Here is a 55623-nt window from a genome sequence, read left to right as displayed (position 1 = left end):
AGAGATGACCCCGGGGCGGCAATCACCCTGCTTCCGGGCATAATAATATGGAGGGGAGTGGTTATGAGGACGGCATTCTGGCTGGCGGGCGCAGCGGCGCTGGTGCTGGCAGGCCCGGCATCCGCCGGCGACACCATCAAGATCGGCTTCGTTTCGACCTTCAGCGGCCCGACCGCCGTGATCGGCAACGACATGCGCAACTCGTTCGAGCTCGCGCTGGATCACATCGGCCGCAAGATGGACGGCAAGCCGGTCGAGGTGATTTACGAGGACGACGGGCAGAAGCCCGACGTCGGCAAGCAGAAGACCGAGAAGCTGGTGCAGTCCGACAAGGTCGACTTCATCGTCGGCTACATCTGGTCGAACGTGCTGCTGGCCTCGCTCAAGACCGCGGTGGACTCGCAGACCTTCCTGATCTCGGCCAATGCCGGTCCGTCGCAGCTCGCGGGCGAGCTCTGCTCGCCTTACGTGTTCTCGACCTCCTGGCAGAACGACCAGACGCCGGCCGCCATGGGCCTCTACATGAACCAGAAGGGCGTCAAGAGCGTGTTCCTGATCGGCCCGAACTACGCCGCCGGCAAGGACATGCTGGCGGGCGTGAAGAGCACGTTCAAGGGCGAGGTCAAGGGCGAGGAATACACGGTCTGGCCGAGCCAGCTCGACTTCTCCGCCGAGCTCTCCAAGGCCCGGGCCTCGGGTGCCGAGTCGATCTTCGTGTTCTATCCCGGTGCAGCCGGCGTGCAGTTCCTCAACCAATATGCGCAGGCCGGGCTGAAGAGCACGATGCCGCTCTACACGGCTTTCACCGTCGACGAGCTGTCGCTGCCGCTGCAAAAGGAGAACGCGCTCGGGGTGCCCGGTGCGCAGGAATGGGTGAATGATCTGCCCAACGAGCAGAACAAGCGCTTCGTCGCCGACTATCGCAAGAAGTACCCCGGGCTGCGTCCGACCTATTACGGCGCGCAAGCCTACGACGCGGCCCAGCTCATCAACAGCGCCGTGGTCGCGGTGAAGGGCGACACCAGCAAGAAGGACGCGATGAAGGCCGAGATGGAGAAGGCCAACTTCAAGTCGCTGCGCGGCCCGTTCAAGTACGGCAAGAACCACATCCCGGTGCAGAACTTCTACCTCCAGGACGTGGTCAAGGACGGCGAAGGCCAGCTCTCGCTGAAGACGGTCGCGACCATCGTCGAGAACGACCAGGATCGCTTCCACGACAAATGCGCGATGAAGTAGCCACAAGCACGATGCCCCTTCTCCCCTTGTGGCGCGAAGCGCCGGATGAGGGGTTTGTTTCCGCGTATTCAAAAGTAAGGTCTCGCGGAGAGAACCCCTCACCCGTCTCGCCGCTTTGCGGCAAGCCACCCTCTCCCACAAGGAGAGAGGGAAAGTAAGCTACACGCGCGGCATGCTCGCGGGCCGCACCTCGCGCGCTTGCGCGGCAAGCCTGATCCCGGCATTGGCCGCGCCGAAGCCCTGATAATCCCGCCGCTCCACGATCTCGAAGAAAAACCGCTCGTCGAAGATGTGGGTGTAGACCTGGAAAAACTCTCCGTCGCCCTCGCGGTCGTAGAGAATGTGGTTGGCGCGCAGCTGCCTCATCAGCTCGGGTGCGAGGTCGTATTTGGCTTCGACGTCGTCGTAGTAATTATCCGGGATATCCAGGAAATCCGCGCCGCGCTTGCGCATCTCCGCGACTGCCGCAAAGATATCCCGGCACGTAAATGCGACGTGCTGCACGCCCGAGCCGAAAAACTCCGAGATGAAGCGGGCCGGCAGCGTGCGGTTGGCGGATGAGCCGTTGAGCACGAAGCGCAGGCTCTGGTCGCCGTTGATGACGGCCTGGCTTTGCACGAGGCCCCTGGGATCGGCGATCTCCATCTGCGGCAGCCGCTTGAGGTCGAGGATGCCGGTGTAGAACAGCAGCCACGACAGCATCTCGTCATAGGGCATCGACTGCGCGATGTGATCGACGGCCAGCAGGGCGTCCGCGCGAGCGTCGCTCGGTACCTGTTCGAAATCCGTGTCCCAGTTCTTGCCGGCCTGGTCCAGGAAGTAAAGCAGGCTGCCGCCGACGCCGTGGATCGCGGGAATCTCGAGCTCGCCCGGCCCGACCGGCTGATAGAAGGTGCGCGCTTTCAGTGTTTCGGCGCGCTGCATAACGAGGCCGGCATTGTCGACATCGAGCGCGATGGCGCAGACGCCGGGGCCATGCGTCACGTAGTGCGAATGCGCAAAGCCGTCGGTCTCGGAGTTGACGACGAGCTCGACCTTGCCTTGCGACCAGCGCTCCACCGCCTTGCTGCGATGCTTGCCGGTCTTGCGGAAACCGAGCTGCGCGAGCAGGCGGGCGAGTTCGCCGGCCTTGGTCTCGTTGACGGCAAACTCGATGAATCCCGTGCCGCGACTTTTGGGCTTGGGCGCCAAGGGTTCGCCGATGAGCTTTGGCCAATCCGGTGCAAGCTGGTCCTCCAGCAGGATCAGCGAACGCAGGCCGTCGACCGCGGTCTGCACGGCCGAGCCGGCACGGAATTGGTCGTTGAAGATCTCCAGCGACAGCGGCCCGGCATAGCCGGTCGCCGCGATCGCCGCCATGAACTCGCCGACCGGCAGGTCGCCCTGGCCGGGGAAGGAGCGGAAGTGCCGGCTCCACGACAAGATGTCGAGCTCGAGCTTCGGCGCATCTGCAAGCTGGACCAGGAAGATCTTGTCGCCGGGGATCGAGGCCATCGCGCGGACCGGAAAGCCGGGGGCCAGTGCGTGAAAGCTGTCGAGGATGACACCGATCGCGGGGTGATCGGCGCGCCGCACGATCTCCCAGGCATCGCGGTAATCGTTGACGTGGCGTCCCCAGGCCAATGCCTCGTAGCCGACGCGCAAAGACCGTTTGGCCGCGCGCTCGCCAAGCTCGCGAAAATCATCCGCGGCGCGGTCGATGCCGCCGAGCGCGGCCGGCGACACGTTGGAGCAGATCAGCAGCAGATCGGTGCCGAGCTCCTGCATCAGGTCGAACTTGCGTTCGGCGCGGGCAAAGTTTCGCGAACGCTGCGGCTCCGGCATGCCTTCGAAATCGCGGAACGGCTGAAACGCACAGATCTCGAGATTGAGGTCCCCGCAGAGCTTTGCGATGTCGCGCGGACCTGCGCCGAACGACAGCAGATCGTTCTCGAAAATCTCGACCGCGTCGAATCCGGCGGATGCGATGGCGCGGAGCTTTTCGTCGAGAGCGCCGGAGAGTGAGACCGTTGCGATCGAGCGTTTGGTCATGCTGCATTGTCCTCCATCGCGCCGCCGAGGAACAATTGTCCGATGCGGGGATCATTCAAAATGCGCTCCGCCTTGTCGACCATGCGGGTCTGGCCGAGCTCGAGCACGATCCCGATGTCGGAAATCTCCAGCGCCGAGCGGGCGTTCTGCTCGATCATCAGAATGGTGACACCGCGGTCGCGCAAGCTCTTCAGGATGTCGAAAGTCTGCTGCACCATCAGTGGCGACAGGCCGATTGAGGGCTCGTCGATCAGAACGAGCTTCGGTTCGAGCAGCAGCGAGCGGGCGATTTCGAGCTGTTTCTGCTCGCCGCCGGATAGCGTGGAGGCCTGCTGCGTCGATTTCCGCCGCAGCGCCGGGAACAGGTCGAGCGCGGCCTCGATCCGGCTCTGCAGGTCGATGCCCTTGCCCGCCGAAACGCCGCCGAGCTCGATATTGTGGCGCACCGACAGCTCGGGAAAGATGTTGCGGCCCTGCGGCACGTAGCAGATGCCGGCATTGAGCAGCGCGCGCTGGCTCAAATGGGTGACGTCGCGGCCGGCGAAGTTGATCTTGCCCTCACGCAGCTTGAGCAGGCCGAAGATCGCCTTGAACACGGTGGACTTGCCGGCGCCGTTCGGGCCGATGATGGTGGTGATGGTGGCCTGCGGCACGGCGAAGGTGGTGCCGTTCAGGATCGTCATCTTGCCGTAGCCGCCGACGAGATTGTGAACCGAGAGGATCGGATCGCTCATGGCTGGTTCCTCAATGTCCGAGATAGGCTTCGATCACGGCGGGGTTCTTTCGCACCTCGTCCGGTCGTCCCATCGCCAGCACCTTGCCCTCCGCCATCACCATCACGCGCGAGCACAGCGACATCACGAATTCCATGTTGTGCTCGATCACGACGAAGGTGGCGTTCTTCTCGCGGTTGATCGCGACCAGCCGCTCCTTCAGGTCCGTCAACATCGACGGGTTGACGCCGCCGGCGGGCTCGTCGAGCAGCACCAGCCGCGGTCCGCCCATGAAGGCCATGGCGGCGTCGAGCAGCTTTTGCTGGCCATAGGAGAGCCCGCCGGCGGGCTCGTCGGCGAGATGATCGAGCTTGAAAAAGCCGATCATCTGGTCGGCGGCCTCCGTCAGTCCGGCATCGGAGCGGCCGACCAGGCGCGAGGCCATGCTGCCCTGGTGCTCCTGTCCCGCGAGGATCAGGTTCTCGCGCACCGAGAGTTTGGGGAACACTTGCAGGAGCTGGAAGGTGCGGCTGACCCCGAGCTTGTTGAGCTCGGCGGGTCGCAAGCCCGTGACGACCTTGCCGTCGAGCTTGACCTCGCCGCCGCTCGGCGTGAGCTGGCCGAGAATGCAGTTGAACAGGGTCGACTTGCCGCAGCCGTTCGGGCCGATCAGGCCGAGGATCTCGCCCTCGCGGACGTCGAAAGAGACGCCGCCGACGGCGCTGATGCCGCCAAAATTCTTCTTGATGTCGGTGACTTCGAGGACCGCGCTCATTGCGCTGTCTCCAGCCGGGACTTTGCGACGGCGCGCTGGGCGGAGGCCGCCTTGGTGCGGCGTTCGGCGAGATAGCGGTCGAGGATTCCCAAAATGCCGGTCGGCGACCAGATCAGCAGCCCCATCACCGCGATCGCGTAGAGCATCAGATAATAGCCCTCGGTGAAGCGCAGCCACTCCGGCAACAGCACCGCGATCATCGCGCCGAGGAACGGACCCAGGAAGGATCCGGCGCCGCCGACGATCACCATCATCAGGAGGTCGAGCGAGAGCGACAGGTTGAACGGCACGGGATCGATATATTGCGTCAGCGGGGCATAGAGCGCGCCCGCGACGCCGCCGAGCGCCGAGCCGATCGCGAACGCCATCAGCGTATAGCGCCGCGTGTCGACGCCCAGCGACTGCGCCCGCAGCGGGTTTTCGCGCAGCGCCATGAAGGCGCGGCCCCAGGGCGAGCGGATCAGCCACCACACCGCGAGCGACACGATCGCGAGCGAGCCGAGACAGACATAGTAGAACGGGAGCGGCTTGTTGGTCGCGATGCCGAGAATGTGCGGACGCGGAATATTGGAGATGCCGTAGATGCCGCCGGTGAGCCAGCTCTCGTTGCGAAATACCAGGAAGGCCAGCGTGGAGAAGGCGAGCGTGACGAAGGCGAGGTAGTGATGCTGCACTCGCAGCGCGGGATAGCCGAGCACCCAGCCGACCGCGAAGCTCAAGCCGATCGCGACGACGATCGCCGCCGGCAGCGGCCAGCCATGCGTGGTCATGATCGCCGCGGCGTAAGCGCCGATGCCGACGAAGGCGCCCTGCGCCAGCGAGACCTGGCCGGCATAACCGAGCGTGAGGTTGAGGCCCATTGCGGCGATGGCCATCACCGCCCACTGGCTCAGGATGAACAGGCCATAGCGGTTGAAGTTCATGGGGACAACGATCAGCGCAGCGACCACGATGAGGCCGAACGCGATCTTGAGAGGTTTGGCGAAGCCGCTCATACGGTGCGCTCCTCGGCACGGCCGAGCAAGCCCTGCGGTCGGAACAGGATGACGGCGATCAGGAAGATCATAGGCACGGCGGCGCGGTACTGCGTTGAAACATAGGCGGCCGCGAGATTGTCGAGCACGCCGATCAGGAGGCCGCCTGCGATCGCGCCGCGCACCTGGTTGAACCCGCCGACGATCGCGGCGATGAAGGCGGCCTGGCCCAGTACCTCGCCCGACGTGAATTTCGCGAGGTAGATCGGCGTGATCAACAGCGAGGCGAGAGCGACCAGGAACGCGTTGATCAGGAAAGTCAGGAGAATCATGCGCTCGACCGGGATGCCGATGATGCGCGCCACCGTCGGGTTCTGCGCCGCCGCCTGCATCTGGTGGCCGAGCGAGGTGCGGTTGAGAAGCGCGGTCAAGCCGAAGACGGCAAGGATGGCGAGGCCGAGGACGCCGATGCTTTGCAGCGAGACGGCATGGCCGAGGATGGAGACGTCGCCGGTCGGCACGATCGAGGGGAAGGGTGAGGCTTCGGCGCTGAAGAACTGCTTTACGGCCTCCTTGAGGCCGATGGCGAGCGCCATGGTCGCGATCGCGAGCGGCAGCACGCCGTGGCGCATCATCGGATCCACCAGCAGCATCTTGAAGGCGAGGCCGAGCAGGAGCATCGAGAGCAGGATGCCAAGGATGATCGCGAGCCAGAACGGCGCGCCGGCATGCATCGCCGCCAGCATCAGGAACGCCGGCAGCATCACGAACTCGCCCTGCGCGAAATTGATGGTCTGCGAAGTCTGCCACAGCAGCGTGAAGCCGACCGCGACTAGCGCATAGATCGCGCCGGTGGCAAGTCCAGCGACCAGAAGATCGAACAGATTGGACATTTTCCCCTCCCTCCACCCCCTCTCCCTGCTTGAGGGGAGAGGGTTCGGGTGAGGGGGAGTCTCCGCGAGGACGGGGGCAGTTGGACTCGCGGAAGCTCCCCCTCACCCGGAATTTGCTGCGCAAATTCCGGCCTCTCCCCGCACGCGGGGAGAGGCGAACCGCCTCACTTCACCTTCGGCAGCACCTGTTTCACGACCTGCTTGCCTTCGACCACCTCGACCAGAAAGCTCTGGCGGTCGATGTCGCCGGTCTCGCTGAAGGTGACGTCCATCAAGATGCCCGGCTCGTCGGCGGCCTTGATGGTCAGGCCATGCAGGGTGTCGGCGAACGCCTTGGAATCGACCTTGCCCATCTTGTCGGTGGTGGCCTTCACCATGTAGACCGCGAGATAGCCTTTCAGCCCGTTATGGTCGGGCACGTAATTGTACTTCTTCGCGAACTTGTCGCGAAACGCCTTGATCAGGTCGACCGGCGCGTCGGTGGTGAGACCGACATGGCCGCGCGCGCCGTTGGCGGCATCGCCCGCAAGCTCGATCACCTTCTGGCCGATCAGCGTGGTCTCGCCCATCAGCGGTGCGGTGACGCCCTGGCGCTTCAGCTCCTTGAGGATGCGTGCGCTCTCTTCCTCGTTCAAATAGACGAATACGGCGTCGGGATTGGCGGCCTTGATCTTGCCGACGTCGGCGGCGAAATCGGCCTGGCCCGCCTCGGTGGAGAGATCGGCGACGACCTTGGAGCCGAGACGGTCGAGCTCCTTGACGACGACATCGCGGCCGCCGCGGCCAAAGTCATTGTTGACCCAGACCACGGCGACCGACTTCGCCTTCATGTCGTCGTGAATGTATTTGGCGACCTTCGGCATCGAGGATTGCTGGCCGAACGAGGTGCGGAACAGGAATTTGTTTCCGCCTTGCGTCAGCTCGGCGGCTTCGCCACCCATGATCTGCGCGATGCCGGCTTCGGCCGCCAGCGGCGCGGTCACCTTCACCGAGCCGGAATAGCCGGGTCCGAGCAGCACATAGGGCTCGGCGTCGAGCGCCTTCTGCACCTGCGCGCGCGCGACGCCCGGGTTGGATTGCGAATCCGCATGAGTGACTTCGAGCTTGCGGCCGAGCACGCCGCCCTTGGCGTTGATCTCCTCGATCGCGAGGTCGATGCCGTTCTTCCAGTTGGTGCCGACGGTGGCGCCGCCCCCGGAAAGCTCGGCGACGTCGGCGAGCTTGATCGCCTGGGCGTGCACGCTGGTTGCAGTCGCGAAGGCAAGCAGGGCGCCCGCCAGCAAAGTCGATTTCATGGTTTCTCCTCCTGTTTCGTGATGGTGTCCGCGGCCTTGTGTCCGGCCGTTTCGGTTACGCTGCGTGATAGGCCGAGCTTCGTGCCGCCATCACCTCGTCGAATGCCTCTCCCATGATCTCGGTGGATGGGGCAAGGCCAGTGAACAGTTCGAAAGCGTCGGCGGCCTGGTAGATCGCAAGCTCCCGTCCGGTCATGATCCGCGCGCCCTTGGCTTGGGCAGCCGCCAGCAGCGGCGTGATCAGCGGCGAATAGACGGCGTCGGCGACCCACAGGTTTTGACGTAGCAGCGTCGGCGCGACCGGCGTTTCCCGGTTCGGCAGCATGCCGACCGGCGTGCCGTTGACGAGGCCCGTTGCGCCGTCGAGCGCGGCCTCGACGCTTGCGGCGACCCTGGCGCCACCCTGTTTGTCGAGCAGCGCGGCGAGTTTTTCGGCGCGTGCCGGCTCGCTGTCGAAGATACGGATGTCGGTCACGTCAAGGCTCGCCAGGGCAAACGCGATCGCCTTGCCGACGCCGCCGGTGCCGATCACGGCGACTGCGTTTCCAGAGGCCGCCAGCAGCGGCGCGACGGCGCGCGCAAAGCCCGTCGTGTCGGTGTTGTGGCCGATCAGCCGGCCGTTCCTGACGACGACGGTGTTGACCGCCCCCATGGCGGCGGCACCCGGTGCCAGTTCATCGAGCAGCGGGACCACCGCCTCCTTGTAGGGAAAAGTGACGTTGACGCCGGCAAAGCCGAGCCGCCGCACGCCCTCGAGCATCATGCGGAGCCCGCCCGCGTCGGCGCCGGCGACCTCGATGAGCTGGTAATGGCCGCGCAGCCCAAGCCCCTCCGCGGCGCGCTCATGCATGGCAGGGGAGGCAGAATGCGCGATGGGTGCGCCGATCAGGCCGGTCAGGAGCTTTTTGGGTGCGGCGGGTCCGCGCTTTGACATGGTTCGCTATCGTCTCGTTGGGAGCGTTTGATCCCGGCCTTTAGCGGGGAGATCCGCCCAATTCCAAGGGGCTTCCCCCAGGAACGATAGCCTTTCCTCGGCCTAACACAATTACCCTTTTGTCCTGCAAACCTAACATAATGTTATCTCTTCCGCGCCCGTGGCGGCGCGGCCCTGCCTTTGCCCCGCGACGGCTCGACCGCGCGCATCTCCGCGCGCAGGGACTCGATGAAATACTCGACATGAAGCGACAGCGGCGCGCCGCGCTTCACCGCGATATAGGTGTCGAATCGCGTCGGCTCGGTGATCTTGATCAGCTCGATGCCGGGATAGCCCCCATGGGCCACCGTGAACTGGTCGATGATGGCGATGCCGAGCCCCGCCTTCACCAGCGCGCAGACCGTGGTGCCGAAGCGGGCGCGGATGGTGATGTTGTACTCGAGGCGGTGGCGCGCGAAGATCTCGGCCATGATCCGCCCGTAGGGATCATTGGGATCGATGCCGATCAGCGGATAGCGCGTGATCTCGGCGGCGGAGACCTGCTTGCGGCCGGCGAGCTCGTGGCCCGGCGGCACGATGCAATAGAGCTCGCCCGAGGCGAGCGGCATGAAGTCGAGCCCGGAATGCTCCAGGCGATAGCTCATCGCCACGCACTCGCCGCGGCCGAGCATGAGATAGTCGATGGCTTCCTCGAGCTTGAGGATGTTGATGTCGATGCCCAAATCCGGATAGCGCCGCCGGACCCGCTCGATCGCGCGCGGCACCATGACTTGCGAAATGCTCGGCACCGAGCCGATGCGCAATTCCGACAATCCGCCGCGCCCGATCTTGGAGATGATCTCGGAGAGGTCGTCGACCTTCTTGTAGACGCCGTTGATCTGCTCGAAGATGTTCTCGGCTTCCGGCGTCGGGAAATAGCGGCCGTTCTGGCGCTGGAAGAAGCGGATGCCGAGCGAGCGCTCGGTATATTTCACCAGGCGGCTGATGCCCGGCGCCGAAACGTTCAGCAGCTTCGCCGCGCCGCCGATCGTGCCCGTCACCATCACGGCACGGATCACTTCAACCTGGCGCAGCGTCATCATGTCCTGGGCATCCGAAGGTAATCGTGGTCGGCGCTGCCTTTCCCTCTTCCCTTGTGGGAGAGGGCGGATCGCCGCGATAGCGCGAGACGGGTGAGGGGTTCTCTCCCCGCACGAGCCTCGCGCATTTGAACGCGTGGAAACAACCCCTCATCCGGCGCCATAGCCGATGCGCAGCGTCGGCGTTTTGTTTTAAGAACGGCGGCCGAAGGCCGCCTATGCCACTTCTCCCACAAGGGGAGAAGGAAGGAAACATTCGCGTTCGGTTGTTCGGTTCACATCAGAGGAAGGCATGGCGCCGAACGGACCGTTCGTGCGCTCACAGCAATTGCGTGCTAGCTCGCCGGTCCGTCCGGCGTGGCGCTCTCTGCCGGCTTGCTGCGCTCGCTTTGCAGCACCCCGCGTGCGAACTCGATGATCTTCTGCTTGTTTGCCGTTTCGCGGACGGCGAAAAATACGCGGTTGAGTTCCAGGCCGAGCACGCTGTTGAGGGCGATGTCCTCGTCTTCCATCGTGGTTTCCCCGCTTCAGACATTGTAGGTGTATCTTGACGTCCCTTCTTCCACAAGTAGATTAAGCCTTCGGGGTCAATGGGATACCGGGAAACTACGGAATCCGTGAATTGAGGCAGTGCCCAAAGACGTGCTATATCGCACAGCGAGGGTCAGGAAACGCACCGATGTCCGCCGTGGATTATGGCCGGGAAGCGCTCGACTTCATCGAGGGGCTTGGGGCCTATCGCAAGGTGCCCGACGCCATGAATGCGCTCGAATCGGCCTTTGGTCGCTTCGGTTTTGAAACCATCATCGTGACGGGGTTGCCCAATCCCGACCAACAGTTTGCACAGATGGTGCTCGCCAAGCGCTGGCCGGCGGGATGGTTTGGTCTCTACACTGAAAATAACTACGACCGTTTCGACCCGGTGGTGCGGTTGTGCCGCCAGTCAGTCAACCCGTTCGAATGGTCGGAAGCACCCTATGATGCGGAGCTCGAGCCGAACGCGGCCGAGGTGATGAACCGCGCCACCGATTTTCGCATGACGCGCGGCTTCATTGTGCCGATCCACGGACTCACCGGCTACGAGGCCGCGGTGTCGCTCGGGGGCGTCCATCTCGACCTCAATCCCCGCAGCAAGCCGGCACTGCACCTGATGGCGATGTATGGCTTCGACCACATTCGCCGTCTGCTCGATCCAGCGCCGTATCCCTCGGCACGCCTCACCCCGCGCGAGCGCGAGGTGATCGCCTGGGCCTCGCAGGGCAAATCGGCCTGGGAAATCGGCGAGATCCTGCACATCACGCAGCGCACCGCCGAAGAGCATCTTGCAACCGCCGGGCGCAAGCTCGGAGCCGTCAACCGTACGCATGCGGTAGCACTGGCGATTCGCAACAAGATCATCAATCCCTAAGCGACGTACTGGGAAATTTCCCAATATCGAACCATCCTCTTTTCGCAGAGGGTGCCCTCCATTGAGGATGAATGGGGGTTTTCATGATTCACGCCATTTCTGCAGTAAATCGCCACCTTTACGAAGATGTACTCGATCAGCATTTTCGGCTGCGGCACGACATCTTCGTCGAAGAGCGGCGCTGGGAGACGCTGCGCAGGCCGGATTGCCGCGAAATCGATTCCTATGACGACGAGGACACGGTTTATCTGCTTGCGCTGGAGGGACGCCGCGTCATCGGCGGTCACCGGCTCTACCCGACCACCAAGCCTTCGATGATGAGCGAGGTCTTTCCCCATCTGGCAGCGGTGCGCGGCTACCCGGTGGATCCTCTGGTCTGGGAATGGTCGCGCTACTTCGTCGTGCGCGATCGCCGCGACGGCGCGCTCAACCTGCAACTGATGGCGGCCGTGCAGGAGTTCTGCCTCGGTCAGGGGATCGCGCAGGTCAGCGCGATCATGGAAACCTGGTGGTTGCCGCGCTTTCATGAGGCCGGCTTCGTCGTGACCCCGCTCGGTCTGCCGGCACTGGTGGAGAACGCATGGACCATGGCGGCGACCATCGACATTCTCCGCGAGACGCTCGATGCCCTGCATGATCGCATCGGCGTGCCTTCCATCGTCCAACAGGACGGTCCGCGTATCAATTGCATCGCCCTTGCCAACCTCTGCGGCCTCGCTGCCGCGCAACGAAAGAGCGCCTGAGATGTCGAACATGATGCGGGACAGCCAGATCATGGCGCAGATCAAGGACGAAAATCTGGGCTACATGTCCGACATGGCGCTCGAACTCGCGCAGATGGCGGAAGACACCGGAATGGCGACGCTCGCCTATCTGTTCCGGATGGCGGCGCTGGAGGCCTCGACGGCCAACAGCGTGCTTGCCGAGCCGGATGACCTTCGCCGGCAGATGACGTCGCACTAGGCGTCTCCATCCACACGTTGCGACGAATTCACACCCTCTCTCCCGCAACGGAGGGAGGGTGATCCGTTTGGGTGCGGCAGGTTGACCCATCCTGCGCGGCAGTCTTCTTGCAAGACCGATTGCAGGGCCAGGACCGATCGGATGCATCGGCATGCAACAAAGTGCATGTTGGGTGTCGAATCGCTCTTGCCTCGGAACGATACTGCCATTACCCATTTTTCCGCCTTGTCCAGGCAGGGGGAGCTCTTTCACTGATGGCGACCGTGTTCGAACATCGGCGCGAACCTGCGTGCGCCTGAAAGAGTTTTGATGCTGCTCGTCGTCGAACAGTTCTTGAACGGATTGCAGTTTGGCCTGCTGCTGTTCCTGCTCGCCGCCGGCCTGACGCTGGTGTTCGGGATCATGGATCTCGTCAACCTCGCGCACGGCTCGCTGTACATGATGGGCGCCTATTTCGCCGCGACCTTCGCAGCCTGGACCGGAAGCTTCCTGCTCGGTGCGCTATTGGCGCTCGGCGCGACGCTCGTGCTCGGCATCGTGCTCGAGATGACCGCGCTGCGGCATCTCTACGGACGAGACCATCTTGACCACGTGCTCGCGACCTTCGGCCTGATCCTGTTCTTCAACGAGGCCGTGCGGCTGATCTGGGGGCCGGCCGGCCTTGCGCTGCCGCTGCCGGCCTGGCTCACCGTGCCGGTGCCGATCCTGCCGGGCATTCACTATCCCGCTTATCGCCTCGCCATCATCGTCGTGGCGCTGCTGGTTGCGCTGCTGCTCTATCTCGGCGTGATGCGCACCCGCATCGGCATGCTGATCCGGGCCGGCGCCTCCAATCGCGAGATGATCGGTGCGCTCGGCATCAACATCAAGCTGCTCTACACCCTGGTGTTCGGTCTCGGTGCCGCGCTCGCGGGCCTTGCCGGCTTGATGCAGGCGCCGATCCTCACCGTGCAGATCGGCATGGGCGAGAACATTCTGATCCTCGCCTTCGTCATCATCGTGATCGGCGGTATCGGTTCGATCCGCGGCGCGTTCCTGGCCGCGATCTTCGTCGGCATGATCGACACCCTCGGCCGCGCCTTCCTGCCCAATCTGCTGCGGCAGGTGCTGAGCGGCGCCGCGGCCTCCACCGCCGCGCCCGCGCTGTCCTCCATGCTGATCTATCTGCTGATGGCGATCGTGCTGGTGGTGCGTCCGGAGGGGCTGTTTCCGGCCAACCGCCGATGAAGGCTTTCACTGTGAGCAAGGTCGTCACGGTCCTGCTGCTGACGGGTCTCGTGCTGCTGCCGCTCTATTCGCAAGCATCCGGCAACATCTTCATCCTGACGCTGCTCACCCGCATCGTCATCCTGGCCCTGGCGGCCGCGAGCCTCAACCTCATCATGGGTTTTGGCGGCATGATGAGTTTTGGCCACGCCGCCTATCTCGGCATCGGCGGCTATGCGGTCGGCATGCTGGCGCAGGAAGGCGTGGGCTCGGGCTTCATCCAGTTTCCGGTCGCGCTTGCGGCCTCCGCGCTTTATGCGTTGGTGATCGGCGCGCTGTCTTTGCGCACCCGCGGCGTCTATTTCATCATGATCACGCTGGCGTTCGCGCAGATGGCCTATTACGTCGCCTCGGGGCTGGCGCGTTATGGCGGCGATGACGGCCTCACCGTCTACAAGCGCAGCGACTTCTCCGGGCTGATTAATCTGTCGAACCGCACGCAATTCTATTATCTCTGCCTCGCCTGCCTGTTCGGCGTGGTCTTCCTGATCTGGCGCATCGTCAATTCGCGCTTTGGCCTCGTCCTGCAGGGCCTGCGCTCCAACGAGCAGCGCATGCAGGCGATCGGCTTTCCCTCGAAACGCTACCAGCTGGTCTGCTTCGTCATCTCGGGCATGATGTGCGGCCTCGCCGGCGCGCTGCTCGCCAACAACACCGATTTCGTCAGCCCGGCCGCGATGTACTGGACCCGTTCCGGCGACCTCATGGTGATGGTGATCCTCGGGGGCATGGGCACGCTGTTCGGTCCGGTCATCGGCGCGGTGGTGTATTTGTTGCTGGAAGAGTTCTTGTCGCAGCTCACCGAATACTGGGCGCTGATCATGGGTCCGCTGCTGCTGCTGATCGTGCTGTTCGGCCGCGGCGGCATCATGGGCCTGCTCGGGAGGCTCAATCGTGGCTGAGCCGCTGCTCCGCGTCGACAGGCTGGTGCGCCGCTTCGGCGGCATCATTGCGACGGACAACGTCTCGCTCGACGTTGCGGCAGGCGAGCTGCACGCCATCATCGGCCCGAACGGCGCCGGCAAGACCACGCTGATCAGCCAGCTCACAGGGCATCTGGAGCCGCATTCCGGCAGCGTCTCGCTGGCGGGGCGCGACATCACCTATCTGCCGGCCTATCGCCGCTGCGCGCTGGGCCTGGCACGTTCTTTCCAGATCACCTCGCTGCTGCTCGATTTCACCGCCGCCGACAATGTCGCGCTCGCGGCGCAAGCGCATGCCGGCACCTCGTTCCGCTTCTTCGCCGATGCACGCAAGGAGAAGGGCCTGCGCGATGCCGCGCATGCCGCGCTCGATCGCGTCGGTCTCGTCCATCGTGCCGATGTCCTGGTGTCCAGGCTCAGCCATGGCGAGCGTCGCCAGATCGAGCTAGCGGTTGCGCTGGCAAGCAAGCCGAAACTTTTGCTGCTCGACGAGCCGATGGCGGGACTCGGCGTCACCGAATCCCAGCGCATGGTGCAGCTGCTCCAGGAGCTGCGCAAGGAGGTCTCGATCGTCCTGGTCGAACACGACATGCCGGCGGTGTTTGCGCTCGCCGACCGCATCTCCGTGCTGGTCTATGGCCGCGTCATCGCCTCCGGCGATCCGGCCGCGATTCGGGCGAACGAGGACGTCAAGCGCGCCTATCTCGGCGAGGCCCATGTGGTGACGCACCATGGATGACACGCTGCTCGAGGTCGACGGCATCGAGACCTGCTACGGCCTGTCCCAGGTGCTGTTCGGCTTGTCCCTGTCGGTCAAATCAGGCGAGATGGTCTCGCTGATGGGTCGCAACGGCATGGGCAAAACCACGACCATCCGATCCATCATGGGCCTGACGCCGGCGCGCGCCGGCAGCATCCGCTTTGCGGGCTCGGAAGTGCGGACGCAGCCGTCCTACAGGATCGCGCAACTCGGTGTCGGCCTCGTCCCCGAGGGGCGGCAGATCTTCCCGAACCTCACCGTGCGCGAAAACCTTGTCGCGGCAGCGGCCGATCGTTTCGGCAGCAGCAATCCCTGGACGCTGGCGGCGATCTACGTGATGTTTCCTCGCCTGGCCGAGCGCGCTTCCAATACGGGCAACCAGCTCTCCGGCGGCGAGCAGCAGATGCTCGCCATCGGCCGCGCGCTGATGACCAACCCGAAGCTGCTCATCCTGGATGAAGCGACCGAAGGCCTGGCGCCTCTGATCCGCGAAGAGATCTGGAGCTGCCTGTCGCTGCTCAAGAGCCGGGGACAGTCGATCCTGGTCGTCGACAAGAACGTCGACCACCTCGCCCGCATCTGCGACCGCCACACCATCATCGAGCGCGGCAAGACGGTATGGAGCGGCACCTCGGACGAGCTGTTGGCCGAGCCGGATCTGCAGCACAAATATCTAGGGATTTGAGGGTGAGGGCGCGATGCTGGGCGCCGCTCATACGTTATCGTCCTGGCGAAAGCCAGGACCCATAGCCACCGCATTCAGTTTGGCGAAGATTGGCGGTTAGCAGCCGCGTGCGACAACTTTTCCCTGGGGTAATGGGTCCTGGCTTTCGCCAGGACGACATTGGCAATCACCAGTAAATCCCGTGCCGATGCAGTTCGCGAATCACGCGGGCCTCGGTGGATGGCTGGCGACGTTTCGGCTTGGTCGTTTCTCTTGTGCTGGCAATCGGCGCGGCACTGGACTGAGTTGCGGCCGGAGCGATCGCGGTTGTCGTCGCAGTCGCTGCCGGAGACGTTGAAGCTGGGGCCGTGGTCGCCGTCTGGACATTCGTGGGTGCTGCCGCCGGAGCTTGTGGCGGCGTGGCTGCTGTCGTTCCCGGCTCGGCGGTCTGCTGGCTCGCATTTGTCGCCGCAAGGCTAAGGCTCCGTGGTCCGCCGGCATAGGCTTGGCTTGCCAGCAGCGACATTGCCGCGATCAGGATCAGCTTTCGCATGACACCCTCCGTTCGCTAGTCAATCGCTCTTACCTAAATCCGCTGGGCCTCTATCGCGACGAGCGACCCGCCCCGATCTCAATCAGAGTGGCGCGGCAGGACAGGCGATAGATCAAACTGAACAGATGACCCCACATGACCGAACTCCTTTGTTGATCACGGAGCAAATCTACTCCGCCCATTTTTCCGGCGGTTTTCGCGGGCCTTGGAAAATAGCTTCGTCGGGAGCGGTGAAATGTCGTCGGAACTGAGCGGACGAAGTCGCCTCACGGGGAGGTGAGGGCGTGTCTGGCTCAAAACACCTCGAAATATTCGCGGTGCTCCCAGTCGGTCACCTCGGACAGAAAGCGGTCGATCTCGGCATTCTTGATGTGGGTGTAATAATCGACGAACTCAGGCCCGAGCTTTTCGCGGAAGAACGGATCGTCCTTCAGCGCGCTGACCGCGTCGCGCAGCGATTTCGGCAACAGCGGCGCCTTGGTTTCGTAAGGCGTGTCGGCAGACGGGCCGGGATCGAGCTTGCGGTCGACCCCGTCGAGGCCGGAGAGGATCTGCGAGGCCATGTAGAGATAAGGATTGGCGGCGGGCTCGCCGATGCGGTTTTCCAGGCGCGTGGCGGCGTCGCCGGCGGCGCCGAGCACGCGGATCATCACGCCGCGATTGTCGCGGCCCCAGATCGCGCGGTCCGGCGCCAGCGAATAGGAGCGGTAGCGCTTGTAGCCATTGATGGTCGGGGTGGTGAACACGGTCGACGCGCGGGCGTGGTCGAGCAGGCCCGCAAGCCAGGCGCGGGCGAACGCGCTGAGCGGCTCGCCGCCGTCTTTGGCCATGAACTGGTTCTCGCCGGTCGCGCGCGAGACCACCGATTGGTGCAGATGCCAGCCGCTCGCGAACAGGTTCGGCAGCTTCGGCCGGCACATGAACGTGGCGTGATAGCCGTGGCGGTGTGCGATCTGCTTCACGGCAGAGCGAAACAGCACCATGTTGTCCGCGGGCTCAATGCCCTTCTTCGGGGCGAAGGTGAATTCGCACTGGCTCGGCCCGAACTCCACCTCGACCGAGCGCAAGGGCAGACCGAGCGCGACGATGTCACGCCGCAAGATCTCCAGCACCGGCTCCATCTGGTCGAAGCGCTGCTCGGTGAGGTATTGATAGCCGTGGCTGAGCAGGCTCACCGAAGGCGGTGTGCCGGGCTGGCCGGCATCCTCCGGGCGCATATGCGGATCGTCGAGCTTGAAGATGTGGAATTCGACCTCGAGGCCCGCCACGAAATCATGGCCGCGACTTGCGAGCTCGTCGAGCACTTTGCGATAGAGCCCGCGCGTCGCGAACGGCACGGGACGGCCGTCGTTGAAATAGAGGTCGCAGAGAACCCAACCCGTGGTTGGCGCCCATGGCAAAACGCGAAACGTCGTGGGATCGGCGACCATCAGCACGTCGGCCGCGCCCTCCATCTCCTTCATGCCGAAGCCGCCGCCTGACGTGAACACCGGAAACACCGTGCGGTGCGAGGTGTCCTTGGCGAGCATAGTGGTGGTGATGGAGCAGCCGCTCTCCAGCGAGGCGATCGCCTCGGAGGCGACGATGGTCTTGCCGCGCAAAATGCCGTGCTGGTCCGGGAAGGCGAGGCGGATGACCTCGAGATTCTTCTCGTCGACGATGCGCCGCACGCGCAATGCGGCGTCCTTCTGCTCATCCGACCACAGCGCATGACGCGCGACGAAAGTCACTTTGGCAGTTCCTTCTTGCTCGGCGAGAGTATAGCGCACACTGTCATCGTCCGCGAAGGCGGACGATCCAGTATTCCAGAGACGTCCGTGTGTCCACGAGAGGCCGCGGCGTACTGGATGCCCCGCTTTCGCGGAGCATGACAGCGGAGAATGTGGAGCCGCCGTCTCGCCTCGCTAGCGGCGAACTGCATTATCACTCCGCCGCCGTCAGGCGATGCACGTTGTCCGCGATCTCCTTCGGCACCGGCGCCGTCCACGGCGCGCTGCGGCGGCGCTTGACGTCGACCTCCATCCAGTAGATCTCCCAGCCTCGGGTCGGCCCGATGCCGTCCATGGTCGCCGGACCCTGGATCGAACGTGCGGTGGCCTCGTCGAGATGCAGCATCGGCTTCTCGCCGCCTGCGACCTTCTCGATCTCCTGCCGCAGCAGGCGCCGGTACTGCACGATCGCCTTGTCGCTCGTGCCGAGGTGCTCCCGGGTGCGGTCCTGGATCGCGCCCATCGATTCCACCGCCCACTGGTCGTGCACGTTGATGTCGGTGCCCATGCCGGTATAGGTCGCCGTCTGCTGCTCGTGCGGATCGAAGCCGTAATCGTTCGTCCCGTTCTTGCGCGATTTGTAATCCGGCAGCTCATAGAGCTCGAGCCGCTGGTCGCGCATCTTCTGCTTGTCCACGGGGTTCGAATAACTGGTGAAGATCGCGTACCAGTAGCAGTTCTCGTCGTCGACCGGCACGTGCCACTGTGTGATCGTCATCTCCGTGCTCATGGGGATGACGAAGCCGTGCGGAAAGAGCTGGTTGGTGACGCGCACATGGGTGCGCTCCTCGTCGATCTCGCGCAGTGCGATCAGCCGCAGGCCGTATTCGGTGTGCTCGACATTGATGATCGGGCGGTCGTATTCGCGCAAAATCTTCGTCATCGGCAAGTCGCTGCCTGCCGATGTGCCGCGGAACTGCTTGCCGTAGGCCGTCGAGGTGTCCTCGTCCTCGAAGAAGCGATGCAGATAGGAGGCGTGCGCGGGGTCGATGCCGACTTCGAGCGCCTGGAGCCAGTTGCAGGCCATATGGCCTTTGAACGCGAAGGTGTGCGTGCCGGGCGCGACGAAGCAGTCGAGCTCGGGAAATGCCGGCGGCTCGCCCTCGCCGAGATAAGCCCAGAGGATGCCGCTCTTCTCCACCACAGGGTAAGAGCGCTGACGGATGTTCTGGCAGAGCTTTGAGTCCTTCGGCTCCGCCGGCGTCTCGATGCATTGCCCGGTGGCGTCGAACAGCCAGCCATGGAAGGCGCAGCGCAGGCCGCCATGCTCGAGCCGTCCGAAGGCGAGATCGGCGCCGCGATGCGCACAGTGGCGATCGATCAGGCCGTAACGCCCCGTCTCGTCGCGGAACAGCACCAGGCTTTCGCCGAGCAATCTGATGGGACGGATCGGTCGATCGCCGTCGAGCTCGTCCACCAACGCCGCCGGCTGCCAGTAGCTTCGCATCAGCTTCCCGCAGGGGTCCTTCGCACCGGTGCGGGTGATCAGGTCGTTCTGCTCCTGGCTCATCATGGCGAGTGCATCCTTTATGGAGTCGATTGTTCGCCTATTGAACGAATGGGCGAATTATGACATGCCTTGACGCGGCAGCAAGCACTATTTTGCAGGAATGACCCGACACCATGCCCAAGCTGAAGCGAAGCGAGAGCGACGAACGCGCGACGGATTTCGTCGAGAGCCTCGATCGCGGGCTGCGCCTGCTGCAATGCTTCGGCATCACGGCCGGCCCGATGACGCTGAGCGATCTCGCCCGTGCCGCTGAGCTTCCCCGCGCCACCGCGCGGCGCATGCTGTTCACGCTCCAGCGCGGCGGCTTCGTCAGTGGCGACGGGAAGCTGTTCTCGCTGACGCCACATGTGCTGACACTCGCCGCGTCGTATCTGCGGTCGAGCCAACTCGTCACGGTCCTGCAACCGGTGCTCGACCGCGTCGCGACAGCGGCCAACGAAATCTCCTCGCTCGCGGTGCTCGACGGCGATGAGGTCGTGTTCATCGCGCGCAGCAGTCCGGCGCGGATGTTCTCGGGCGGATTGGAAATCGGCTACCGGCTTCCGGCCTTCTGCACTTCGGTCGGCCGCGCCATGCTCGGTCAACTCGACGATGCCGAGCTTGCTGCGCGCCTGACGGCGACGAAGCGCGAAGCGCTGACGCCGCAGACGGTAACCGATCCCAAGGTGCTGCTCGCGCGCACCGTCGCCGATCGCGCGCAGGGCTATTCGCTGGTGGACCGCGAGGCCGAGCCGCATTTCCGCTCGATCTCGGTCCCCGTCCGCCGCTACGACGGCGTGATCGTCGCCGCCATTAACATGGGCGCGCACGTCGATCGCGTGCCGGCGCAGGAATTGATCGAGCGATTTTTGCCGCTGTTGCGTGAGGGCGCGGAGGCGGTGCGGTCGCAACTCTTGTAGCCCGGGTGAGCGAAGCGATACCCGGGAAAGTCATCGTGAAGACCCGGATGTCGCTTCGCTCATCCGGGCTACGCGCCCGTGCAAAAATCACTAGCGGTTGCGCATCCAGTCGGCGAGGCCGGACAACGCCTTGTCGAGGTCCTGCCGCGCTGCGGCGTCCACAACCGTCTCCTCCAGCGCACCGCGCATGCAGAGCATCCACGCGTCGCGCTCGGCATCGCCGATGGCAAAGCCGATGTGGCGCTGGCGCAGCCGCGGGTGGCCCTTCTCGACCGAATAGAGTTTCGGGCCGCCGGTCCATTCGGTGAGATAGCGCTTCAGCACATCCCTGATCAGGCCGAGGTCGTCCGCATGCATCGCGCGGATGATCTTCGCCTCCGGCAGCGTATCCATCCGGTCGTAGAAGCGATCGACCAGTCGATCGATCGTGGCGCTGCCGCCGATCCGCTCGAACATGGCGATTGCGACGTCGCTCTCGGTCATGGGAGTTCGGACCTACAGCGCGACGCTGCGCAGCCCGAAGCTGCGCGCTTCGTTCTGCAGCACCGGCCGGACCGCATCAACCAGGCGCGCCGCGGCGGCATCGACGGACAGCCCCGCCGTGTCGACCACCGCCGTCGCGCGCGCATATAGCGGCTCGCGGCTCAAGAGGATGTTGCGCAGCTCCGCCATCGCGGAGCGGTCGTCGGCCATCGGGCGCAAATCGCCCTGGCGGCGGACGCGGGCCATGTGCTCCTCGGGCTCGGCCTTCAGCCAGATCGTGTAGAACGACGACAGGATCTGGTCGAAGGTCAGAGGTTCGGAGACGATGCCGCCGCCGGTCGCCAGCACCATCAGCTCGTTGCGCGCGAGCAGCTGCTGCAGCGCCGCCTGCTCCATGCGGCGAAAGCCTTCCTGGCCATAGAGCGCGATGATCTCGGCGACCGACAGCCCGTTCTGCTGCTCGATCTCCTTGTTGAGCTCGACAAAGCTCCAGCCGACCTTCTTCGCCAGCATCCGCCCAAGCGTCGATTTGCCGGCGCCGCGCAGGCCGATTAGCGCGATGCCGCAGAACGGCGCGCGCCGCGGCGCGGAGGCGCTGCCGCCTGCGAGCAGATCTTTTGCTTGTGCGACCTGCGCCGGCGTCGCCTTGCGCAGGAGATCGCGAAACATCTGCCAGTCCGGGGTCGGATCGGCCGAGGGAAGCAGGTCTTCGAGATGCGCGCCCATCGCGTCGGAGACGCGGCGCAGCAGCACGATGGAGACGTTGCCCTTGCCGCTTTCGAGCTGCGCGATGTAGCGCTCCGATATTCCTGATACCTTAGCGAGCACCTTGCGCGACATGCCGCGCAGCGCGCGCATGGTGCGCACGCGCTGGCCGAGCTGTTCGAGAAATCGGGATTCGGCGTCGGGACTGTCGGTCATGGACTGCGGATCATGGGCCTGCTTGAGCGGATGTCTTCTTTTAAAGAGGTCCTGCGGCGCGTATTAATGAAACATAGTGCCTGCTGGCATTGACAGCAAGCCGAGGCGGTGTCTTTCTATGAATTATAATTCTAAATTCAGGGGAGAAGTCCGTGAGCGAGGGATCCTATAACGCGGTGACCTGGCTGCTCGACCGGAACGTCGAGGAGGGACGCGGCAACAAGCTCGCCTTCGACGACACCGTCTCACGCCTCACCTATGGCGAGCTCCAGCGCGAAACGCGGCGCGCCGCCAACATGCTGCGCCGGCTCGGGGGCCGCCGCGAAGAGCGCGTGGCCATGATCATGCTGGATACGGTCGACTTCCCGATCGTGTTTCTGGGCGCGATCCGCGCCGGCATCGTGCCGGTGCCGCTCAACACGCTGCTGACATCAGATCAATACGCCTACATCCTCGCCGATTGCCGCGCGCGCGTGCTGTTCGTCTCGGAAGCGCTCTATCCCGTCATCAAGGACGTCGTCGGCCGCATGCCGGATCTGGAGCATGTCGTGGTCTCCGGCGCCAAACAGAACGGCCACAAGCAGCTCGCCGAGGAGATTGCGGACGAGAGCGATCAGTTCACCACCGCCGCCACCCATTCCGACGAACCGGCATTCTGGCTGTATTCCTCAGGTTCGACCGGCATGCCCAAGGGCGTGCGGCACATCCATTCGAACATGCAGGCGACCGCGGACACTTATGCGAAGCAGGTGCTCGGCATTCGCGAGAACGACGTTTGTCTTTCCGCGGCAAAGCTGTTCTTCGCATATGGCCTCGGCAATGCGTTGACCTTTCCGATGTCGGTCGGCGCCAGCGTGGTGCTCAACAGCGAACGGCCGACGCCCGCACGCATGTTCGACCTGATGAACCGCTACAATCCCTCGATCTTCTACGGCGTGCCGACCCTGTTCGCGGCGATGCTCAACGACGAAGCGATGAAGAGCGAGCGCGGCGGCAAGTCGCTCCGCATCTGCACCTCGGCCGGCGAGGCGCTCCCGGAGTCCGTCGGCAACAGCTGGAGGGCGCGCTTCGGCGTCGATATTCTCGACGGCGTCGGCTCGACCGAGCTGTTGCACATCTTCCTGTCGAACGCGCCCGGCGACATCAAATACGGCTCCTCCGGCAAACCGGTGCCCGGCTATGCGGTGCGGCTTGTCAACGAGGCCGGACAGGATGTCGCCGACGGCGAGGTCGGCGAGCTCCTGGTCGATGCGCCCTCCGCCGGCGAGGGGTACTGGAACCAGCGCCACAAGAGCCGCCGCACGTTCGAGGGGCCGTGGACCCGCACCGGCGACAAATATGTCAGGGATTCCGAGGGCCGCTATACCTTCTGCGGCCGCGCCGACGACATGTTCAAGGTCTCTGGCATCTGGGTCTCGCCCTTCGAGGTCGAGAGCGCGCTGATCACGCATCCCGCCGTGCTGGAAGCTGCCGTCGTGCCCGAAGCCGATCCGGAAGGTCTGCTGAAGCCCAAGGCCTTCGTCGTGCTGCGCCCCGGCGCGACGACGGCGGGCCTGCAGGAGATGCTTAAGGATCACGTCAAGCAGAAGATCGGCCCGTGGAAATATCCGCGCTGGATCGACGTGGTGGATTCCTTGCCGAAGACGGCGACGGGGAAGATCCAGCGGTTCAAGCTGCGGGACGGGGCGAATTGACAACAGGTCGTCATGGCCGGGCTTGACGACGGAGAGAGAAGAGCGACAGAGCATGACCAACCTCGCCCCCACCGGCTTCCTCAGCATCGGCGACGCCAGCCTCGAATACAAATGGCTGGCGCCGCAATCCGCCGATGCACCGACCATCGTCATGCTGCATGAAGGCCTCGGCTCGGTCGGGCTCTGGGGTGACTTCCCCGAGAAGCTGCGAGAGGCGACCTCCGCCGGCATCTTCGTCTATTCGCGCGCGGGCTACGGCCAGTCGAGCAAGGTCGCGCTGCCGCGGCCGCTCGACTACATGCAGCGCGAGGCACTCGACGTGCTGCCGAAGATCCTCGACGCGATCGGCTTCAGGCGTGGCCTGCTGCTCGGCCATTCCGACGGCGCGTCGATCGCGACGATCTATGCCGGCGCGCATCAGGATCATCGCCTGAACGGCCTCGTACTGATCGCGCCGCATTTCATCGTCGAGGACATCTCGGTGAAGTCGATTGCGGACATCAAGACGGCATTTGAGACCACCGACCTGAAGGCAAAGCTCGCGCGCTGGCACACGGACGTCGACAACGCCTTCTACGGCTGGAACGCCGCCTGGCTCGATCCCAAATTCCGCGACTGGGATATCTCGGAATATCTCGCTTATATCCGCGTTCCCGTCCTGATCCTTCAAGGCGTGGACGACCAATACGGGACGCTGCGTCAGGCCGAGATCGCGCAGCAAGAATGCTATTGCCCGGTCGATTTGAAAGTCATGTCAGGCGCGGCGCATTCTCCGCATCGCGAAGCTCCGGGAGCGACGCTTCACGCGATTGAGCAATTTGCAGCAGCGGCCCTAGGAGAGGACATGCAACAAAATGCATGTATGGGCCGTTAAAGTCTAGACGCGCGCAACAATATGCATTATTGTGCATCTAACGGTAAACCAAGACGAACTCAAGGGTGGCCCATGGCCGAGGAAGATCGGCGCCTCGCAGGCGGCGCGACATTCATCGATTTCCAGACCGAGCCGTCCCGCTACCGGCACTGGAAGCTCGCGGTTGACGGTGACGTCGCCACCCTGACCATGGACGTCGACGAGAATGGCGGCCTGTTCGAGGGCTATCTGCTCAAGCTCAATTCCTACGATCTCGGCGTCGACATCGAGCTTGCCGACGCGGTCCAGCGCCTGCGCTTCGAGCACCCCGAGGTGAAGGTCGTGGTGATGCGCTCGGCCAAGAACCGCGTGTTCTGCGCCGGCGCCAACATCCGCATGCTCGCCGGCTCGACGCATGCCCACAAGGTCAATTTCTGCAAGTTCACCAACGAGACCCGCAACGGCATGGAAGACTCGTCGGAGAATTCCGGCCAGCGCTTTATCACCGTCGTGAACGGCTCGGCCGCCGGCGGCGGCTATGAGCTCGCGCTCGCCACCGACTACATCATGCTTGCCGATGACGGCGCGTCCGCCGTCGCCTTGCCCGAAGTGCCGCTGCTCGCGGTGCTGCCGGGCACCGGCGGCCTCACGCGTGTGGTCGACAAGCGCAAGGTGCGCCGCGATCACGCCGATTTCTTCTGCACCATCGAAGAAGGCGTGAAGGGCAAGCGCGCCGTGCAATGGCGCCTGGTCGACGAGATCGCGCCGAACAGCAAGCTCGAAGGCAAGGTTGCCGAGCGCGCCAGGGAATTCGCCCAGGCCTCGAAGCGCAAGGGCAGCGGCAAGGGCATCGCGCTGACGCCGCTCAAGCGCATCATCGATGAGACGAGCATCCGCTACGGCTTTGTCACCGTCGACATCGACCGCGCCGCCCGCATCGCCACGATCTCGATCAAGGCGCCTGAAGCCGCGCCGCCCGCCGATATCGACGGGATGATGGCGCAGGGTGTCGCGTTCTGGCCGCTCCAGGTCGCGCGCGAACTCGACGACGCCATCCTGCATCTGCGTATCAACGAGCTCGAGATCGCGATGCTGGTGTTCAAGAGTCACGGCGACCGCGCCCGTGTGCTCGCCTGCGACGCCTTCCTCGAAGCCAACAAGGCGCACTGGCTGGTCAACGAAATCAGGCACTACTGGAAGCGTGTCTTGAAGCGCATCGACGTCACCTCGCGCACGCTGGTGACGCTGGTCGAGCCCGGCTCCTGCTTCGCCGGCACGCTCGCCGAGCTCGTCTTCGCCGCCGACCGTTCCTACATGCTGATCGGCACGCGCCAGGGCGACAACCGCCCGCCGCCGTCGATCGAACTGTCAGCGATGAATTTTGGCCCGTATCCGATGAGCCATGGCCTGACGCGGCTTCAGTCGCGCTTCCAGGCCGATCCGTCCGATGTGGAACGCGCGGAAGCCACGACGGGCACCGCGCTGGACGCCGAGCAGGCCGAAGAGCTCGGTCTCGTCACCTTCGCACTCGACGACATCGACTGGGACGACGAGGTCCGCGTGTTCCTGGAGGAGCGCGCCAGCTTCTCGCCCGACAGCCTCACCGGCATGGAAGCCAACCTGCGCTTCGTCGGCCCCGAGACGATGGAATCGAAGATCTTCTCGCGCCTCACCGCGTGGCAGAACTGGATCTTCCAGCGCCCCAACGCGGTCGGCGAGGAAGGCGCGCTGCGCCGCTACGGCAGCGGCCAGAAGCCGAAATTCGATATGACGCGAGTGTAGAGCGCGAATGGTGAGTGGCGAATAGCGAATAGAGACGTCATTCGCCTCGCTATTCGCGATCCCACAATTCGATGCCCGCGATTTAATGAACTAGTCCCACACGGGAGGTCTTCCATGAACATCATGAACGTCGACTACTCGACCAAGATTCCGAACAACGTCAATTTGGCCGAAGACCGCCAGGTGCTCAAGGCGCTGGAAGGCTGGCATCCCGGCTACATGGACTGGTGGAAAGACATGGGGCCGGAAGGCTTCCAGGAATCGCTGGTGTACTTGCGCACCGCCTATTCGGTCGATCCGCGCGGCTGGGCCAAGTTCGACTATGTGCGGATGCCCGAGTATCGCTGGGGCATTCTCCTTGCTCCCCAGGAAGAGAACCGCGTCGTGCCGTTCGGCGAGCATTTTGGCGAGCCGGCCTGGCAGGAAGTCCCGGGCGAGTATCGCGCCATGCTGCGCCGTCTGATCGTGATCCAGGGCGACACCGAGCCCGCCTCCGTCGAGCAGCAGCGCCATCTCGGCAAGACCGCGCCCTCGCTGTACGACATGCGCAATCTGTTCCAGGTCAATGTCGAGGAAGGCCGTCACCTCTGGGCGATGGTGTACCTGCTGCAAAAGTACTTTGGTCGCGACGGACGTGAAGAGGCCGACGATTTGTTGCGCCGCCGCTCGGGCGACGCCGACTCGCCGCGCATGCTGGGCGCCTTCAACGAGGCGACGCCGGACTGGCTGTCCTTCTTCATGTTCACCTACTTCACCGACCGCGACGGCAAGATGCAGCTGCACTCGCTTGCGCAGTCCGGCTTCGATCCCCTGTCGCGCACCTGCCGCTTCATGCTGACGGAAGAAGCGCACCACATGTTCGTCGGCGAGACCGGCATCACCCGCGTCGTGCAGCGCACCTGCGATGCGATGCGCGAAGCCGGCATCACCGATCCCACCGACATCGCGAAGGTCCGCGCGCTCGGCGTGATCGACCTGCCGACCATTCAGAAGAAGCTGAACCTGCACTATACGCTGTCGCTCGATCTGTTTGGCTCGGAAGTCTCGACCAACGCGGCGAACGCCTTCAACACCGGCATCAAGGGCCGCTATCACGAGACCCAGATCGACGACGATCATCAGCTCAAGAACGCCACCTATCCGGTGCTGAAGTTCATCGACGGCGAGATCAAGCTCGTCGACGAGCCGGCGCTGACCGCGCTCAACATGCGCCTGCGCGACGATTACAGCCAGGATTGCGTCAAGGGCATGCTGCGCTGGAACAAGGTGATCTCGACCGCGGGCTACCAGTTTCAGCTCAAGCTGCCCAACGTCGCCTTCCACCGCCATATCGGCGAGTTCAAGGGCATCCACGCGACGCCCGACGGCATTTTGATCGACGATGCCACCTGGGCGAAGCGCAAGGACGAATGGCTGCCCTCGACCGCGGACGGCGACTTCATCACCTCGCTGATGCAGCCCGTCACCGAGACCGGCCAGTTCGCCTCCTGGATCTCACCGCCGAAAGTCGGCATCGACAACAAGCCCGGCGATTTCGAATATGTGAGGATCGAGTCGTAAGGGCCGCCAGCGAGGCGCGACGGCCGCGCTACATACTCACCTGTCGTCCCGGCGAAGGCCGGGACGACACCGGAGTGTGAGGTGAGGGCGTCGTGCTGACGCGCCCCCGCCTACCCCGCGATCTCCAGCCCCGCGTTCGCGTACACCACGCCGCCATCCACCGTGATGGTGTTGCCGACCACGTAGTCACCCGCGCGCGAGGCGAGATAGATCGCCACGCCCGCCATGTCCTCGTCGGTTCCGATCCGCCGCGCCGGAATGCGCTTGGCGACCTCGTCCGAATGGTCGCGCGCAGCCCGGTTCATGTCGGACTTGAACGCGCCGGGCGCGATCGCGGTGACGTTGACGTTGTCCTTGATCAGTTTCGTCGCCATGCGCCGCGTCAAATGGATCACCGCGGCCTTGCTCGCGGCATAGGAGTAGGTCTCGCCGGGATTGATGAAAATGCCGTCAACCGAGGCGATGTTGATGACCTTGGCGGGCCGCTCATGCGAAGCCGCCGCGCGCAGCGGCTTGGCCAGCGCCTTGGTCAGGAAGAACAGCGACTTGACGTTGAGGTCCATCACCTTGTCCCAGCCGCTTTCGGGGAATTCGTCGAACTCCGCGCCCCAGGCAGCCCCTGCATTGTTGACGAGGATGTTGAGCTTCGGCTCCAGCTTGATGATTTCGCCAGCGAGCCTGTCGCAGCCGTCGACGGTCGAGATGTCGATCGGCAGCGCGATGCACTCACCGTCATATCGGCCTGACAGCTCTCTCGCGGTGGCCTCGCAAGGTCCTGCCTTGCGCGCGGTGATGTAGACCTTCGCGGCTCCCGCGCTGAGAAATCCCGCCGCGATCATCTTGCCGATGCCGCGCGAACCACCGGTCACCAGCGCGACGCGGCCTTTGAGCGAGAACAGATCGTTGAACATGGTGCCTCCCTTGGTGTTTGGCGACGTTTTGAGCGGGGTAGGGAGGGGAGTCAAGGAAAGTGCCGCATCGTCGTCCTGGCTTTCGCCATGCGACGTCTGAGTTCGGGCAGCCAAGACGGAGAGATTAAGCCGCCGCGATCCTGCGGAAGCCGTTCCACATCGCGGTCGCGGCGCCCGAGGTCAGCACCGGCAGAATCCGCGTGTCCTGGTAATTGCCGTTGAGCGAGACCCGTGGCAGCGCCGTCATGCGGCCGGCGTTTTCGGCGAACAGCATGCCGGGCCGCGTCGTCACCGCGGTCTTGAAGCCGGCGGATGCAGCGAGCACGAATTCACGCTCGCCCGCCGCCTCGCGATCGCCATAGGGATAGGCCAGATGTTGAACGTTGCGGCCGAGCGCCTGCTCGATCCGCGCGCGGCTCACGGCCATCTCCTGCGTGGCGATCGCTTCGCTTTGCTTGGCGAGATTGCAATGGCTGACGGAATGCGCGCCGATCGTGACCAGGGGATCGGCGGCAAATGTCTTCACCTCGTCCCAGGACAGGCAGAGGCTGCGGCACAGCGCGGCCATGTCGACGCCGTACTTCGTGCAGAGCGCCTCGATCTCGCGCTTGAGATCGTGCTCGCCGGGCAGTGCGCGCAACCAGTCGTGCAGGCGATCGAACGCCACCTGCTTGGCGGCTGGCGTCGTCGCATCGAGCCGCAGCGCGGCATTGCCGATCGTCACCTCGATCTGCTCGGTCTTGGCGATCACGGCCTCCAGCGCCTCCCACCACAGCCGGCCCGTCCCCTCCGCGAAATCGCTGGCGACATAGACCGCCAAGGGCGCGTCAAATTCGCGCAGAACTGGCAGCGCAAAATCGAGATTGTCGCGATAGCCATCGTCGAGCGTGAAGGCGGCGAAGCGGCGGTCGAACCGGCGCCGCACCAGTCGCTCATGCAGCTCGTCCATGCTGACGATGTCGATCTCGCGCGCGCGCAGGTGGCGCAGTGTGGCACGCAGGAATTCGGGGGTGACTTCGAGATGCCGGTTCGGCTGGAACGCCGCGCCGCGGGCCGGCCGCACGTGATGCAGCATGAATATGGCGCCGACGCCCGACAAAAGCGGGCGCAACAGGTGGTGGGCGCCGCTGAAATAGAGTGCTTCCAGCCCGGCGCGGATGACGTTGTTACGGAGTTGTTTCATGACCCGCTGGCGGACTTTGGCATTCCGCTTTCAACTTACGGAAGAACCCTTGAAGAAAAAGTTATTCCAATTGTCCAGGCCCGGCCTTCGGAAGGGCGTCATTTCCGGTTTGACAGCCTGCCAAGGGTTTGTTTTGTCTCCGGTTCCAGAGTTCGGGTCGTCGAATGCACAAGCTTTTCAGGTGGGCCAGCAAATGGTGGCCGGGGCTGATCCCCCTGGCCGTCATGTGGGGATTTGCGGCCTGGAATAACACTTTGCCGGTCGAGGCGGACCTTTCCGCCCGCAGCTCGGCGGCGCTAAAGGATACCGTTCTGGACAAGACCCGGATCGCGGTGGACGGCCGCGACGTCAGCCTGGCTGCGGACGCGTTTTCCGAGGAGGGGCGCCGCGACGCTGTTGTGGCGGTCGAGACCGTCCCCGGCGTGCGCCTGGTCGACGACCGGACCCGCCTCGTGCCCGAGGCAAAGCCCTTCGTCTGGAACGCCGAGCGCGACGTGGTGCGGGTGACGCTGTCAGGCTCCGCGCCCCTGCCGTCGATGAAGGGCCGCCTGACCGAGGCGGCCCGCAAGGAGGTCGGCGGCACCGAGGTGGCCGATCAGATGGGTTTGGCCCGCGGCGCACCGCCGCGGTTCGAGGCGGCTGCGATGCTGCTGCTCGACCAGATCGGCAAGCTCAAGGACGGCAAGATCACGATCACAGACACCAAAGTCACTCTGTCAGGGATGGCGCGCGATCTCGGCGGCCGCGAAGCGGTCGCAGCGGCCCTTAAAAACCTGCCCGAGGGCTTTTCGATCGCCGCCAACGATGTCAAGGCGCCGCCTTACGTGTTCCAGGCTTACAAGGATCCGGTGGCCGCGACGGTGACGCTGACCGGCTATGTTCCCGACAACAATGTCCACGCGGCCATCGCCACCAGCGCGTCGCGGAAATTCTTCAACGAAAAGGTTGTCGACAATCTCAAGGCCAGCGTCGGCGCGCCCGGCTCCTTCAGCCCCGCCGTGGTCGCAGCGCTCGGCGCGCTGTCGCGACTGTCGACCGGCACGCTCGTCGTGTCCGACCGCGAGGTGAAGCTGTCGGGCGATGCGCTCTATGAAGGTGCCGCCAACGACATCCGCGCAGGCCTCGGCAAGGATTTTCCGAAAAACTGGCAGTACAAGCCGGAAATCACGGTGAAACCCGCGGCCGGGCCGGTCGACGGCACCGTGTGCCAGCAATTGTTCTCCGAGCTCTTGGCCAAGGCCAAGATTCGCTTCGGGGCGAAGCGCGCCGAGATCGATCCGGATTCCGCCGGCATTCTTGATCATCTGATCGAGACGGCATTGCGATGTCCCACCACCAATATCGAGGTCGCCGGGCATACCGATGCCGACGGCGAGGATTCCTTCAACCAGGCACTGTCGGAGAAGCGCGCGAAGGCGGTGATCGACTACCTGGTCAAGGCCGGCTTGCCTGGCAACCGGTTCACCGCGGTCGGCTACGGCAGCACGCAGCCCGTCGCCGGCAATGACAGCGAAGACGCCAAGGCGCAGAACCGCCGCATCGAATTTCTGGTGAGGTGACGATGCCCTATCTCGTCTCGTTCCATCTGGGCTGGCTGATCGGCTCGCTGCTGCTCGGCTTCTGCATGGGCTGGATCTCGGTGGTCCAACGCGGCAACGGCACCTCGAAGGTGACCGCGCGCTGGCTCGCCGTGCTTGTTGCCGGCCTGGTCGCGGCCTCGTTCGCGCATGTGGTCCCCGGTCGCTTCGGCTACTGGCTCGACCTCGGCCTGGTCATGTTCGCCTGCTACCTCGTCGGCGGCGGCATCGGCGCCTGGCTGCGCGACCGTGTGGTCGCGCGCAGCATGCCACCGGCCTGAGCGGCTGAGCTGAGAGGCAAACGCGCGCCCGCTATCGCGCTCATCAACTTGCGCTGCTATCAGATTTCCAGGGCGACAAAGCGCGCTTGAAAATAATACGTACGTACGTATTATAACGCCATGCCCAAGCCCTCGCTCAAAGACGCCATTCTCGACGCCGGCCTGAAGGTCATGTTTCGGACCGGCTATCACGGCACCAGCGTGCGCGACGTCACCACTGCTGCGGGCGCGCCGCAGGGGTCCTTCACCAATCATTTCCGCTCCAAGGAAGCGTTCGCCTCCGAGGTGCTCGACCGCTACTTCGAGATCACAAGGGGGCTGGTCGCCGAGGCGCTCGACGACACCTCGCTGACCCCGCGGGCTCGGCTGAAGCGCTACCTGGACATCATCATTGGCCGGCTCGAAGCGGACGGCTACGGCCGCGGCTGTCTGATCGGCGATCTCAGTCTGGAGGCGACCGGCAGCAGCGAGATGCTGCGCGCGCGCCTTGCGGCCATCTTTGCTGAATGGCGCATGCCGTTCGCCGCCTGCATCAGGGATGCCCAAACCAGCGGCGAGATCGCATCCGATTTCGAGCCCGAGGAGCTCGCAGACTTCCTGCTCGCGTCCTGGCAGGGCGCGATCCTGCGCATGAAGGTCGACCGCAATCCCAAAGCGCTCGAACGTTTCAAGAGCATCGCATTCCAAACCGTGTTCAAGGAGCTGACATGACCAAGCAGATCGACATCAAGATTCGCAAAGCGTCCGTCCTCGGAAGCAGCATGGCCTATCGTGAGGCAGGCGCGCAGAACGCGCCGGTCGCGCTCTTCCTGCACGGCAATCCGACGTCCTCGCACATCTGGCGCAACATCATGCCGGCGGTGTCACCGGTCGCGCATTGCCTCGCGCCCGACAACATCGGCTTCGGTCAGTCCGACAAGCCCGGCATCGCGTACCGCTTCTTCGATCACGTCCGCTATCTCGATGCCTTCATCGAACAGCGCGGCATTACGTCGGCCTATCTCATTGCGCAGGATTGGGGCACAGCGCTCGCATTTCATCTTGCGGCGCGCCGGCCGGATTTCGTGCGCGGGCTCGCCTTCATGGAGTTCATCCGTCCGATGCCGACCTGGCAGGACTTCCACGACACCGAGGTTGCCGCGGAGCAGGAGCATGCCGAGGCGGCGCGGGCGGCCTTCCGCAAATTCAGGACGCCGGGCGAGGGCGAGGCGATGATCCTCGAGGCGAATGCCTTCGTCGAGCGTGTGCTGCCGGGCGGCATCGCCCGCAAGCTCAGCGATGACGAGATGGCGCCCTATCGCGCGCCGTTTCCAACACCAGAGAGCCGCCGGCCCGTTCTTGCACTTCCGCGCGAACTGCCGATCGCAGGCGAGCCCGCTGACGTTTATCAGGCTCTGCAGTCCGCGCATGCAGCGCTGGCCGCGTCGTCCTATCCAAAGCTCCTGTTCACCGGCGAGCCCGGAGCTCTGGTCTCACCGGAATTTGCCGAACGGTTTGCAGCCTCCCTGAAGCACTGCGCGCTGGTTCGTCTCGGCGCCGGCCTGCATTTCCTCCAGGAGGATCACCCCGAGGCGATCGGGCGCTCCGTCGCCGGCTGGATCGCGGGCATCGAGGCAGTGCGCCCGCAGCTTGCGGCCTGAGCAGAACGCTACCTCCGAACGACGTGCTCATCGCGGCCGCTGGCGGGCGGCCGCAATGACGTCTGTGATGTCGCAGTGCAACCGGATGATCGAGCGCGAGCCGTCGGCCACGTAATCGTGCGCGCCGCAGCGGCCGCGCGCGGCGCGACCCTCTTTCAACAGCGAAATCCCGCCCATAGATTGATTTCGACTTAAGCCGTGACGGAACATTGTACGGCCGAAATCATCAAAACTTCATGGCGTCTGCGCCAGGATGGCCATGGAGATTCGCGTCAGGCTTGCCGCCGAAAGCGCCAAACCGTGCATCAGGAGCCCGCAACCTGCCTAAAACCTTGAAGCCACGACTTTTTGTTCGAATTGTCGAATTCCACTCCGCCCCAAAACGCGCTAGTGGAGGGGCAGGGGGCATGCGCGATGCCGGAGCCGCCGGCGAGGATTCGTCGGGTGCCTGCGTGTCGTCCGCCTGTTCGCCGGCCACCCTGGCCGCTGAAGCGTTGTTCGAGGTTTAGATGCTGGAAGCCATACGCAGGGCGATGTCGTTTCTGCGCCAGAAGCAAATCCTGCATAAGCTTGGAGTTGTGATCAGCGTCGCGGTCATCGGCATCGCTTGCTATGTGCTCTACCACATGCTGCGCGGCATCGATGTCAACGAAGTCCTCGAAGCGATCAAGAGCACCGAGCCGAGCCAGATCGCGATGGCGGCGCTGTTCGTCGCTGCGGGCTATTTCACGCTGACCTTCTACGACCTGTTCGCCGTGCGCGCGATCGGCCATCCCCACGTGCCCTATCGGATTAACGCGCTCGCTGCCTTCACCAGCTATTCGATCGGCCACAATGTCGGCGCCAGCGTCTTCACCGGCGGCGCGGTGCGCTACCGCATCTATTCCGCCTACGGCCTGAACGCGATCGACGTCGCAAAGATCTGCTTCCTCGCCGGCCTGACCTTCTGGCTCGGCAATGCCGCGGTGCTGGGCCTCGGCATCTCCTATCATCCGGAAGCCGCGGCCTCGATCGACATGCTTCCGCCCTGGCTGAACCGGATGCTGGCGATGATGATCATCGTCGGACTGATCGCTTACGTGGTCTGGGTCTGGACCCAGCCGCGCATGGTCGGCCGCGGGCCCTGGACCGTGATGCTGCCGGGCGGCCCGCTGACGCTGCTCCAGATCGCGATCGGCATCATCGATCTCGGCTTCTGCGCGCTCGCGATGTACGTGCTGGTCCCTGACGAGCCCAATCTCGGTTTCGTGGTGGTCGCGGTGATCTTCGTCTCGGCCACGCTGCTCGGCTTTGCCAGCCATTCGCCCGGAGGCCTTGGCGTGTTCGACGCGGCGATGCTGGTCGGGCTCTGGCAGATGGACCGCGAGGAGCTGCTGGGCGGGATGCTGCTGTTCCGCGTCCTCTATTATCTGTCCCCTTTCGTCATTTCTGTAATCTTGCTGACGTTTCGCGAAGTTATCATCGGCGCGCGATCGAAGCGCCTGCAGCAGGCGGCGCTCAAGCTCGACCCCGGCCCCGCGCCTGAAGCCGCTTACGTGAGAAAGCGCAGCGACAGCGGCGCCTGACCGGCGCAAGGCCTTTTGGAGAAGCCCGCCCCGATGGCGATCGACGCCCCAACTTCTCCCTCCTCCCCGCCCTGGTCCGACCGGCTGCGGCACTCGACCGTCATCCTGATCGCCGCGGCGCTCGCGCTATCCGTGGTGGTCTCGCTGGGGGAATTATCGGCGCTGCATGCGATTGCGGTGTTCCTCTGCATCGCGGCCGCAGCGCTGATCCCGTGGCGCCTGCACGATACCGCCGCCTCGCGCGAAGAGACCCGCCGCGTCAACCCGGTCGAGAGCGCGGCGGTCGCCGCAGTGGTCGCCGGCATGCCCGATCCCGCGGTCCTGCTCGACCGCGCCGGCCGCGTCATCCATCTCAACGCCGCAGCCGCCCAGCTCGCGCCGGCACTGCGCCGGAATGAGCTCGCCCAGTTCGCGCTGCGCTCGCCCGAGATCATCACGGCGCTGCGCGAGTCGATCGCGACCACCGAGCCGCGGCGCGCGACCTATCTCGACCATGTCCCGGTCGACCGCTGGATGGAGCTGACCATCACGCCGGTGCCGGTGCCGACCACCTTTGGCGGCGCCGACAAATGCATGCTGATGACCTTTCACGACCAGACGCCGCTGCGCCGGGTCGAGGAAATGCGGGCCGATTTCGTCGCCAATGCCAGCCACGAGCTGCGCACGCCGCTGGCCGCGCTGTCCGGCTTCATCGACACGCTCCAGGGCCAGGCCAAGGACGATCCCAAGGCGCGCGAGCGCTTCCTCGGCATCATGCACAACCAAGCCACCCGGATGGCGCGCCTGATCGACGATCTCTTGTCGCTGTCGCGGGTGGAGCTGTCGGCCCATGTGCGGCCCGACACCCTGGTCGACCTGCTGCCGATCATCTTGCAGGTCGCCGATGGGCTCGAACCGCTGGCGCGGGAACGCCAGGTCGAGGTCGAGACCCAGCTGCCCGAGACCCCGGTGCTGATCGCGGGGGACCGCGAGGAGTTGCTCCGCCTGTTCGAGAATTTGATCGAGAACGCGCTCAAATACGGCGCCTCCGGTGGACGCATTATCGTGTCGCTGATATCAGGCGCGGCCCCTGATGGAACTCAGGAAATCCGTGTGCTGGTCCGGGATTTCGGCCCCGGCATCGCGCCGGAGCACCTGCCGCGGCTGACCGAGCGCTTCTACCGGGTCGATGTCGGCGACAGCCGCTCGCAGGGCGGCACCGGCCTGGGATTGTCGCTGGTGAAACATATTCTTAACCGTCATCGCGGCCGGCTTTTGATCGAAAGCGTGCCCAAACAGGGCGCCACTTTCACCGCCTGTTTTCCCCAGGGCAAGCCTGCGGCTCTGAGCTAAATTCCAGCGATTTCAGCTGCTTAACACTGTCATCCGACTGTCACCAAACCTTCGTAAAAGCTCAGCTGTCCGCTCCTAAAGGGGCGGCACGGGGAGCGCGATCGGGCGCGGATGGCGCTTCGCTCCCCTGTATGGAGACCAGCATGAATTTCCTCAAAACACTCGTCGCTGCTGGCATGGTCGCCGCATCGACGACGGCGGCCTTTGCTGCCGACATCACCGGAGCCGGCGCGACGTTCCCGTTCCCGATCTATTCCAAATGGGCCGACGCCTACAAGAAGGAGACCGGCAACGGTCTGAACTACCAGTCGATCGGCTCCGGCGGCGGCATTAAGCAGATCCAGGCCAAGACCGTGACCTTCGGCGCCAGCGATGCGCCGCTCAAGGCCGAGCAGCTCGAGAAGGACGGCCTCGTCCAGTGGCCGATGGTGATGGGTGCCATCGTGCCCGTCGTCAACATCGAGGGCGTGAAGCCCGGTGAACTGGTGTTCGACGGCGAGACGCTGGCCAGCATCTATCTCGGCAAGATCACCAAATGGGACGACGCCGCGATCAAGAAGCTCAACCCGAACGTGAAGCTGCCCTCGGAGGCCATCACCGTGGTCCGCCGTTCGGACGGTTCGGGCACCACCTTCAACTTCACCAACTACCTCGCCAAGGCCAGCGCGGATTGGAAGAGCAAGGTCGGTGAGGGTACCGCGGTCGAGTGGCCGGTCGGCGTCGGCGCCAAGGGCAATGAAGGCGTGTCCGGCAACATCAGCCAGACCAAGAACTCGATTGGCTATGTCGAGTACGCCTATGCCAAGCAGAACAAGCTGACCTACACCGGTCTCATCAACAAGGCCGGCAAGCCTGTGCAGCCCACCGTCGAAGCCTTCCAGGCGGCCGCCTCCAACGCCGACTGGGCCAAGGCTCCCGGCTACTACGTCATCCTGACCGACCAGCCCGGCGAGAAATCCTGGCCGATCACGGCGGCGACCTTCATCCTCATGCACAAGGACGCCACCGACAAGGCGGCCTCGCAGGAAGCCATCAAATTCTTCCGCTGGGCCTTCAAGAGCGGCGGCAAGGCGGCTGAAGAGCTCGACTACATCCCGATGCCGGATCCGGTCGTTCAGCTGATCGAGAAGACCTGGGCTGCCGACATCAAGAGCTAGGTTCGCGACGCTCGTGCCCCCGGATGCGCTGCGCTGCATCCGGGGCACGGACCAACAAAAAACGTATACTATCTGGTACAGGGGATCGGCGTGGCAGAGATGGCCGTTCAGAGCGATGTAATCGACGACGCCGGACCGTATAACCGCGCCAAGGCCTTGAGCGCGTTCAAGCTCGGCGACGTTACCTTCTACTGGATTACGCGGCTCTCCGCGATCTCGGTGCTTCTGATCCTCGGCGGCATCATCATTTCGCTGATCGTCGGCGCTTTCCCGGCGATGAAAGAATACGGCGTCTCCTTCCTGTGGACGCAGCGCTGGGCGCCCTCCGCAGATCCGCCGGTGCTCGGCGCGCTCGGGCCGATGTACGGCACGCTCGTCACCTCCTTCATCGCGATGCTGATCGCCATTCCCGTGGGTCTCGGCATTGCGATCTTCCTCACCGAGCTCTGCCCGCAATGGCTGCGCCGCCCGATCGGCATGGCAATCGAGCTGCTCGCCGGTATTCCCTCGATCATCTACGGCATGTGGGGCTTCTTCGTGTTGGGTCCGTTCCTGGCCAACACGTTCCAGCCCTTCATGATCAAGATCTTCGACGGCGTTCCCGTGCTGGGCGCGATCTTCGCAGGTCCCCCGTCCTATCTCAGCCTGTTCAATGCCGCGCTGATCCTTGCCATCATGGTGCTGCCCTTCATCACCTCGATCTCGGTCGACGTGTTCAAGACGGTGCCTCCGGTCCTGAAGGAAGCCGCCTACGGCGTCGGCTGCACCACATGGGAAGTCGTCCGCAGCGTGGTGATCCCCTACACCCGGGTCGGCGTCATCGGCGGCATCATGCTGGCGCTGGGCCGCGCGCTCGGCGAGACCATGGCGGTGACCTTCATCATCGGCAACTCGTTCCGGATCTCGTCATCGATCTTTGCGCCGGGCACCACGATCTCGGCGGCGATCGCATCCGAGTTCGCCGAGAGCGACGGCCTGCACCAGTCCGGTCTGATCCTGCTCGGCCTCCTGCTGTTCGTGCTGACGTTCTTCGTGCTCGCAGCGGCGCGGTTGATGCTGATGCGGCTGGAAAAGAAGGCGGGGAATTAGCGCCATGAATCCGATCTATTCACGCCGCCGCCGCAAGGACATCGTCGTCCGCGGGCTCTGCATCGCCGCAACCGCCTTCGGCGTCACCTGGCTCGCGCTGATCCTGATCACGCTGCTCTACAACGGGCTGGCGGGACTCAATGTCCAGCTGTTCACCGAAAACACGCCGCCACCGGGATCGAACGAGGGCGGTCTGCTCAACGCCATCGTCGGCTCGCTGATCATGACCGTGATCGGCGTCGGCATCGGCGCGCCGCTCGGCATGTTCGCCGGCACCTATCTCGCCGAATACGGCCGCAATGACCGGCTGACCTCGGTGATCCGCTTCATCAACGACATCCTGCTCTCGGCGCCGTCGATCATCATCGGCCTGTTCATCTACGGCGCCGTGGTGGTGCCGATGCGCGGCTTCTCGGCGATCGCAGGCTCGCTCGCCCTCGCGGTCATCGTGATCCCGGTGGTGCTGCGCACGACCGAGGACATGCTGCTGCTGGTGCCGAACGCGTTGCGCGAGGCGGCCTCGGCGCTCGGCCTGCCGCGTTCGCTGGTGATCAAGCGGATCGCTTATCGGGCTGCCCGATCGGGTCTCATCACCGGCGTGCTGCTCGCGACCGCTCGCGTCGCCGGTGAAACCGCGCCGCTGCTGTTCACCGCGCTATCGAACCAGTTCTTCAGCCTCGGCCTGAACAAGACGATGGCGAACCTGCCTGTGACCATCAACAACTTCGTGCAGAGCCCCTATGCCTATTGGAAGCAGTTGGCCTGGAGCGGGGCGCTGCTCATCACCCTGACCGTTCTTGCCCTTAATATTTTCGCGCGCATCCTTGGCGCCGAGAGGACCGCAAAATGAGTGATCTTTCCGTGTCGATGAGCGCGTCCGGTGGACTGCCGCACGCGGCGGTGCTGCCCGAGGCGCCCCCCAAGGTGACCGTGCGTAACCTGAACTTCTATTACGGCGAGCACCATGCGCTGAAGAACATCAACCTGACGCTCGGCGCCAACCGTGTTACGGCGTTCATCGGACCGTCGGGCTGCGGCAAGTCGACCCTGCTGCGCATCTTCAACCGGATGTACGACCTCTATCCCGGCCAGCGCGCCACCGGTCAGCTGATGCTCGATCAGACCAACATCCTCGACCCCAGGCTGGACCTCAATTTGCTGCGCGCCCGCGTCGGCATGGTGTTCCAGAAGCCGACGCCGTTCCCGATGACGATCTACGAGAACATCGCGTTCGGCATCCGTCTCTATGAGAAGATCTCGAAGTCCGAGATGGACGGCCGCGTCGAGAAGGCGCTGCGCGGCGGCGCGCTGTGGAACGAGGTCAAGGACAAGCTCAACGCCTCCGGCCTGTCGCTCTCCGGCGGCCAGCAGCAGCGCCTCTGCATCGCCCGCACCGTCGCGGTGAGGCCCGAGGTGATCCTGTTCGACGAACCCTGTTCGGCGCTCGACCCGATCTCGACCGCCAAGGTCGAGGAGCTGATCCAGGAGCTGTCCGAGGATTACACGATTGCGATCGTCACCCACAACATGCAGCAGGCGGCGCGCGTCTCCGACAAGACCGCCTTCATGTATCTCGGCGAGTTGATCGAGTTCGACGACACCAGCAAGATCTTCACGTCGCCGTCCGATCGGCGCACGCAGGATTACATCACCGGCCGGTTCGGCTAGGAGACGCGACATGGGTTCTGAACATACCGCAAAGGCCTTCGACACCGACCTCCAGGAACTCACTCGCCTGGTCGCCGAGATGGGCGGCATCGCCGAGCGCATGATCGTCGAGTCCGTCGACGCGCTGATCCGCCGCGACGTCCCGCTCGGCCAGCGCGTCGTCGCCATCGACACCGAGCTCGACGCGCTGCAGAAGCGCATCGAGGAGCGTGCGGTGCTCACCATCGCCCGCCGCCAGCCGATGGCGGTCGATCTGCGCGAGATCGTCGGCGCCATGCGCGTCGCGACCGATCTCGAGCGCATCGGCGACCTCGCCAAGAACATGGGCAAGCGGGTTGCGGCGCTGGAGACGGACTTCCATCCGCTCAAGCTGTTCCGCGGCCTCGAGCACATGACCGACCTCGTGCAGCAGCAGGTCAAGTCGGTGCTGGACGCCTATGCCGCGCATGATTTGCCGGCGGCGATGGCGGTGTGGAAGGGCGACGAGGAAGTCGACGCCATCTGCACCTCGCTGTTCCGCGAACTCCTCACCTACATGATGGAGGATCCGCGCAATATCTCGTTCTGCATCCATTTGATGTTCTGCGCCAAGAACATCGAGCGGATCGGCGACCACGCCACCAATATCGCCGAGACCGTGTTCTACATGATCGAGGGCCAGGCGATCACCGACAAGCGGCCGAAGGGCGACATGACGACCTTTGCCAACACGGTACCGAACACCTGAAGACTTAAGGAGCGACGACCCGATGGGCGCACGCATTATGGTGGTTGAGGACGAGGAAGCCCTGACCGAGCTTCTCCGCTACAACCTCGAAGGCGACGGCTATGACGTCGAGACGGTGATGCGCGGCGACGACGCCGACACCCGCCTCAAGGAGCACATCCCCGATCTGATCGTGCTCGACTGGATGCTGCCGGGCCTGTCAGGCATCGAATTGTGCCGGCGGCTTCGCACCCGTCCCGAGACCAAGCAGCTTCCGATCATCATGCTCACCGCGCGCGGCGAGGAGAGCGAGCGGGTGCGGGGTCTTGCGACCGGCGCCGACGATTACATCGTCAAGCCGTTCTCGGTGCCGGAGCTGCTGGCGCGCGTGAAAGGCCTGCTGCGGCGCGCGAGCCCGGAGCGCCTCGCCACCGTCCTTGCTTTTGGCGACATCGAGCTCGACCGTGACAAGCGCCGCGTGGCGCGCTCGGGCCGGCCGATCGATCTCGGTCCGACCGAATATCGCCTGCTGGAGTTCTTCCTGGAGCATCCGGGGCGCGTGTTCTCGCGCGAGCAGCTGCTCGACAGCGTCTGGGGTCGCGACATCTATATCGACGAGCGCACCGTCGACGTGCATATCGGTCGCCTGCGCAAGCTGCTCAATCTCGGCCGCGAGCAGGACCCGATCCGCACCGTCCGCGGCGCCGGCTACGCGCTGGATGATCGCTTCGCGAAGGCGGAGCAGGTGTAGGGTTGCAGGCTTGTTTGTTGGCGAGCTGTCCCTGCATTCTCAGCCGTCGTCCCGGACAAGCGAGCGAAGCGAGCGCTGATCCGGGACCCATAACCACCGAACGTGGTTTGGCGAAGACTCGGAGTGACCCCTTCCGCACGATTATTGCGTGCTCGGAGTATGGGTCCCGGCCCCCCGTGCGCAATTGCGCACTAGGCCGGGACGACACTGAAATTGTTGAACTGTCTTCGCGTGACGACTAACGGGGACCCGGCTTTACCGGTGCGCGGCGCCGATCCGACGCGGGCTGGTACGCAACGCGCGAGTGCTGGGCGCAATAGGGCAGTCCGGACAGCGCCCTTCCACCGCAGAAGAAGAAGTCCGGGCTCGAGGGATCGCCGACCGGCCAGTGGCAGGTCGCCTCGTTCAATTCCAGCAGCGACAGCCGCTGGCTCATCGGCACCACGTTGTCGTAGGTGACCGGATCCGGCTCAGCCTCGACCTCGAAGGCCTGCGCCAGCGCGGTGTTGCCGCGCGAGATCGGGCGGCTCACCCGCATCATGTGCTGCGCGGGGCGCGCCTTGCGCGGCCGCGGCGCTGCCGATGATGGGCTCTTGGCGCGGCCCGAAAGGCCGAGCCTGTGCACTTTGCCGATCACGGCATTGCGGGTCACATTGCCGAGCTCCGCCGCGATCTGGCTGGCCGAAAGTCCGGCCTCCCAGAGCTTTTTCAGCTGCTCGACGCGATCATCGGACCAGGTCAAAACCGTCATTGCACCCTTTCCCTCGCTGCGCGCCAGCCATCCTGGGGCCTCGCAGCGAATGCCTAAGCCTTCAAAAACCCGTGCCGCCAGAATCCCTTAAGGCTCGCCGGGCGCGTCTTGAACGCCCGAACGTTTACGCCGGTACATAAGGACTTAAAGATCAGAACCACTGCACGAGATGTCGTATCTGACAATCCAAACGCTACAATATGGCGTGACTCCCGCGCAAGAGTCCGCCGACTCGCTTCCACATGTTCCGTGGCCATATCCCGCAAAATCGGCACCGCAAGACTACGGATTCAGCGTTTCGCGAGGCTTTCCGGGCGGCATTGACACCCGTTTCACCAGGCCTAAGATAGTCGCACGTGCCGCCCTCAAGAGGCGGCACGTTTCGTTTTCCGGGCCGGTCGATGGTGCGTTGCGCAATGCACGCTCACTCCGTCCGCAACATTCAAGTGACCATCATGACTAACAGCGCAGCGCCGCATTTGCTCCCCGTTTTCGCCAGGTCCGACCTTGGTTTCGAGCGTGGCGAAGGCTGCTGGCTGATCGCGACCAATGGCGAGCGCTATCTCGATTTCACCTCCGGGGTGGCGGTGAATGCGCTCGGCCATGCCCATCCGGCGCTGGTCGCGGCGTTGCAGGAGCAGGCCACGAAGCTCTGGCACATGTCGAATCTGTTCCAGAGCCCGGACGGCGAAAAGCTCGCCGCCCGCCTGTGCAATGAAAGTTTCGCGGATTTCGTGTTCTTCTGCAATTCCGGCGCCGAAGCGCTGGAATGCGTGATCAAGGTCGTGCGCCGTTATCACGCCGCAAAGGGTCATCCCGACCGCTATCGCATGATCACCTTCGAAGGCGCCTTCCATGGCCGCACGCTGGCGACGCTGGCCGCAACGGGATCGGCAAAATATCTCGAAGGTTTCGGCCCTCCGATGGAGGGCTTCGACCAGGTTGCGCATGGCGATCTCGATGCCGTGAAAAAGGCAATCGGTCCGCAGACCGCCGGCATCCTGATCGAGCCGATCCAGGGCGAGGGCGGTGTGCGTTCGGCAACGCCCGCCTTCCTGAGGGCGTTGCGCCAGCTCTGCGACGAGAAGGGTCTGTTGCTCGCCTTCGACGAGGTGCAGACCGGCATGGGCCGCACCGGCGATCTGTTCGCGTACCGCCGCCTTGGCGTCGAACCCGACGTGATGTCGCTGGCCAAGGCGCTCGGCGGCGGCTTCCCGATCGGCGCCTGCCTTGCGACCGCGGAAGCGGCGTCCGGCATGACGCCGGGCTCGCACGGCTCGACCTTCGGGGGCAATCCGCTCGCGATCGCGGCTGCGAACGCCGTGCTCGACGTCATGCTCAAGCCCGGCTTCTTCGACCACGTGCAGAGGATGTCGCTGCTGCTCAAGCAGAAGCTCGCCTCCGTGATCGACCGTCACGGCGATGTCGTCAGCGAAGTGCGCGGCGAGGGCCTCCTGATCGGCATCAAGGCCGTGGTGCCCTCCGGCGATCTCGTTGCAGCCTTGCGCGACCAAAAGCTGCTCACCGTCGGTGCCGGCGACAATGTCGTGCGTTTCCTGCCGCCTTTGATCGTCACCGAAGCCGAGATCGAGGACAGCGTCGGGCGGCTCGAGCGCGCCTGCACTGCGTTGTCCGGCAACAAGCGGGCGGCAAGCTGATGAGCAAGTCGCCCGATAAAACACCGAAGCACTTCCTCGATATCAACGAGCTGCCGCTGTCGGAGCTCAAGCGCATGCTCGCTGCGTCCTCCGCGATGAAGGCGAAGCAGAAGGCGCATCAGCCGGTCAGGCCGCTCGAAGGCAAGACCCTGGCGATGATCTTCGAGCGCCCCTCGACGCGGACGCGGGTGTCTTTCGACGTCGCCATGCGCCAGCTCGGCGGCGAGCCCATCATGCTCACCGGCGCCGAAATGCAGCTCGGCCGCGGCGAGACCATCGCCGACACCGCGCGCGTGCTGTCGCGCTATGTCGACGCCATCATGATCCGCATTCTCAATCACGATGCGCTGCTGGAGCTTGCGGCAAACGCCACCGTGCCCGTCATCAACGGCCTGACGCGCCGCTCGCATCCCTGCCAGGTGATGGCGGACCTCATGACCTACGAGGAACATCGCGGCCCGATCGAGGGCAAGACCGTGGCCTGGACCGGCGACGACAACAACGTGCTCGCCTCCTGGGCGCACGCCGCCGAGCGCTTCAAGTTCCAGCTCAATGTCGCGACGCCTCCGGAGCTCGCGCCGAAAAAGGCGATGCGCGACTTCATCAAGGCGACCGGCGCGCCGATCATGCTCGGCACGGATGCCGAAGCCGCCGTGCGCGGCGCCGATTGTGTCGTGACCGACACCTGGGTGTCGATGGGCGACAAGGAAGGCGAGCACCGCCACAACGTGCTCAAGCCCTATCAGGTCAATGCGCAGCTGATGTCGCTTGCCAAGCCGGATGCGCTGTTCATGCACTGCCTGCCCGCCCATCGGGGCGAGGAGGTCACCGACGAGGTGATCGACGGTCCACAATCCGTCGTGTTCGACGAGGCCGAAAACCGCCTGCACGCGCAAAAGGGCATTCTGGCCTGGTGCTTCGACGCGGTGAAGTAATCCGGGCCGGTATCCGCCGTGCCGGCGAAGTAGGTCTTCATCGTCGTCCTGGCTTTCGCCAGGACGACGATGAATTTGCCCTGGTTGCGTACGATCCGTTCTGCATTCCGGACCTCAGCCCGCACCCCCTTCCAATTCCGCCTTCCGACCCCAGATAAAGCGCCATGGTTTCCCAATCCCCTGATATGAAAACCGGGCCTGAAGGCCCGGTTCGCGCGCCATCCGCGGTTCCGATCGATGACGCCGTGCTGCCCTACGAGGTCGACGCGCTCGATGTGCGCGGTCGGCTGGTGCGGCTTGGTCCGGCGCTCGACGAAATCCTGACCAAGCACGATTATCCCGCGCCGGTCGGCAAGCTGCTCGGCGAGGCCATCGTGCTGACCACGCTGCTTGGCTCCTCGCTGAAGTTCGAGGGCCGCTTCATTCTCCAGGCCCAGACCGACGGTCCGGTGTCGTTCCTGGTCGTGGACTATCAGGCGCCGGATCGCCTGCGCGCCTATGCGCGCTACGACGCCGCGCGCCTCGGCGAGGCCAAAGATACTGGCACGCATTCCGGCGCGCTGCTGGGCCACGGTCATCTCGCCATGACCATCGACCAAGGCCCCGACATGAGCCGCTACCAGGGCCTGGTCGCGCTCGACGGCGGCAGCCTCGAAGACGCCGCTCACGAATATTTCCTGCGCTCCGAGCAGATCCCGACACGCGTGCGTCTCGCTGTCGGCGAGGAATGGCGTTCGAACGACGGCGGCAAGCATCGCTGGCGTGCTGGCGGCATGCTGATGCAGTTCCTGCCGAAGGCGCCCGAGCGTGCGCGGCAGGCCGATCTGCATCCCGGCGATGCGCCCGAAGGCGTCGAAGTGCACGCCGTCGCTGAAGACGATGCCTGGGTCGAGGCACGCTCGCTGATCGAGACCGTCGAAGACGTTGAGCTGATCGATCCGGAGCTGTCCGGGGAGCGGCTGCTCTACCGCCTGTTCCACGAGCGCGGCGTGCGCGTGTTCAATCCGCTGCCCTTGAAGGCGCAATGCTCCTGCTCGCGCGATGCGGTGGCATCGATGCTAAAGAGCTTTTCGTCTGACGACCGTGCCGCGATGGTCAAGGACGACAAGGTCGTCGTGACCTGCGAGTTCTGCAGCTCGGTGTACGAGTTCACGCCGGATGAAGCAGGCGTGGAAGACGCGTAAGGCGTTAGCCTGCAGGTGCGATAGGGTCGGCCAAAGCGGAGCGCGCCCACCATCTCCTGCCCTAATTCAACACCCGCTTGTTGTCCGGGCTGTCCAGCGAGAACGTGGGCACGTCGATCTCGAAGCGTTCGCCGGTCGCGCTGACCATCTGGTAGCGGCCGGTCATGAAGCCCGAGGCGGTCGTGAGCGGCACGCCCGAGGTGTATTCGAAGCGTTCGCCAGGCGCGAGCGTCGGCTGCTCGCCGACGACGCCCTCGCCCTTCACCTCCTGCTGCCGGCCGGTGGCATCGGTGATGATCCAGTGCCGCGTCTTGAGCTGCACGGTCTCGTCGCCGGAATTGGTGATGACGACGGTGTAGGCCCAGAAATAACGGGAGCGGTCGGCCGACGACTGCTCCGGAACAAAGTTCGGCTCGACGGTCACTTCGATCTGGCGGGTCACGGCGCGGTACATGATTGCCATCATACCGAAAACCGCTCCGGAACCAAACGCCGGAGACGCCTTGGCGACATCGTCCCGCCAGAATTCGCAGGGAAGTACACGTCCAAATGGGCTTGCAAATGTACTTGCTTGTGATCCGGTCGCTTTGCGAGATGACGGCCGGACCGGTACACTCCTTGCCACGTCGCGATTTGCGGAAGGGTTTTTAGGCCCCCGATGACCATTGCCGACCAAGTGACGGGATCGACGATCGCGGGAACCGCTAAACCTGTGGAGGTCAAATCCGCGGGAGCGAAGCGGCGCGCGGCCGCGCCGGCCATTTCGCTGCCCGCCATCGGCGAGCGCGAGCTCCGGCTCGACCTATTCCGCGGCCTTGCGCTGTGGCTGATCTTCATCGACCATTTGCCGCCGAGCCTTCTGACCTGGTTCACGATCCGCAATTACGGCTTCAGCGACGCCACCGAGATCTTCATCTTCATCTCCGGCTATACCGCCGCCTTCGTCTACGGTCGGGCGATGCTGGAGTCCGGCATCGTCGTCGCCACCGCGCGCATCCTGCGGCGCGTCTGGCAGATCTATGTCGCCCACGTCTTCCTGTTCACGATCTTCCTTGCCGAAATCTCCTACGTCGCGACCAGGTTCGAGAACCCGCTCTACACCGAAGAGATGGGCATCATGGATTTCCTCAAGCAGCCCGACGTCACGATCGTGCAGGCGCTGCTGCTGCGCTTCCGTCCGGTCAACATGGACGTGCTGCCGCTCTACATCGTGCTGATGCTGGCGCTGCCCTTGATCCTGTGGCTGATGAAGTGGCGCCCCGACGTGACGCTCGGCCTCTCGGTCGCGCTCTACGCGGTGACCTGGGAATACGACCTCTATCTGTCGGCCTATCCGAACGGCTTCTGGGCCTTCAATCCCTTCGCCTGGCAATTGCTGTTCGTGTTCGGGGCATGGTGCGCGCTCGGGGGTGCGCGACGCATGTCGCACATTCTGGCTTCGCGGGTGACGATGTGGATCGCGATCGCCTATCTGGTTGGGGCATTCTACGTGACGCTGACCTGGTATCTGCCGCAGCTCTCCCACTTCATGCCGAAGCGGCTCGAGCAGTGGATGTATCCGATCGACAAGGCCGACCTTGACGTGCTGCGCTTCACGCATTTCCTGGCGCTGGCCGCGCTCACCGTGCGCGTCCTGCCCCGGGACTGGCCGGGCCTGAAATCGCCCTGGCTGCGGCCGCTGATCCTGTGCGGCTCGCATTCCCTGGAGATATTCTGTCTCGGCGTCTTCCTCGCCTTTGCCGGCCATTTCATCCTGGCCGAAGTCTCGGGCGGCCCGGTCATGCATGCGCTAATAAGTCTCTCCGGAATCCTGATCATGTGGGCCATGGCCTGGCTGATTTCGTGGTACAAGCGGGTGGCTGACAAGAGCGGTTCGAAAACCAAAAGCGCCGTCGGCAGCGCCGATATGGCGGGAGGGGGCTGATGAAGGCGAAGGTTTTCCTGAGCCTGATCCTGCTGTGCGGTGGTCTCGCCGCGCCTCCGGCGCGCGCGGACGATGCTGCGCCGGCTGCTTCAGCCGCGCCCGCAGCCTGTGAAGTGCCGTCCTATCTGCTCACCAGCGAAAGCCAGCTTCCCAAGGTCGCCGATGCCGTGAAGGCCGGCAAGCCGCTCGAAATCCTGGTCATCGGCAGTCGCTCGACCACGATTCCGGCTTCCGAGGACGCCTCTTATCCGGCGCGGATGCAGGCCATCCTGAAGGACAAGCTGCCGCCGTCCGAGACTGTGCACGTCTCCGTAGAAATACAGAGCAAGAAAACGGCCGAGGAGGCGGCTGCCAGCTTCGTTAAGCTGATGGAAGCAAAAACGCCTACTTTGGTCATCTGGCAGACCGGGACTGTCGATGCTATCCGAGCCATCGATCCCGATGATTTTCGTGGCGCGGTGACCGAAGGGGTTGTTGCGTTGCAAAAGGCAGGGGCTGACGTCGTCTTGATGAATTTGCAGTACAGTCCGCGTACCGAAACCATGATCTCGGTGCCGCCATACCTCGACAATATGCGGGTGGTGGCGCAGGAGCACGATATTCCGCTGTTCGATCGGTTCGCGATCATGCGGCAGTGGAATGATCAGGGTCAGTTCGACCTATTCAGCCCGTCGCGCGGGCCCGAGTTGGCGAAGCAGGTCCATGATTGCCTTGGCCGGGCGTTGGCACAGTTCCTGATCGACGCTGCCCATCTGGAGCCGGCCCAGCAGCAAAATTGAGGTCTAGCGTTAATGAGTTCTCTCCGCCCTTTTTGCCTGACGGCATGGCTGGCTGTGCCCGCAGCAGCGGTGCTGCTGTTGCTGAGTCCGGCCTCGCAGTCCCACGCGCAGACGCAGGCCGCGCAGGCAACACCGGCCCCGCAGCAGTCGGCTGATCCGGCTCCCGCTTCACCGTCCCAGACCACCGTCGCAGCGACGTCCCCCGACCAGCGCGGCATCACGGCGCGCGCCATCGACAAGGTGAAGCAGGTCGCGAAATCCGCCGGCGACATCTTTAGCCGCGTGCCCTGCCTGTCGCCGAAGGGCGGCTCGAAGGCGATGGGCTCGCTGCCGCATGTCGCGGGCAAGCTCGTCGCCGGCCAGCCCGTCGTCATCGTCGCGTTCGGCTCGTCGTCGACCGCGGGATTCGGCGCGAGCTCGCCGGAGTTCAACTATCCCAATCGCCTTGCCGCGCAGCTGCACCGGCACTATCCGACCGCCGACATCACCGTCGTCAATGCCGGCGTCGGCGGCGAGGATGCGCCCGAGATGATGAAGCGTCTCCAGAAAGAGGTGATCGACGTGCATCCGGATCTGGTGATCTGGCAGGTCGGCACCAATGCCGTGCTGCGCAATCTCGATCCTGGCGAGACCGCCAAACTGGTCGAGGACGGCATCGCTCGCATCCAGGCCACCGGCGGCACCGACATCGTGCTGGTCGATCCGCAATATTCGCCCGCCGTCAACCAGCGCGCCGAGAGCGCCGGCAAGATGGTGAAGCTGCTCGGCAAGGTCGCCGAGCTCCGTCACGTCGGCATCTTCCCGCGCTTCGAGGTGATGCGCGACTGGCACGAGAAGCAATCGCTTCCGGTCGAGAGTTTCGTGATCGCCGACGGACTGCACATGAACGATTGGGGCTATGCCTGCTTCGCCCAGCTCCTCGGCGACGACATCATTCGCTCCGTCGGCCAGATCAAGCTCGGCGTGAACGTGCCCGCGGACGTGCGGACGTACCGGCCAATGTGACTTGTCGTCCCGGCCCCCATGCGCAATTGCGCACTAGGCCGGGACGACAATAACTCACGCCTTCTCCAGCGCCGCGGTCAGATCCTCGATCAGATCGTCCGCGTGCTCGAGGCCTGCCGAGAAGCGGATGAATCCTTCGCTGATGCCGAGCGCGGCGCGGTCCTCCGGCTTCAAACGCTGATGCGTCGTGGTCGCGGGATGGGTGACGAGGCTCTTGGCGTCGCCGAGATTGTTCGAGATCTTGGCGAGCTTGAGCTCGTTGAGCACGCGGAACGCCGCCTGCTTGCCGCCCTTGACCTCGAGGCCGACCAGCGTCGAGCCGCCGCGCATCTGCTTCTTCACCAATGCAGCCTGCGGATGATCGGCGCGGCCGGGAAACACCAGCCGCGAAATCTTCGGATGGCTCGCCAGCACGTCCGCGATGCGCGCCGCCGTCTCGGTCTGCGCGCGCACGCGCACGGCGAGCGTCTCCAGCCCCTTGAGCAGGACCCAGGCGTTGAACGGCGAGATCGACGGGCCGGTCTGGCGCATGAAATTGTGGATGTGCTCGGCGATGAACGCTTCCGAGGACAGGATGATGCCGCCGAGACAGCGGCCCTGGCCGTCGATGTGCTTGGTCGCGGAATAGACCACGACGTCGGCGCCGAGCGCGAGCGGGCTCTGCCAGATCGGGGTGGCGAACACGTTGTCGACGACGAGCCGCGCGCCGCCACTATGCGCGATCTCGGCAATGCCGGGAATGTCGAGCACGTCGAGCGTCGGATTGGTCGGGCTCTCCAGGAAGAACGTCTTGGTGTTCGGCTTCATGGCGCGCTGCCACTGGTCGAGATCGAGGCCGTCGACCAGCGTGGTCTCGATGCCGTAGCGCGGCAGTAAATCCTGCACGACGTAGAGACACGAGCCGAACAGCGCGCGCGAGGCCACGACGTGATCGCCGGCCTTGAGCGGCGCCAGGATCGCGGTCGTCACCGCGGCCATGCCGGTCGCGGCCGAACGTGCCGCTTCGGCGCCTTCGAGCTCGATCATGCGGCGCTCGAACATCGAGATGGTTGGATTGGAGTAGCGTGAATAGATGAAGCCGGGGTCCTCGCCCTTGAACCGCGCCTCGCACTCCTCAGCGCTGTTGTAGACGTAGCCCTGGGTCAGGAACAGCGACTCCGACGTCTCGCCATATTGCGAGCGTAAGGTGCCGGAATGAACCAGGCGAGTTTCGGGACGGTAGTGGGCGGTTGGCGCCGGGGACTTCGACATAGGACCTCCTGAAGTGACCATCGAGAATGGTCACAAAAAAACCGGCCTGGAATATCTCCACGGGCCGGGATCACAGAGGTCCCCGGCCTGTTTAGCGACTTATTTAACGTGGCTGCAAGCCGGCCGGCTCAAATCACCACGGGATAAGTCATGCTCATATTCCGCAATGCCCTTTCCGTCAAGACGTCCATCGGATAGCCGTAAAACGCTCATATTTCCCGCATGTCGGGATGTGTTTGATCCCTGATGAGGACCCCGGGTTGACGTTCACGGTCGCCGCCGACGCCAATGGTATCCTGCCCGACCGCATGATCGCGGCGATGGCGGAGGGCGGTCTCATCCTGCCCGCTTACGACTTCGTCGAAAGCCAGATCCAGCCGGCGAGCCTCGATTTGCGTCTTGGCGATATCGCCTATCGCGTTCGCGCCAGCTTCCTGCCCGGTCCCGGCGCCACGGTCGCCGAGCGCATCGACGAGTTGAAGCTGCACGAGTTCAGCCTCGCCGACGGCGCGGTGCTGGAGACCAACTGCGTCTACATCGTGCCGCTGCTTGAAAGCCTCGCGCTGCCGCCGGAAATCGTCGCGGCCGCCAACCCGAAGAGCTCGACCGGCCGGCTCGACGTCTTCACCCGCGTGATCGCCGACGGCACCCGCCGCTTCGACATGATCGGTGCCGGCTATCACGGTCCGCTCTATGCCGAGATCAGCCCGAAGACGTTCCCGGTGCTGGTCAGCGAGGGCTCGCGCCTGAGCCAGGTGCGCTTCCGCACCGGGGATGCCATCCTCAACATCGACGACCTCGAGGCGCTGCACGCGACCGAGCGTCTCGTCGATATCGACGATGCCGACCTCACCGGCGGCGTCGCCGTCTCTGTTGATCTCTCCGGCGAGAAGAGCGGCGGCTTCGTCGGCTACCGCGCCAAGCGCCACACCGGCGTCATCGACGTCGATCGCCGCGCCGGCTATTCCGTCGAGGACTTCTGGGAGCCGATCTCGGCCCGTCCCGACGGCAGCCTGATCCTCGATCCCGGCGAGTTCTATATCCTCGCGTCGAAAGAGGCGGTGCAGGTGCCGCCCGATTACGCCGCGGAGATGGTGCCATTCGATCCGCTGGTCGGTGAGTTCCGCGTGCACTACGCCGGATTCTTCGATCCCGGCTTCGGCTATGCCGGCGCCGGCGGGTTGGGGTCGCGCGCCGTGCTCGAAGTGCGCTCGCGCGAGGTGCCGTTCATCCTCGAGCACGGCCAGATCGTCGGCCGCCTCGTCTACGAGAAGATGCTGGCCCGCCCCGACGCCATGTACGGCCAGCGCATCGGCTCGAACTACCAGGCGCAGGGCCTGAAGCTGAGCAAGCATTTCCGGGTGTAGGGATAGCCTCACCTTCCGCTGTCATGCCTCGGCTTGACCGGGGCATCCAGTACGCCGTAGCCTATTGGTTCGATCACATCCGCCTCTGGAATACTGGATCGCCCGATCAAGTCGGGCGATGACACCGAATCTGTGTCAAGATGAGAAGCGAATCCGGGCTACGTCCGAGGTGGCGAAATGACAGATCAATCCGAACTCGACGCAAGAATCCTCGACGACGTCGCCGACGCGCTGATCTATTCGGATCGCTCCGGCACCATCATGCGCTGGAACCGCGCATCGTCCGCACTGTTCGGCTTCTCGGCGGACGAAGCGCTGGGCCAGAATCTCGACCTGATCATTCCCGAACATCTGCGCGCCGCGCATTGGAAAGGCTTCGAGGCCGCGCTTGCCAGCGGCGCGATGAAGCTTGCGGGCAAGCCGACACTGACCCGCGCGCTGCACAAGGACGGACGCAAGCTCTACATCGAGATGACCTTTGCGCTGGTGCGGGACGCCGCTGGAGTGGTGCAAGGATCGGTGGCGATGGCACGCGACGTCACCGAGCGCGTCGAGCGCGAGCGTGCCGCCAAAGCCTCGCAAACTAAGCCTGCGCAAAATTCGTGATGCGGAATTGGCGCGCCGGCGTGCAGGGCTCCCTGCGTGCGGCTCAACTTGTCCGTCACCGGATGCAGTGACACACTCGATCAGAACAACGATCGGGAGCGAACATGACCGCACCAGACCCCGCGCAGGAAGCTCAATGGAAACGCTGGCGCGCGGTTGCCGATCTCTATCACGCCTACTTCACCGGTCTGATCCTCACCGTGGTCACGCGTCGCGGCACGGCAGATGCTGCGGAGTTCGTCTTTCGCGTGTTCCGCCGCCAGCAGCAGGAGCGCTTCCTGCCGGGGCTGGAGAAGCTCGGGCTGAGCCATCTGCCGCCCGCCGTGGCAGCCGCGCAATATCACTATCTCTCGAACTGGATCGGCGGCGTGCACGTCGAATACATGTATGAGAGCGACCGCAAAGCCTGGATCCGCTATCCGCCGCCGCGCTGGATCTGGAAAGGCACTGCCATCTGCGGCGTGCCGGGCGAAGTCTCGCGCGCGATGCTGCGCGGCTGGCACGCCAACAACGGCGTGGCGCTCGGCGATACCAGATTGGGGTTCGTCTGCACCAAGCAGAGCGTCGACGGCCAGGACGGGCTCGAAGGCTACTATTATCAATATGACCAGCCCCTCGAGATCGACCAGCGCCTCGTGTTCGCGCGGCACCTCGAAGCCCCGCTGTTCGATGCAGCCGCGGCTCCGGTGTTGCCGGTCGCAAGCTGGCCAAGGCCGAGACTGGAAAAAGCCTATCGCAACTATGCGATGGAATATGTGCGCACCGCCGCGCCCGTGATGGTGCAGCTGTTCGGTCCGGAGGATGCGGGCTATCTCCTGCACCTCACGGGCAAGCTGATCGGGATGCAATATTTCGATGAGGTCGCTGCGGCGCTGTCGATGGGCCGCGGCGGTGCGAGCGAATTCGCGACGTTCCTCAACGCGCTGTTTGTCGCGCAGGACGATGCGGCTGAGACGACGCAATCCGAGGGCACGTTCGAAATCCGTCAGCAGAGCTGGAGGTTGATGGAAGACGTCGCCGATAACCACTCCGCTTGCGCCAAGGTGCTGGCGGGCTTGTTCGAGGGGCTTGCGGCCGGGTGCGGCCGGCACATCGGCGTGCACCTGTCCCCGACACCGAGCGGTCGTCCGCCATTGCTCTGGACGATTGGGTAGACGACGGCGTCACCGCGCTGCCGCAGGGCACGCCTGCACCTAGCGCAGGAGGAATCGCTGCGCGTCGTGTTAACAAGCCTCTTGTTGCGCCCTGCGCGAACCAATTCATTGGCACACCCAAGCATTGCTGCGCCGGAAATGGCGCTTTGCCCGGAGAGGACATGTCAGACATCGCCGAAATCCCGGTCGATGAACAAGAGCGTCCGCTGCCGCCGCCTCCGCGCCCCGTGAGGAGCGCGCTGATGGACGGGCCGATCCTGCGCACGCTGCTCGGACTGGCCTGGCCCAACGTGGTCGCGCTCTCAGCCGGCACTTGCACGGTAATTGCGGAGACCTCCTATATCGGACGGCTCGGCGTGGAAGCGCTGGCCGCGATGGCGCTGGTGTTTCCGACAGTGATCCTGACCATGACCATGTCAGGCGGTGCGATGGGCGGCGCGGTGGCCTCCGCCATCGCGCGCGCGCTCGGCGCGGGCGATCGCGAGCGTGCCGGGACGCTCGCCGCGCACGCGCTGCTGATCGGCATCAGCTTCGGCCTCGTCTTCATGCTGGGCATGCTGATCTTCGGGCCCAAGGTGCTTGAGATGCTCGGCGGCCGCGGCGACGTGCTGACGCATGCGATCGCCTACACCCAGGTGTTTTTCGGCGGCGCCGTGCTGCCCTGGCTGCTCAACACCATGGCCGGCGTCCTGCGCGGCACCGGCAACATGAAGCTGCCGTCGCTGTTGATCCTCAATTCCGCGGCCTGGCAGATCGTGCTCGGTGGCACGCTTGGCCTCGGCCTCGGTCCGGTGCCGCAATTCGGCATGCGCGGCGTCGCCGCCGGCGCGCTGATTGCCTATTGCATGAATATCGGCGTGATGGGCTGGTACCTGTTCTCCGGCCGCGCCCGCGTGACGCCGAAGCTGCGCGGACTTCGCATCCAATGGGCGATGTTTTTCGACATCCTCAAAGTGGGCGCCATCGCCTGCTTCTCGCCGCTGCAATCGGTGCTGACGATCTCGATCTTCACTCACATGCTTGCGAAATTCGGCACCGCGATCCTGGCCGGCTACGGCATCGGTGCGCGGCTGGAATTCCTGCTGACCTCGATCGCGTTCTCGTTCGGCATCGCCTCGGTGCCGATGATCGGCATGGCGGTCGGCGCCGGCCGCATCGCCCGCGCCCGGCGCATCGCCTGGATCGCAGCGGCGAGCGCCTTCGTCGCCGTC

The 55623-nt window shown here is 64.3% G+C and carries 54 protein-coding genes, 1 pseudogene and 1 riboswitch (1 of these 56 running past the window's edge); of the genes and pseudogenes, 35 read left to right on the top strand and 20 right to left on the bottom strand.

Annotated features, from left to right (window positions below; translation table 11 throughout):
• The first annotated feature begins 63 nt into the window (after positions 1-63).
• The gene (locus ACFQX9_RS32940) at positions 64-1236 is read left to right on the top strand and encodes an ABC transporter substrate-binding protein (protein WP_018456026.1); all 1173 of its coding nucleotides are present in this window, start codon (positions 64-66) and stop codon (positions 1234-1236) included.
• Positions 1237-1395: 159 nt separating this feature from the next.
• On the opposite strand, the gene ACFQX9_RS32935 is transcribed toward ACFQX9_RS32940, so the two are convergent.
• The 9 genes from ACFQX9_RS32935 to ACFQX9_RS32895 all read right to left on the bottom strand — a co-directional run bounded on the left by ACFQX9_RS32935 (position 1396) and on the right by ACFQX9_RS32895 (position 10442).
• On the bottom strand, positions 1396-3267 hold the full coding sequence (locus tag ACFQX9_RS32935) for a bifunctional sugar phosphate isomerase/epimerase/4-hydroxyphenylpyruvate dioxygenase family protein (RefSeq protein ID WP_377791565.1): 1872 nt from the start codon (positions 3265-3267) through the stop codon (positions 1396-1398).
• Complete coding sequence (locus ACFQX9_RS32930) at positions 3264-4001, bottom strand: ABC transporter ATP-binding protein (RefSeq protein ID WP_085349659.1); 738 nt, start codon at positions 3999-4001, stop codon at positions 3264-3266. The genes ACFQX9_RS32935 and ACFQX9_RS32930 overlap by 4 nt, the downstream gene beginning before the upstream one ends.
• A gap of 10 nt (positions 4002-4011) precedes the next feature.
• Positions 4012-4755, bottom strand: a complete 744-nt coding sequence (locus ACFQX9_RS32925; protein WP_085357710.1) for an ABC transporter ATP-binding protein — start codon at positions 4753-4755, stop codon at positions 4012-4014.
• Positions 4752-5750, bottom strand: a complete 999-nt coding sequence (locus ACFQX9_RS32920; protein ID WP_377791564.1) for a branched-chain amino acid ABC transporter permease — start codon at positions 5748-5750, stop codon at positions 4752-4754. The genes ACFQX9_RS32925 and ACFQX9_RS32920 overlap by 4 nt, the downstream gene beginning before the upstream one ends.
• Entirely contained in the window at positions 5747-6622 is an 876-nt protein-coding gene (locus tag ACFQX9_RS32915) for a branched-chain amino acid ABC transporter permease (RefSeq protein WP_377791563.1), read from the bottom strand. Before ACFQX9_RS32915 ends, ACFQX9_RS32920 begins: the two co-directional genes overlap by 4 nt.
• A gap of 164 nt (positions 6623-6786) precedes the next feature.
• Positions 6787-7917, bottom strand: a complete 1131-nt coding sequence (locus ACFQX9_RS32910) for an ABC transporter substrate-binding protein (protein ID WP_018456033.1) — start codon at positions 7915-7917, stop codon at positions 6787-6789.
• Between the two features lie 55 nt (positions 7918-7972).
• Positions 7973-8851 carry a shikimate dehydrogenase gene (locus ACFQX9_RS32905; RefSeq protein WP_018456034.1) on the bottom strand — a complete coding sequence of 293 codons (879 nt, stop codon included), beginning with the start codon at positions 8849-8851 and terminating at the stop codon, positions 7973-7975.
• Positions 8852-8994: 143 nt separating this feature from the next.
• The gene (locus ACFQX9_RS32900; RefSeq protein WP_018456035.1) at positions 8995-9933 is read right to left on the bottom strand and encodes a LysR family transcriptional regulator; all 939 of its coding nucleotides are present in this window, start codon (positions 9931-9933) and stop codon (positions 8995-8997) included.
• 332 nt (positions 9934-10265) lie between these two features.
• The gene (locus ACFQX9_RS32895) at positions 10266-10442 is read right to left on the bottom strand and encodes a hypothetical protein (RefSeq protein ID WP_018456036.1); all 177 of its coding nucleotides are present in this window, start codon (positions 10440-10442) and stop codon (positions 10266-10268) included.
• A gap of 167 nt (positions 10443-10609) precedes the next feature.
• Between ACFQX9_RS32895 and ACFQX9_RS32890 the strand changes: the two genes are divergently transcribed.
• The 7 genes from ACFQX9_RS32890 (at position 10610) to ACFQX9_RS32860 (ending at position 15935) form a co-directional block, all read left to right on the top strand.
• Positions 10610-11338, top strand: coding sequence for a LuxR family transcriptional regulator (locus ACFQX9_RS32890; RefSeq protein WP_018456037.1), 729 nt, complete (start codon positions 10610-10612; stop codon positions 11336-11338).
• Between the two features lie 83 nt (positions 11339-11421).
• Positions 11422-12081: an acyl-homoserine-lactone synthase gene (locus ACFQX9_RS32885; RefSeq protein WP_018456038.1), complete on the top strand. Its 660-nt coding sequence runs from the start codon at positions 11422-11424 to the stop codon at positions 12079-12081.
• A gap of 1 nt (position 12082) precedes the next feature.
• Complete coding sequence (locus tag ACFQX9_RS32880; protein ID WP_377791562.1) at positions 12083-12301, top strand: hypothetical protein; 219 nt, start codon at positions 12083-12085, stop codon at positions 12299-12301.
• A gap of 309 nt (positions 12302-12610) precedes the next feature.
• Complete coding sequence (locus ACFQX9_RS32875) at positions 12611-13528, top strand: branched-chain amino acid ABC transporter permease (protein ID WP_007615745.1); 918 nt, start codon at positions 12611-12613, stop codon at positions 13526-13528.
• Positions 13525-14469 (top strand): branched-chain amino acid ABC transporter permease, encoded by a 945-nt coding sequence (locus ACFQX9_RS32870; RefSeq protein ID WP_018456041.1) that lies wholly within the window; start codon positions 13525-13527, stop codon positions 14467-14469. Before ACFQX9_RS32875 ends, ACFQX9_RS32870 begins: the two co-directional genes overlap by 4 nt.
• Positions 14462-15229 carry an ABC transporter ATP-binding protein gene (locus tag ACFQX9_RS32865; RefSeq protein WP_018456042.1) on the top strand — a complete coding sequence of 256 codons (768 nt, stop codon included), beginning with the start codon at positions 14462-14464 and terminating at the stop codon, positions 15227-15229. The genes ACFQX9_RS32870 and ACFQX9_RS32865 overlap by 8 nt, the downstream gene beginning before the upstream one ends.
• Complete coding sequence (locus ACFQX9_RS32860) at positions 15222-15935, top strand: ABC transporter ATP-binding protein (protein WP_204513149.1); 714 nt, start codon at positions 15222-15224, stop codon at positions 15933-15935. The genes ACFQX9_RS32865 and ACFQX9_RS32860 overlap by 8 nt, the downstream gene beginning before the upstream one ends.
• Before the next feature lie 166 nt (positions 15936-16101).
• Here the strand turns inward: ACFQX9_RS32860 and ACFQX9_RS32855 are convergent, their stop codons facing one another.
• The 3 genes from ACFQX9_RS32855 to ACFQX9_RS32845 all read right to left on the bottom strand — a co-directional run bounded on the left by ACFQX9_RS32855 (position 16102) and on the right by ACFQX9_RS32845 (position 19749).
• Positions 16102-16467 (bottom strand): hypothetical protein, encoded by a 366-nt coding sequence (locus tag ACFQX9_RS32855; protein ID WP_204513150.1) that lies wholly within the window; start codon positions 16465-16467, stop codon positions 16102-16104.
• A gap of 293 nt (positions 16468-16760) precedes the next feature.
• The gene (locus tag ACFQX9_RS32850; protein ID WP_204513151.1) at positions 16761-18197 is read right to left on the bottom strand and encodes a glutamine synthetase family protein; all 1437 of its coding nucleotides are present in this window, start codon (positions 18195-18197) and stop codon (positions 16761-16763) included.
• A gap of 193 nt (positions 18198-18390) precedes the next feature.
• Positions 18391-19749, bottom strand: coding sequence for a Rieske 2Fe-2S domain-containing protein (locus tag ACFQX9_RS32845; RefSeq protein ID WP_377791561.1), 1359 nt, complete (start codon positions 19747-19749; stop codon positions 18391-18393).
• A gap of 110 nt (positions 19750-19859) precedes the next feature.
• Between ACFQX9_RS32845 and ACFQX9_RS32840 the strand changes: the two genes are divergently transcribed.
• Complete coding sequence (locus ACFQX9_RS32840; RefSeq protein WP_085349669.1) at positions 19860-20645, top strand: IclR family transcriptional regulator C-terminal domain-containing protein; 786 nt, start codon at positions 19860-19862, stop codon at positions 20643-20645.
• 90 nt (positions 20646-20735) lie between these two features.
• Here the strand turns inward: ACFQX9_RS32840 and ACFQX9_RS32835 are convergent, their stop codons facing one another.
• Entirely contained in the window at positions 20736-21128 is a 393-nt protein-coding gene (locus ACFQX9_RS32835; protein ID WP_018456047.1) for a group II truncated hemoglobin, read from the bottom strand.
• Between the two features lie 12 nt (positions 21129-21140).
• Positions 21141-22061 (bottom strand): annotated as a pseudogene (locus tag ACFQX9_RS32830) (helix-turn-helix transcriptional regulator); the annotation flags it as partial.
• 140 nt (positions 22062-22201) lie between these two features.
• Between ACFQX9_RS32830 and ACFQX9_RS32825 the strand changes: the two are divergent.
• The 4 genes from ACFQX9_RS32825 to boxB all read left to right on the top strand — a co-directional run bounded on the left by ACFQX9_RS32825 (position 22202) and on the right by boxB (position 27938).
• On the top strand, positions 22202-23743 hold the full coding sequence (locus ACFQX9_RS32825; protein WP_247295964.1) for a benzoate-CoA ligase family protein: 1542 nt from the start codon (positions 22202-22204) through the stop codon (positions 23741-23743).
• A gap of 52 nt (positions 23744-23795) precedes the next feature.
• On the top strand, positions 23796-24617 hold the full coding sequence (locus ACFQX9_RS32820; protein ID WP_085349672.1) for an alpha/beta fold hydrolase: 822 nt from the start codon (positions 23796-23798) through the stop codon (positions 24615-24617).
• Positions 24618-24689: 72 nt separating this feature from the next.
• Entirely contained in the window at positions 24690-26378 is a 1689-nt protein-coding gene (boxC, locus tag ACFQX9_RS32815; RefSeq protein ID WP_377791560.1) for a 2,3-epoxybenzoyl-CoA dihydrolase, read from the top strand.
• A gap of 123 nt (positions 26379-26501) precedes the next feature.
• A complete protein-coding gene (gene boxB, locus ACFQX9_RS32810; protein WP_026233075.1) occupies positions 26502-27938 on the top strand; it encodes a benzoyl-CoA 2,3-epoxidase subunit BoxB in 1437 nt (478 codons plus the stop codon).
• A gap of 110 nt (positions 27939-28048) precedes the next feature.
• On the opposite strand, the gene ACFQX9_RS32805 is transcribed toward boxB, so the two are convergent.
• Together ACFQX9_RS32805 and ACFQX9_RS32800 are read right to left on the bottom strand one after the other, a co-directional pair.
• Positions 28049-28849: an SDR family oxidoreductase gene (locus tag ACFQX9_RS32805; protein WP_377791558.1), complete on the bottom strand. Its 801-nt coding sequence runs from the start codon at positions 28847-28849 to the stop codon at positions 28049-28051.
• A 124-nt stretch (positions 28850-28973) separates the two neighbouring features.
• Positions 28974-30032 (bottom strand): polysaccharide deacetylase family protein, encoded by a 1059-nt coding sequence (locus tag ACFQX9_RS32800; protein ID WP_085349676.1) that lies wholly within the window; start codon positions 30030-30032, stop codon positions 28974-28976.
• Positions 30033-30196: 164 nt separating this feature from the next.
• On the opposite strand from ACFQX9_RS32800, the gene ACFQX9_RS32795 reads away from it, so the two are divergent.
• From ACFQX9_RS32795 to ACFQX9_RS32780, 4 genes are all read left to right on the top strand, one after another.
• On the top strand, positions 30197-31591 hold the full coding sequence (locus tag ACFQX9_RS32795; RefSeq protein WP_018456055.1) for an OmpA family protein: 1395 nt from the start codon (positions 30197-30199) through the stop codon (positions 31589-31591).
• Positions 31592-31593: 2 nt separating this feature from the next.
• Complete coding sequence (locus ACFQX9_RS32790) at positions 31594-31890, top strand: membrane protein (protein ID WP_018456056.1); 297 nt, start codon at positions 31594-31596, stop codon at positions 31888-31890.
• Positions 31891-32010: 120 nt separating this feature from the next.
• A complete protein-coding gene (locus ACFQX9_RS32785; RefSeq protein ID WP_018456057.1) occupies positions 32011-32601 on the top strand; it encodes a TetR/AcrR family transcriptional regulator in 591 nt (196 codons plus the stop codon).
• Positions 32598-33530 carry a haloalkane dehalogenase gene (locus ACFQX9_RS32780; protein WP_377791557.1) on the top strand — a complete coding sequence of 311 codons (933 nt, stop codon included), beginning with the start codon at positions 32598-32600 and terminating at the stop codon, positions 33528-33530. The genes ACFQX9_RS32785 and ACFQX9_RS32780 overlap by 4 nt, the downstream gene beginning before the upstream one ends.
• Before the next feature lie 27 nt (positions 33531-33557).
• Here ACFQX9_RS32780 and ACFQX9_RS32775 read toward each other — a convergent pair whose 3' ends face one another.
• Entirely contained in the window at positions 33558-33689 is a 132-nt protein-coding gene (locus ACFQX9_RS32775) for a hypothetical protein (protein WP_256467754.1), read from the bottom strand.
• A gap of 350 nt (positions 33690-34039) precedes the next feature.
• Here ACFQX9_RS32775 and ACFQX9_RS32770 point away from each other — a divergent pair, with 350 nt between their 5' ends.
• The 8 genes from ACFQX9_RS32770 (at position 34040) to phoB (ending at position 41798) form a co-directional block, all read left to right on the top strand.
• Entirely contained in the window at positions 34040-35095 is a 1056-nt protein-coding gene (locus tag ACFQX9_RS32770) for a UPF0104 family protein (protein WP_377791556.1), read from the top strand.
• A 33-nt stretch (positions 35096-35128) separates the two neighbouring features.
• On the top strand, positions 35129-36427 hold the full coding sequence (locus ACFQX9_RS32765; protein ID WP_018456062.1) for an ATP-binding protein: 1299 nt from the start codon (positions 35129-35131) through the stop codon (positions 36425-36427).
• A 143-nt stretch (positions 36428-36570) separates the two neighbouring features.
• Entirely contained in the window at positions 36571-37584 is a 1014-nt protein-coding gene (gene pstS / locus ACFQX9_RS32760) for a phosphate ABC transporter substrate-binding protein PstS (protein ID WP_085358361.1), read from the top strand.
• A 99-nt stretch (positions 37585-37683) separates the two neighbouring features.
• Positions 37684-38673 carry a phosphate ABC transporter permease subunit PstC gene (gene pstC, locus ACFQX9_RS32755; RefSeq protein ID WP_377791606.1) on the top strand — a complete coding sequence of 330 codons (990 nt, stop codon included), beginning with the start codon at positions 37684-37686 and terminating at the stop codon, positions 38671-38673.
• Positions 38674-38677: 4 nt separating this feature from the next.
• Entirely contained in the window at positions 38678-39523 is an 846-nt protein-coding gene (pstA, locus tag ACFQX9_RS32750) for a phosphate ABC transporter permease PstA (protein WP_018456065.1), read from the top strand.
• Complete coding sequence (gene pstB, locus ACFQX9_RS32745; RefSeq protein ID WP_085349683.1) at positions 39520-40341, top strand: phosphate ABC transporter ATP-binding protein PstB; 822 nt, start codon at positions 39520-39522, stop codon at positions 40339-40341. The genes pstA and pstB overlap by 4 nt, the downstream gene beginning before the upstream one ends.
• 10 nt (positions 40342-40351) lie before the next feature.
• Complete coding sequence (gene phoU / locus ACFQX9_RS32740; protein ID WP_018456067.1) at positions 40352-41068, top strand: phosphate signaling complex protein PhoU; 717 nt, start codon at positions 40352-40354, stop codon at positions 41066-41068.
• Positions 41069-41090: 22 nt separating this feature from the next.
• A complete protein-coding gene (phoB, locus tag ACFQX9_RS32735) occupies positions 41091-41798 on the top strand; it encodes a phosphate regulon transcriptional regulator PhoB (RefSeq protein WP_007597871.1) in 708 nt (235 codons plus the stop codon).
• Between the two features lie 238 nt (positions 41799-42036).
• Here phoB and ACFQX9_RS32730 read toward each other — a convergent pair whose 3' ends face one another.
• A complete protein-coding gene (locus ACFQX9_RS32730; protein ID WP_007597869.1) occupies positions 42037-42549 on the bottom strand; it encodes a GcrA family cell cycle regulator in 513 nt (170 codons plus the stop codon).
• 455 nt (positions 42550-43004) lie between these two features.
• Here ACFQX9_RS32730 and ACFQX9_RS32725 point away from each other — a divergent pair, with 455 nt between their 5' ends.
• From ACFQX9_RS32725 to ACFQX9_RS32715, 3 genes are all read left to right on the top strand, one after another.
• Positions 43005-44207 carry an aspartate aminotransferase family protein gene (locus ACFQX9_RS32725; protein WP_026233078.1) on the top strand — a complete coding sequence of 401 codons (1203 nt, stop codon included), beginning with the start codon at positions 43005-43007 and terminating at the stop codon, positions 44205-44207.
• Positions 44207-45142 (top strand): ornithine carbamoyltransferase, encoded by a 936-nt coding sequence (argF, locus tag ACFQX9_RS32720; protein ID WP_085349685.1) that lies wholly within the window; start codon positions 44207-44209, stop codon positions 45140-45142. The genes ACFQX9_RS32725 and argF overlap by 1 nt, the downstream gene beginning before the upstream one ends.
• 164 nt (positions 45143-45306) lie before the next feature.
• Positions 45307-46326 carry an Hsp33 family molecular chaperone gene (locus tag ACFQX9_RS32715; protein ID WP_026233079.1) on the top strand — a complete coding sequence of 340 codons (1020 nt, stop codon included), beginning with the start codon at positions 45307-45309 and terminating at the stop codon, positions 46324-46326.
• Between the two features lie 61 nt (positions 46327-46387).
• Here the strand turns inward: ACFQX9_RS32715 and apaG are convergent, their stop codons facing one another.
• The gene (gene apaG / locus ACFQX9_RS32710) at positions 46388-46780 is read right to left on the bottom strand and encodes a Co2+/Mg2+ efflux protein ApaG (protein ID WP_026233080.1); all 393 of its coding nucleotides are present in this window, start codon (positions 46778-46780) and stop codon (positions 46388-46390) included.
• A gap of 204 nt (positions 46781-46984) precedes the next feature.
• Here apaG and ACFQX9_RS32705 point away from each other — a divergent pair, with 204 nt between their 5' ends.
• The 3 genes from ACFQX9_RS32705 to ACFQX9_RS32695 are packed head-to-tail and all read left to right on the top strand — an operon-like array spanning position 46985 to position 50034.
• Positions 46985-48250 carry an OpgC domain-containing protein gene (locus ACFQX9_RS32705; RefSeq protein ID WP_377791555.1) on the top strand — a complete coding sequence of 422 codons (1266 nt, stop codon included), beginning with the start codon at positions 46985-46987 and terminating at the stop codon, positions 48248-48250.
• On the top strand, positions 48250-49029 hold the full coding sequence (locus ACFQX9_RS32700) for a lipolytic enzyme (protein WP_018456073.1): 780 nt from the start codon (positions 48250-48252) through the stop codon (positions 49027-49029). The genes ACFQX9_RS32705 and ACFQX9_RS32700 overlap by 1 nt, the downstream gene beginning before the upstream one ends.
• A gap of 12 nt (positions 49030-49041) precedes the next feature.
• The gene (locus ACFQX9_RS32695) at positions 49042-50034 is read left to right on the top strand and encodes an SGNH/GDSL hydrolase family protein (RefSeq protein ID WP_026233081.1); all 993 of its coding nucleotides are present in this window, start codon (positions 49042-49044) and stop codon (positions 50032-50034) included.
• 54 nt (positions 50035-50088) lie between these two features.
• Here ACFQX9_RS32695 and ACFQX9_RS32690 read toward each other — a convergent pair whose 3' ends face one another.
• Positions 50089-51285 (bottom strand): O-succinylhomoserine sulfhydrylase, encoded by a 1197-nt coding sequence (locus tag ACFQX9_RS32690; protein WP_007615678.1) that lies wholly within the window; start codon positions 51283-51285, stop codon positions 50089-50091.
• A 70-nt stretch (positions 51286-51355) separates the two neighbouring features.
• Positions 51356-51435: riboswitch (SAM riboswitch) on the bottom strand.
• A gap of 80 nt (positions 51436-51515) precedes the next feature.
• Between ACFQX9_RS32690 and ACFQX9_RS32685 the strand changes: the two genes are divergently transcribed.
• From ACFQX9_RS32685 to ACFQX9_RS32670, 4 genes are all read left to right on the top strand, one after another.
• Complete coding sequence (locus tag ACFQX9_RS32685; RefSeq protein WP_371827082.1) at positions 51516-52652, top strand: 2'-deoxycytidine 5'-triphosphate deaminase; 1137 nt, start codon at positions 51516-51518, stop codon at positions 52650-52652.
• 177 nt (positions 52653-52829) lie between these two features.
• On the top strand, positions 52830-53258 hold the full coding sequence (locus tag ACFQX9_RS32680) for a PAS domain S-box protein (RefSeq protein ID WP_018456077.1): 429 nt from the start codon (positions 52830-52832) through the stop codon (positions 53256-53258).
• Positions 53259-53362: 104 nt separating this feature from the next.
• Positions 53363-54412, top strand: coding sequence for a hypothetical protein (locus tag ACFQX9_RS32675; protein WP_377791554.1), 1050 nt, complete (start codon positions 53363-53365; stop codon positions 54410-54412).
• A 161-nt stretch (positions 54413-54573) separates the two neighbouring features.
• Positions 54574-55623: the 5' portion of an MATE family efflux transporter gene (locus ACFQX9_RS32670; RefSeq protein WP_085349691.1), read on the top strand. The gene runs 396 nt beyond the window's last position; 1050 of the gene's 1446 nt are visible here — the first part of the coding sequence; its start codon is at positions 54574-54576; its stop codon lies beyond the right edge, outside the window.

The organism is Bradyrhizobium sp. GCM10028915, assembly GCF_042666195.1.
Lineage (GTDB): Bacteria > Pseudomonadota > Alphaproteobacteria > Rhizobiales > Xanthobacteraceae > Bradyrhizobium > Bradyrhizobium canariense_D.
The sequence above is the reverse complement of the archived record's forward strand: the minus strand, read 5'-3'. Positions and strand labels throughout refer to the sequence as shown.

Coding starts and splice junctions, on each gene's coding strand:
- ACFQX9_RS32845 (WP_377791561.1), bottom strand. CDS start 19,749: ATGATGAGCCAGGAGCAGAACGACCTGATCACCCGCACCGGTGCGAAG.
- ACFQX9_RS32920 (WP_377791564.1), bottom strand. CDS start 5,750: ATGAGCGGCTTCGCCAAACCTCTCAAGATCGCGTTCGGCCTCATCGTG.
- ACFQX9_RS32700 (WP_018456073.1), top strand. CDS start 48,250: ATGAAGGCGAAGGTTTTCCTGAGCCTGATCCTGCTGTGCGGTGGTCTC.
- ACFQX9_RS32890 (WP_018456037.1), top strand. CDS start 10,610: ATGTCCGCCGTGGATTATGGCCGGGAAGCGCTCGACTTCATCGAGGGG.
- ACFQX9_RS32770 (WP_377791556.1), top strand. CDS start 34,040: ATGCTGGAAGCCATACGCAGGGCGATGTCGTTTCTGCGCCAGAAGCAA.
- ACFQX9_RS32910 (WP_018456033.1), bottom strand. CDS start 7,917: ATGAAATCGACTTTGCTGGCGGGCGCCCTGCTTGCCTTCGCGACTGCA.
- ACFQX9_RS32690 (WP_007615678.1), bottom strand. CDS start 51,285: ATGTCGAAGTCCCCGGCGCCAACCGCCCACTACCGTCCCGAAACTCGC.
- ACFQX9_RS32800 (WP_085349676.1), bottom strand. CDS start 30,032: ATGAAACAACTCCGTAACAACGTCATCCGCGCCGGGCTGGAAGCACTC.
- ACFQX9_RS32820 (WP_085349672.1), top strand. CDS start 23,796: ATGACCAACCTCGCCCCCACCGGCTTCCTCAGCATCGGCGACGCCAGC.
- ACFQX9_RS32765 (WP_018456062.1), top strand. CDS start 35,129: ATGGCGATCGACGCCCCAACTTCTCCCTCCTCCCCGCCCTGGTCCGAC.
- apaG (WP_026233080.1), bottom strand. CDS start 46,780: ATGTACCGCGCCGTGACCCGCCAGATCGAAGTGACCGTCGAGCCGAAC.
- ACFQX9_RS32780 (WP_377791557.1), top strand. CDS start 32,598: ATGACCAAGCAGATCGACATCAAGATTCGCAAAGCGTCCGTCCTCGGA.
- pstS (WP_085358361.1), top strand. CDS start 36,571: ATGAATTTCCTCAAAACACTCGTCGCTGCTGGCATGGTCGCCGCATCG.
- ACFQX9_RS32925 (WP_085357710.1), bottom strand. CDS start 4,755: ATGAGCGCGGTCCTCGAAGTCACCGACATCAAGAAGAATTTTGGCGGC.
- ACFQX9_RS32930 (WP_085349659.1), bottom strand. CDS start 4,001: ATGAGCGATCCGATCCTCTCGGTTCACAATCTCGTCGGCGGCTACGGC.
- ACFQX9_RS32885 (WP_018456038.1), top strand. CDS start 11,422: ATGATTCACGCCATTTCTGCAGTAAATCGCCACCTTTACGAAGATGTA.
- phoU (WP_018456067.1), top strand. CDS start 40,352: ATGGGTTCTGAACATACCGCAAAGGCCTTCGACACCGACCTCCAGGAA.
- pstA (WP_018456065.1), top strand. CDS start 38,678: ATGAATCCGATCTATTCACGCCGCCGCCGCAAGGACATCGTCGTCCGC.
- ACFQX9_RS32795 (WP_018456055.1), top strand. CDS start 30,197: ATGCACAAGCTTTTCAGGTGGGCCAGCAAATGGTGGCCGGGGCTGATC.
- ACFQX9_RS32705 (WP_377791555.1), top strand. CDS start 46,985: ATGACCATTGCCGACCAAGTGACGGGATCGACGATCGCGGGAACCGCT.
- phoB (WP_007597871.1), top strand. CDS start 41,091: ATGGGCGCACGCATTATGGTGGTTGAGGACGAGGAAGCCCTGACCGAG.
- ACFQX9_RS32840 (WP_085349669.1), top strand. CDS start 19,860: ATGCCCAAGCTGAAGCGAAGCGAGAGCGACGAACGCGCGACGGATTTC.
- ACFQX9_RS32880 (WP_377791562.1), top strand. CDS start 12,083: ATGTCGAACATGATGCGGGACAGCCAGATCATGGCGCAGATCAAGGAC.
- ACFQX9_RS32870 (WP_018456041.1), top strand. CDS start 13,525: ATGAAGGCTTTCACTGTGAGCAAGGTCGTCACGGTCCTGCTGCTGACG.
- ACFQX9_RS32680 (WP_018456077.1), top strand. CDS start 52,830: ATGACAGATCAATCCGAACTCGACGCAAGAATCCTCGACGACGTCGCC.
- ACFQX9_RS32730 (WP_007597869.1), bottom strand. CDS start 42,549: ATGACGGTTTTGACCTGGTCCGATGATCGCGTCGAGCAGCTGAAAAAG.
- boxC (WP_377791560.1), top strand. CDS start 24,690: ATGGCCGAGGAAGATCGGCGCCTCGCAGGCGGCGCGACATTCATCGAT.
- ACFQX9_RS32915 (WP_377791563.1), bottom strand. CDS start 6,622: ATGTCCAATCTGTTCGATCTTCTGGTCGCTGGACTTGCCACCGGCGCG.
- ACFQX9_RS32935 (WP_377791565.1), bottom strand. CDS start 3,267: ATGACCAAACGCTCGATCGCAACGGTCTCACTCTCCGGCGCTCTCGAC.
- ACFQX9_RS32805 (WP_377791558.1), bottom strand. CDS start 28,849: ATGTTCAACGATCTGTTCTCGCTCAAAGGCCGCGTCGCGCTGGTGACC.
- ACFQX9_RS32725 (WP_026233078.1), top strand. CDS start 43,005: ATGACTAACAGCGCAGCGCCGCATTTGCTCCCCGTTTTCGCCAGGTCC.
- ACFQX9_RS32715 (WP_026233079.1), top strand. CDS start 45,307: ATGGTTTCCCAATCCCCTGATATGAAAACCGGGCCTGAAGGCCCGGTT.
- ACFQX9_RS32855 (WP_204513150.1), bottom strand. CDS start 16,467: ATGCGAAAGCTGATCCTGATCGCGGCAATGTCGCTGCTGGCAAGCCAA.
- argF (WP_085349685.1), top strand. CDS start 44,207: ATGAGCAAGTCGCCCGATAAAACACCGAAGCACTTCCTCGATATCAAC.
- ACFQX9_RS32785 (WP_018456057.1), top strand. CDS start 32,011: ATGCCCAAGCCCTCGCTCAAAGACGCCATTCTCGACGCCGGCCTGAAG.
- ACFQX9_RS32790 (WP_018456056.1), top strand. CDS start 31,594: ATGCCCTATCTCGTCTCGTTCCATCTGGGCTGGCTGATCGGCTCGCTG.
- ACFQX9_RS32875 (WP_007615745.1), top strand. CDS start 12,611: ATGCTGCTCGTCGTCGAACAGTTCTTGAACGGATTGCAGTTTGGCCTG.
- ACFQX9_RS32860 (WP_204513149.1), top strand. CDS start 15,222: ATGGATGACACGCTGCTCGAGGTCGACGGCATCGAGACCTGCTACGGC.
- ACFQX9_RS32900 (WP_018456035.1), bottom strand. CDS start 9,933: ATGATGACGCTGCGCCAGGTTGAAGTGATCCGTGCCGTGATGGTGACG.
- ACFQX9_RS32675 (WP_377791554.1), top strand. CDS start 53,363: ATGACCGCACCAGACCCCGCGCAGGAAGCTCAATGGAAACGCTGGCGC.
- pstB (WP_085349683.1), top strand. CDS start 39,520: ATGAGTGATCTTTCCGTGTCGATGAGCGCGTCCGGTGGACTGCCGCAC.
- ACFQX9_RS32835 (WP_018456047.1), bottom strand. CDS start 21,128: ATGACCGAGAGCGACGTCGCAATCGCCATGTTCGAGCGGATCGGCGGC.
- ACFQX9_RS32695 (WP_026233081.1), top strand. CDS start 49,042: ATGAGTTCTCTCCGCCCTTTTTGCCTGACGGCATGGCTGGCTGTGCCC.
- ACFQX9_RS32895 (WP_018456036.1), bottom strand. CDS start 10,442: ATGGAAGACGAGGACATCGCCCTCAACAGCGTGCTCGGCCTGGAACTC.
- ACFQX9_RS32685 (WP_371827082.1), top strand. CDS start 51,516: ATGTGTTTGATCCCTGATGAGGACCCCGGGTTGACGTTCACGGTCGCC.
- pstC (WP_377791606.1), top strand. CDS start 37,684: ATGGCCGTTCAGAGCGATGTAATCGACGACGCCGGACCGTATAACCGC.
- ACFQX9_RS32940 (WP_018456026.1), top strand. CDS start 64: ATGAGGACGGCATTCTGGCTGGCGGGCGCAGCGGCGCTGGTGCTGGCA.
- ACFQX9_RS32905 (WP_018456034.1), bottom strand. CDS start 8,851: ATGTCAAAGCGCGGACCCGCCGCACCCAAAAAGCTCCTGACCGGCCTG.
- boxB (WP_026233075.1), top strand. CDS start 26,502: ATGAACGTCGACTACTCGACCAAGATTCCGAACAACGTCAATTTGGCC.